This window comes from Nocardiopsis protaetiae, from assembly GCF_045446735.1.
Taxonomy (GTDB): Bacteria; Actinomycetota; Actinomycetes; order Streptosporangiales; family Streptosporangiaceae; genus Nocardiopsis; species Nocardiopsis protaetiae.
On record NZ_JBJJBV010000007.1, the window covers coordinates 1 to 54,030 of the forward strand.

At 71.1% G+C, this 54,030-nt stretch carries 47 protein-coding genes and 4 tRNA genes; 6 read left to right on the forward strand and 45 right to left on the reverse strand.

The features are described from left to right. Positions 1-12 precede the first annotated feature (12 nt). The 20 genes from rpsQ to rplJ all read right to left on the reverse strand — a co-directional run bounded on the left by rpsQ (position 13) and on the right by rplJ (position 23,016). Positions 13-285, reverse strand: a complete 273-nt coding sequence (rpsQ, locus tag ACJOT3_RS01915) for a 30S ribosomal protein S17 (protein ID WP_406968077.1) — start codon at positions 283-285, stop codon at positions 13-15. Then, a complete protein-coding gene (rpmC, locus tag ACJOT3_RS01920) occupies positions 282-536 on the reverse strand; it encodes a 50S ribosomal protein L29 (RefSeq protein ID WP_406968078.1) in 255 nt (84 codons plus the stop codon). The genes rpsQ and rpmC overlap by 4 nt, the downstream gene beginning before the upstream one ends. Further along, positions 536-949 carry a 50S ribosomal protein L16 gene (gene rplP, locus ACJOT3_RS01925; protein ID WP_220563395.1) on the reverse strand — a complete coding sequence of 138 codons (414 nt, stop codon included), beginning with the start codon at positions 947-949 and terminating at the stop codon, positions 536-538. The genes rpmC and rplP overlap by 1 nt, the downstream gene beginning before the upstream one ends. A 3-nt stretch (positions 950-952) precedes the next feature. Continuing rightward, complete coding sequence (gene rpsC / locus ACJOT3_RS01930) at positions 953-1,756, reverse strand: 30S ribosomal protein S3 (protein ID WP_406968081.1); 804 nt, start codon at positions 1,754-1,756, stop codon at positions 953-955. Continuing rightward, positions 1,756-2,124, reverse strand: coding sequence for a 50S ribosomal protein L22 (rplV, locus tag ACJOT3_RS01935; RefSeq protein ID WP_073382319.1), 369 nt, complete (start codon positions 2,122-2,124; stop codon positions 1,756-1,758). Before rplV ends, rpsC begins: the two co-directional genes overlap by 1 nt. A gap of 75 nt (positions 2,125-2,199) precedes the next feature. After that, the gene (gene rpsS / locus ACJOT3_RS01940) at positions 2,200-2,478 is read right to left on the reverse strand and encodes a 30S ribosomal protein S19 (RefSeq protein WP_073382317.1); all 279 of its coding nucleotides are present in this window, start codon (positions 2,476-2,478) and stop codon (positions 2,200-2,202) included. A gap of 12 nt (positions 2,479-2,490) precedes the next feature. Further along, complete coding sequence (rplB, locus tag ACJOT3_RS01945; protein WP_073382314.1) at positions 2,491-3,330, reverse strand: 50S ribosomal protein L2; 840 nt, start codon at positions 3,328-3,330, stop codon at positions 2,491-2,493. Positions 3,331-3,385: 55 nt separating this feature from the next. Next, positions 3,386-3,676, reverse strand: coding sequence for a 50S ribosomal protein L23 (gene rplW / locus ACJOT3_RS01950; protein ID WP_220563398.1), 291 nt, complete (start codon positions 3,674-3,676; stop codon positions 3,386-3,388). Beyond that, positions 3,673-4,344 (reverse strand): 50S ribosomal protein L4, encoded by a 672-nt coding sequence (gene rplD, locus ACJOT3_RS01955; protein WP_406968084.1) that lies wholly within the window; start codon positions 4,342-4,344, stop codon positions 3,673-3,675. The genes rplW and rplD overlap by 4 nt, the downstream gene beginning before the upstream one ends. A 3-nt stretch (positions 4,345-4,347) precedes the next feature. After that, positions 4,348-4,998, reverse strand: coding sequence for a 50S ribosomal protein L3 (gene rplC, locus ACJOT3_RS01960; RefSeq protein ID WP_306370904.1), 651 nt, complete (start codon positions 4,996-4,998; stop codon positions 4,348-4,350). A gap of 12 nt (positions 4,999-5,010) precedes the next feature. Continuing rightward, positions 5,011-5,319, reverse strand: coding sequence for a 30S ribosomal protein S10 (gene rpsJ, locus ACJOT3_RS01965; RefSeq protein ID WP_014908366.1), 309 nt, complete (start codon positions 5,317-5,319; stop codon positions 5,011-5,013). A 242-nt stretch (positions 5,320-5,561) separates the two neighbouring features. Further along, positions 5,562-6,755 (reverse strand): elongation factor Tu, encoded by a 1,194-nt coding sequence (gene tuf, locus ACJOT3_RS01970; RefSeq protein ID WP_406968087.1) that lies wholly within the window; start codon positions 6,753-6,755, stop codon positions 5,562-5,564. Positions 6,756-6,838: 83 nt separating this feature from the next. Next, positions 6,839-8,953: an elongation factor G gene (gene fusA / locus ACJOT3_RS01975; protein ID WP_406968089.1), complete on the reverse strand. Its 2,115-nt coding sequence runs from the start codon at positions 8,951-8,953 to the stop codon at positions 6,839-6,841. A 42-nt stretch (positions 8,954-8,995) separates the two neighbouring features. Continuing rightward, on the reverse strand, positions 8,996-9,466 hold the full coding sequence (gene rpsG, locus ACJOT3_RS01980) for a 30S ribosomal protein S7 (RefSeq protein ID WP_220563403.1): 471 nt from the start codon (positions 9,464-9,466) through the stop codon (positions 8,996-8,998). A 2-nt stretch (positions 9,467-9,468) separates the two neighbouring features. Then, positions 9,469-9,840 (reverse strand): 30S ribosomal protein S12, encoded by a 372-nt coding sequence (gene rpsL / locus ACJOT3_RS01985; RefSeq protein WP_017538026.1) that lies wholly within the window; start codon positions 9,838-9,840, stop codon positions 9,469-9,471. 444 nt (positions 9,841-10,284) lie between these two features. Beyond that, a complete protein-coding gene (locus ACJOT3_RS01990; RefSeq protein WP_406968091.1) occupies positions 10,285-13,755 on the reverse strand; it encodes a hypothetical protein in 3,471 nt (1,156 codons plus the stop codon). A gap of 122 nt (positions 13,756-13,877) precedes the next feature. Next, complete coding sequence (locus ACJOT3_RS01995; protein ID WP_406968093.1) at positions 13,878-17,756, reverse strand: DNA-directed RNA polymerase subunit beta'; 3,879 nt, start codon at positions 17,754-17,756, stop codon at positions 13,878-13,880. Positions 17,757-17,790: 34 nt separating this feature from the next. Continuing rightward, entirely contained in the window at positions 17,791-21,258 is a 3,468-nt protein-coding gene (gene rpoB / locus ACJOT3_RS02000) for a DNA-directed RNA polymerase subunit beta (protein WP_406968095.1), read from the reverse strand. A 746-nt stretch (positions 21,259-22,004) separates the two neighbouring features. Continuing rightward, entirely contained in the window at positions 22,005-22,391 is a 387-nt protein-coding gene (gene rplL, locus ACJOT3_RS02005; protein ID WP_406968097.1) for a 50S ribosomal protein L7/L12, read from the reverse strand. Positions 22,392-22,488: 97 nt separating this feature from the next. Then, entirely contained in the window at positions 22,489-23,016 is a 528-nt protein-coding gene (gene rplJ, locus ACJOT3_RS02010; RefSeq protein WP_406968099.1) for a 50S ribosomal protein L10, read from the reverse strand. A 472-nt stretch (positions 23,017-23,488) separates the two neighbouring features. Here rplJ and ACJOT3_RS02015 point away from each other — a divergent pair, with 472 nt between their 5' ends. Continuing rightward, positions 23,489-24,337, forward strand: coding sequence for an SCO4651 family lipoprotein (locus tag ACJOT3_RS02015; protein ID WP_406968101.1), 849 nt, complete (start codon positions 23,489-23,491; stop codon positions 24,335-24,337). Positions 24,338-24,463: 126 nt separating this feature from the next. Here the strand turns inward: ACJOT3_RS02015 and rplA are convergent, their stop codons facing one another. The 5 genes from rplA to ACJOT3_RS02040 form a co-directional block, all read right to left on the reverse strand. Continuing rightward, positions 24,464-25,141 (reverse strand): 50S ribosomal protein L1, encoded by a 678-nt coding sequence (rplA, locus tag ACJOT3_RS02020; protein WP_406968103.1) that lies wholly within the window; start codon positions 25,139-25,141, stop codon positions 24,464-24,466. A 118-nt stretch (positions 25,142-25,259) separates the two neighbouring features. After that, complete coding sequence (rplK, locus tag ACJOT3_RS02025) at positions 25,260-25,688, reverse strand: 50S ribosomal protein L11 (RefSeq protein ID WP_220563411.1); 429 nt, start codon at positions 25,686-25,688, stop codon at positions 25,260-25,262. A 251-nt stretch (positions 25,689-25,939) separates the two neighbouring features. Further along, positions 25,940-26,785, reverse strand: coding sequence for a transcription termination/antitermination protein NusG (nusG, locus tag ACJOT3_RS02030; protein ID WP_406968105.1), 846 nt, complete (start codon positions 26,783-26,785; stop codon positions 25,940-25,942). Positions 26,786-27,051: 266 nt separating this feature from the next. Continuing rightward, complete coding sequence (gene secE / locus ACJOT3_RS02035) at positions 27,052-27,306, reverse strand: preprotein translocase subunit SecE (RefSeq protein WP_406968107.1); 255 nt, start codon at positions 27,304-27,306, stop codon at positions 27,052-27,054. Between the two features lie 101 nt (positions 27,307-27,407). Beyond that, a tRNA-Trp gene (locus ACJOT3_RS02040) sits at positions 27,408-27,480 on the reverse strand. Positions 27,481-27,718: 238 nt separating this feature from the next. Here ACJOT3_RS02040 and ACJOT3_RS02045 point away from each other — a divergent pair. Together ACJOT3_RS02045 and ACJOT3_RS02050 are read left to right on the forward strand one after the other, a co-directional pair. Continuing rightward, positions 27,719-28,927: a pyridoxal phosphate-dependent aminotransferase gene (locus ACJOT3_RS02045; protein ID WP_406968109.1), complete on the forward strand. Its 1,209-nt coding sequence runs from the start codon at positions 27,719-27,721 to the stop codon at positions 28,925-28,927. 123 nt (positions 28,928-29,050) lie between these two features. Further along, on the forward strand, positions 29,051-30,097 hold the full coding sequence (locus tag ACJOT3_RS02050) for an adenosine deaminase (RefSeq protein ID WP_406968111.1): 1,047 nt from the start codon (positions 29,051-29,053) through the stop codon (positions 30,095-30,097). Between the two features lie 24 nt (positions 30,098-30,121). Here ACJOT3_RS02050 and ACJOT3_RS02055 read toward each other — a convergent pair whose 3' ends face one another. Both ACJOT3_RS02055 and ACJOT3_RS02060 read right to left on the reverse strand, forming a co-directional pair. Beyond that, entirely contained in the window at positions 30,122-30,715 is a 594-nt protein-coding gene (locus ACJOT3_RS02055) for a TMEM165/GDT1 family protein (RefSeq protein ID WP_406968113.1), read from the reverse strand. Between the two features lie 353 nt (positions 30,716-31,068). Then, positions 31,069-31,722 (reverse strand): hypothetical protein, encoded by a 654-nt coding sequence (locus ACJOT3_RS02060; protein WP_406968115.1) that lies wholly within the window; start codon positions 31,720-31,722, stop codon positions 31,069-31,071. A gap of 207 nt (positions 31,723-31,929) precedes the next feature. Here ACJOT3_RS02060 and ACJOT3_RS02065 point away from each other — a divergent pair, with 207 nt between their 5' ends. Continuing rightward, positions 31,930-34,050, forward strand: a complete 2,121-nt coding sequence (locus tag ACJOT3_RS02065) for an ATP-binding protein (RefSeq protein WP_406968117.1) — start codon at positions 31,930-31,932, stop codon at positions 34,048-34,050. Here the strand turns inward: ACJOT3_RS02065 and ACJOT3_RS02070 are convergent. The 17 genes from ACJOT3_RS02070 to ACJOT3_RS02150 form a co-directional block, all read right to left on the reverse strand. Next, entirely contained in the window at positions 34,026-34,697 is a 672-nt protein-coding gene (locus ACJOT3_RS02070) for a response regulator transcription factor (protein WP_406968119.1), read from the reverse strand. The two genes, ACJOT3_RS02065 and ACJOT3_RS02070, sit on opposite strands and share 25 nt — an antisense overlap. A gap of 34 nt (positions 34,698-34,731) precedes the next feature. Then, on the reverse strand, positions 34,732-35,826 hold the full coding sequence (locus ACJOT3_RS02075; RefSeq protein WP_406968121.1) for a UDP-N-acetylmuramate dehydrogenase: 1,095 nt from the start codon (positions 35,824-35,826) through the stop codon (positions 34,732-34,734). 23 nt (positions 35,827-35,849) lie between these two features. Beyond that, complete coding sequence (locus ACJOT3_RS02080) at positions 35,850-36,275, reverse strand: MaoC family dehydratase (protein ID WP_406968123.1); 426 nt, start codon at positions 36,273-36,275, stop codon at positions 35,850-35,852. Between the two features lie 33 nt (positions 36,276-36,308). Continuing rightward, positions 36,309-36,752, reverse strand: coding sequence for a MaoC family dehydratase N-terminal domain-containing protein (locus ACJOT3_RS02085; protein ID WP_406968147.1), 444 nt, complete (start codon positions 36,750-36,752; stop codon positions 36,309-36,311). Between the two features lie 130 nt (positions 36,753-36,882). Continuing rightward, on the reverse strand, positions 36,883-37,047 hold the full coding sequence (gene rpmG / locus ACJOT3_RS02090) for a 50S ribosomal protein L33 (protein WP_026125254.1): 165 nt from the start codon (positions 37,045-37,047) through the stop codon (positions 36,883-36,885). A 119-nt stretch (positions 37,048-37,166) separates the two neighbouring features. Then, positions 37,167-37,242 (reverse strand) — tRNA-Met (locus ACJOT3_RS02095). Positions 37,243-37,342: 100 nt separating this feature from the next. Continuing rightward, positions 37,343-37,418 (reverse strand) — tRNA-Thr (locus ACJOT3_RS02100). Positions 37,419-37,717: 299 nt separating this feature from the next. Continuing rightward, a complete protein-coding gene (locus ACJOT3_RS02105) occupies positions 37,718-39,811 on the reverse strand; it encodes an AAA family ATPase (protein ID WP_406968126.1) in 2,094 nt (697 codons plus the stop codon). Between the two features lie 122 nt (positions 39,812-39,933). Next, positions 39,934-44,472 carry a TIGR02680 family protein gene (locus ACJOT3_RS02110; RefSeq protein ID WP_406968128.1) on the reverse strand — a complete coding sequence of 1,513 codons (4,539 nt, stop codon included), beginning with the start codon at positions 44,470-44,472 and terminating at the stop codon, positions 39,934-39,936. Further along, entirely contained in the window at positions 44,441-45,778 is a 1,338-nt protein-coding gene (locus tag ACJOT3_RS02115; protein WP_406968149.1) for a TIGR02678 family protein, read from the reverse strand. Before ACJOT3_RS02115 ends, ACJOT3_RS02110 begins: the two co-directional genes overlap by 32 nt. A gap of 2 nt (positions 45,779-45,780) precedes the next feature. Further along, complete coding sequence (locus ACJOT3_RS02120) at positions 45,781-47,751, reverse strand: DUF2397 family protein (protein ID WP_406968130.1); 1,971 nt, start codon at positions 47,749-47,751, stop codon at positions 45,781-45,783. Positions 47,752-47,887: 136 nt separating this feature from the next. Next, positions 47,888-48,376, reverse strand: a complete 489-nt coding sequence (locus ACJOT3_RS02125) for a hypothetical protein (RefSeq protein ID WP_406968132.1) — start codon at positions 48,374-48,376, stop codon at positions 47,888-47,890. Positions 48,377-48,484: 108 nt separating this feature from the next. Then, positions 48,485-48,760 carry a hypothetical protein gene (locus ACJOT3_RS02130; protein WP_406968134.1) on the reverse strand — a complete coding sequence of 92 codons (276 nt, stop codon included), beginning with the start codon at positions 48,758-48,760 and terminating at the stop codon, positions 48,485-48,487. 11 nt (positions 48,761-48,771) lie between these two features. Further along, positions 48,772-49,020 (reverse strand): hypothetical protein, encoded by a 249-nt coding sequence (locus tag ACJOT3_RS02135; RefSeq protein ID WP_406968136.1) that lies wholly within the window; start codon positions 49,018-49,020, stop codon positions 48,772-48,774. An 11-nt stretch (positions 49,021-49,031) separates the two neighbouring features. Then, on the reverse strand, positions 49,032-49,277 hold the full coding sequence (locus ACJOT3_RS02140; RefSeq protein ID WP_406968138.1) for a hypothetical protein: 246 nt from the start codon (positions 49,275-49,277) through the stop codon (positions 49,032-49,034). Positions 49,278-49,334: 57 nt separating this feature from the next. Then, complete coding sequence (locus tag ACJOT3_RS02145; RefSeq protein ID WP_073382231.1) at positions 49,335-49,580, reverse strand: hypothetical protein; 246 nt, start codon at positions 49,578-49,580, stop codon at positions 49,335-49,337. Between the two features lie 419 nt (positions 49,581-49,999). Beyond that, positions 50,000-50,081 (reverse strand) — tRNA-Tyr (locus ACJOT3_RS02150). A 237-nt stretch (positions 50,082-50,318) separates the two neighbouring features. Here ACJOT3_RS02150 and ACJOT3_RS02155 point away from each other — a divergent pair. Continuing rightward, the gene (locus tag ACJOT3_RS02155; RefSeq protein ID WP_406968140.1) at positions 50,319-50,816 is read left to right on the forward strand and encodes a YajQ family cyclic di-GMP-binding protein; all 498 of its coding nucleotides are present in this window, start codon (positions 50,319-50,321) and stop codon (positions 50,814-50,816) included. 292 nt (positions 50,817-51,108) lie between these two features. On the opposite strand, the gene ACJOT3_RS02160 is transcribed toward ACJOT3_RS02155, so the two are convergent. Next, entirely contained in the window at positions 51,109-51,966 is an 858-nt protein-coding gene (locus ACJOT3_RS02160; RefSeq protein ID WP_406968142.1) for a M48 family metalloprotease, read from the reverse strand. Between the two features lie 629 nt (positions 51,967-52,595). On the opposite strand from ACJOT3_RS02160, the gene ACJOT3_RS02165 reads away from it, so the two are divergent. Continuing rightward, positions 52,596-54,030, forward strand: a 1,435-nt coding sequence (locus ACJOT3_RS02165; RefSeq protein WP_406968144.1) for a 2-oxoacid:acceptor oxidoreductase subunit alpha, incomplete at its 3' end; no start/stop codon positions are given.

Here is a 54,030-nt window from a genome sequence, read left to right on the forward strand (position 1 = left end):
GACAGGCTGGGGTTACTTAGCCTTCTCCAGGATCTCCACGACGCGCCAACGCTTCGTCGCAGAGAGCGGCCGCGTCTCCATGACCCGGACGCGGTCGCCGACGCCGCAGGAGTTCGCCTCGTCGTGCGCCTTGTACTTGGTCGTACGGCGGATGACCTTGCCGTAGAGGGCGTGCTTCACACGGTCCTCGACCTCGACGACGACGGTCTTGTCCATCTTGTCGCTGACGACGTAGCCCTCGCGGACCTTGCGGTCGCTGCGAGCCTCGCTCTGGTTCTCACTCATTCGGCTGCTTCCTTCGACTCCTGCGCCGACTCACCAGACAGCGGGGCGATCCCCAGCTCGTGCTCGCGCATGATCGTGTAGATCCGCGCGATCTCGCGCTTGACCGTGCGCAGTCGGCTGTGGTTGTCGAGCTGACCGGTCGCGGCCTGGAAGCGGAGGTTGAAGAGCTCGGCCTTGGCTTCCTTGAGCTTCTCGGCCAGGTCCTCGACGGACTGGTCGCGGAGCTCCTGGGCAGTCACGGACTTCGCCATCACTCCCCCTCCCGCTTAACGAACTTGCACTTCATCGGGAGCTTGTGCATGGCACGGCGCATCGCCTCCTTGGCGATGTCCTCGGGCACGCCCGACAGCTCGAACATCACACGACCGGGCTTGACCGGCGCGACCCACCACTCCGGGGAACCCTTACCGGAACCCATGCGGACCTCGGCGGGCTTCTTGGTCAGCGGGCGGTCCGGGAAGATGTTGATCCAGACCTTGCCGCCACGCTTGATGTGACGCGTCATGGCGATACGAGCGGACTCGATCTGCCGGTTCGTCACGTAAGCCGACTCCAGAGCCTGGATGCCGAACTCACCGAAGTTGACGGTCGTGCCGCCCTTGGCCTTGCCGCGCAGGTCAGGGTGGTGCTGCTTGCGGTACTTGACCTTACGAGGAATAAGCACTGGTCAGCTCCCCTCGGTCTGAGCGGACTCGGCCGGGGCCTTGGCCTCGGCGTTCTGCGGCTGGCCGCCACCGGCACCGCCGCGACGGCGGCGCTGCGGGCGCTCGCGGCGCTGACCGCCGCCACCGCCGCCGCCACCGGCGGAGCGCTGCGCGGCCTGGGCCGCCTCGCGCTCGGCGCGGGTCGCCGGAGCGTCACCCTTGTAGATCCACACCTTCACACCGATGCGACCGAACGTCGTACGGGCCTCGAAGAAGCCGTAGTCGATGTCGGCGCGCAGGGTGTGCAGCGGCACGCGACCCTCGCGGTAGAACTCCGAGCGGGACATCTCGGCCCCGCCCAGACGGCCACCGCACTGGATCCGGATGCCCTTGGCACCGGACTTGATCGCGCTCTGCATGGCCTTGCGCATCGCGCGGCGGAACGCCACGCGGCTGCTCAGCTGCTCGGCGACGCCCTGAGCCACCAGCTGCGCGTCGACCTCCGGGTTCTTGACCTCGAAGACGTTCAGCTGGACCTGCTTGGAGGTCAGCTTCTCGAGGTCGGTCCGGATGCGGTCGGCCTCCACGCCGCGGCGGCCGATGACGATGCCCGGCCGGGCGGTGTAGACGTCGACGCGGACGCGGTCGCGGGTGCGCTCGATCTCGACCTTGGAGATGCCCGCGCGCTCCATGCCGCGGGTCAGCATCCGCCGGATCGCGACGTCTTCCTTGACGTAGTCCTTGTAGGACTTGTCGGCGTACCACCGGCTCTTGAAGTCGGTGGTGATGCCGAGGCGGAACCCGTGCGGGTTAACCTTCTGCCCCACTATCGGGTCCTTTCCTTGGTCTTGGACGAGGCGCCCGAGCGCTCCGCGACGACCACGGTGATGTGGCTCGTACGCTTGGTGACTCGGAAGGCCCGGCCGAAGCCACGGGGCCGAATGCGCTTCAGGGTCGGACCTTCGTCCACCCAAGCGCCCTCGACGACCAGCGACTCGCGGTCCAGCTTGTCGTTGTGCTCAGCGTTGGCGATGGCACTGGCCAGCACCTTGCCAACAGGCTCGCTCGCCGACTGGGGCGCGAACCGGAGCACCGCCTGTGCCTCGTCAGCGGGCAACCCGCGAATAAGGTCCACCACCCGGCGGGCCTTTCGGGGCGTAACACGGACGAACCGTGCCTGTGCCCTCGTTCCCATCGCTTTTCCCTCGCTCACGGAAATTCATCCCCACTCACCGTGGAGAACGTGGTTCTTACTGCCTGTTGCGACCGACTAACGGCGGCTACGGCGGTCTTCCTTGACGTGGCTGCGGAAAGTACGCGTGGGAGCGAACTCGCCGAGCTTGTGGCCGACCATGGACTCGGACACGAACACGGGAACGTGCTTGCGACCGTCGTGGACGGCAATGGTGTGGCCGATCATCTCAGGGATGATCATGGACCGACGGGACCACGTCTTGATGACGTTCTTGGTGTTGGCCTCGTTCTGCGTCTCGACCTTCTTGAGAAGGTGGTCGTCGACGAACGGGCCCTTCTTCAGGCTACGTGGCATCAGACGTGCTCCTTACCGCTTCTTCTTGCCGCTGCGCCGACGCCGAACGATCAGCTTGTCGCTGGCCTTGTTCTTGGCCCGGGTCCGGCCTTCCTTCTTGCCCCACGGGCTGACCGGGTGGCGACCACCGGAGGTCTTGCCCTCGCCACCACCGTGCGGGTGGTCGACGGGGTTCATGACCACACCGCGGACGGTCGGGCGCTTGCCCTTCCACCGCGAGCGGCCGGCCTTGCCCCAGTTGATGTTGGACTGCTCGGCGTTGCCCACCTGGCCGACGGTCGCGCGGCAGGAGATCTCCACCATGCGCATTTCGCCGGAGGGCATACGCAGCGTGGCGTAGCGCCCCTCCTTGGCCAGGAGCTGGATCTGCGTACCGGCGGAACGGCCCAGCTTGGCACCGCCACCCGGCTTCAGCTCGACCGCGTGCACGAACGTACCCGTGGGGATGTTGCGCAGCGGGAGGCAGTTGCCCGGCTTGATGTCGGACTGCGGACCGTTCTCGACGCGGTCGCCCTGCTTGAGGCCGGCGGGCGCGAGAATGTAGCGCTTCTCACCGTCCACGTAGTGGAGGAGAGCGATGCGCGCGGTGCGGTTCGGGTCGTACTCGATGTGAGCGACCTTGGCCGGCACGCCGTCCTTGTCGTGGCGACGGAAGTCGATGACGCGGTAGGCGCGCTTGTGACCGCCACCCTGGTGACGGGCGGTGATCCGGCCGTGGCCGTTGCGGCCGCCCTTGGAGTGGAGCGGACGGACCAGGGACTTCTCCGGCTCCGAACGCGTGATCTCGACGAAGTCGCTCACGCTGGAACCGCGACGACCCGGCGTCGTCGGCTTGTACTTACGAATGCCCATCTTCTTCGTGCATTCCTTTACGTGTTACTGGTGTGGAGCGGTCAGGCGGGGACTGCTAGCGACCGAAGATGTCGATCTGCTGGCCGTCCGCGACACTGACGATCGCGCGCTTGGTGTCAGGGCGCTTGCCGTACCCGAAGCGGGTCCGCTTGCGCTTGCCCTTGCGGTTGATCGTGTTCACCGCGGTGACCTCGACCTCGAAGATCTGCTTGATGGCGATCTTGATCTGGGTCTTGTTGGCGTCCGGGTGAACGATGAACGTGTACTTGTTCTCGTCCATGAGCCCGTAGCTCTTCTCCGAGATCACCGGCTCGATGATGATGTCCCGCGGGTCGGGGATCCTCACTGGTCGTCCTCCTCGGACTGAGCAGCGGCCTTGTCGCCGGAGACGTGAGCCACGAACTCGGCGTAGCCCGCCTCGGTGAACACGATGTCGTCCGAGTAGAGGACGTCGTAGGTGTTCACCTGGTCGGCGTCGAGGATGTGCACCTCTTCGAGGTTGCGCAGAGCACGTCGGTTGTGCTCGTCCTCGCGGGCCAGGACGACCAGGACCTTGTCGGACTCGGTCACCTGGCGCAGCGCCTTGAGGGCGGCCTGCGTGAGCTTCGCGTCGGCGTCCTCGGCCACGAAGTGGCTGATGACGTGGATGCGGCCGTGGCGCGCCCGGTCGGAGAGGGCACCGCGCAGGGCGGCGGCCTTCATCTTCTTGGGGGTGCGCTGGCTGTAGTCGCGGGGCTGGGGCCCGTGGACCGTGCCACCACCGGTGTACTGGGGAGCGCGGATGGAGCCCTGGCGGGCGCGACCCGTGCCCTTCTGCCGGTACGGCTTCTTACCACCGCCGCGGACCTCGCCGCGGGTCTTGGTGGCGTGGGTGCCCTGGCGGCCGGCGGCCAGCTGGGCGTTCACGACCTGGTGGATCAGCGGGATGCTGATCTTCTGGGCGAAGACGCTCTCCGGCAGCTCGACGCTGCCCTTGGCGCCGCCCTCGGGGTTCTTGACCTCGATCTGGGCCATGGCTTACTTGTCCCCCTTCACAGCGGTGCGGACGAGCACCAGACCGCCGTTGGGACCGGGAACAGCACCCTTGACCAGGATGAGGCCCTTCTCCGCGTCCACGGAGTGAACGGTCAGGTTCTGGACGGTCTTGCGCACGTTGCCCATGCGCCCGGCCATCCGCATGCCCTTGAAAACGCGGCCGGGCGTGGCGCAGCCGCCGATGGAACCGGGAGAGCGGTGCTTGCGCTGCGTGCCGTGCGAGGCGGAGAGACCACGGAAGCCGTGGCGCTTCATCACACCGGCGAAGCCCTTGCCCTTGCTCTTGCCCGAGACGTCGACCTTCTGGCCGCTCTCGAAGACGTCCGCGGTGACCTCCTGGCCGAGCGTGTACTCGGAGGCGTCGGTCGTGCGGACCTCGACGTAGTGGCGGCGCGGGGTCAGGTCGTTCTTGCGCAGGTAGTCGCCGAGCGGCTTGTTGACCTTGCGCGGGTTGATCTGCCCGAAACCGATCTGAATGGCGGAGTAGCCGTCGGTGTCCGGGGTCCGGATCCGGCTCACGACGCACGGACCGGCCTTCAGAACCGTCACGGGCACCATCTTGCCCGCGTCGTCGAAGACCTGGGTCATGCCGAGCTTTTCGCCCAGGACTCCCTTGATCTGCTTGGTGGCCATGTCTGTGCGTCCTTAAAGCTTGATCTCGATGTCAACACCGGCCGGCAGGTCGAGACGCATCAGCGAGTCGACCGTCTTCGGCGTGGGGTCGATGATGTCGATCAGCCGCTTGTGGGTGCGCATCTCGAAGTGCTCGCGCGAGTCCTTGTACTTGTGCGGCGATCGGATGACGCAGTAAACGTTCTTTTCCGTCGGCAGCGGCACCGGGCCCGCGACCTGTGCGCCAGTTCGCGTCACAGTCTCGACGATCTTCTTCGCCGAGCTGTCGATGACCTCGTGGTCATAGGCCTTTAGCCGAATGCGGATCTTTTGTCCCGCCATGTGGCCTGTTCGTCCTTAGCTTCAGTGTCCGTAACGGTGTCCGGTCACAGACGCCCAGGCCAGGCGGAATCCGCCGACCGTGAGCCCCTATTCCCTTGAGAAACCGCAACAGGGCTTGCCCCTGCGGTGCGTCACCGTCACAGAGCCCGATGACGTCTTTTCGTTGTGCCGGGCGGGCCGCCGGAAATGGGCGGCCCGCCCGGCACGTCGGGGGGTTCCGGAAGGAACCTCCCCGGCGTGTACTACTTGAGGATCTTCGTGACGCGACCGGCGCCCACGGTCCGGCCACCCTCGCGGATGGCGAACTTCAGGCCCTCTTCCATCGCGACCGGCTGGATCAGGTTGACGGTCATCTCGGTGTTGTCACCGGGCATGACCATCTCCGTGCCCTCCGGCAGCGTCACGACGCCGGTGACGTCGGTGGTGCGGAAGTAGAACTGCGGGCGGTAGTTGTTGAAGAACGGCGTGTGGCGGCCACCCTCGTCCTTGGACAGGATGACGACCTGGGCCTCGAACTCGGTGTGCGGGGTGGTCGTGCCCGGCTTGATGACGACCTGGCCGCGCTCGACGTCCTCGCGCTTGATGCCGCGCAGGAGCAGACCGACGTTGTCGCCGGCCTGGCCCTGGTCGAGCAGCTTGCGGAACATCTCGACACCGGTGACCGTGGTGGTCTGCTTCTCGTCCTTGATACCGACGATGTCGACGGTCTCGTTGACGTTCACGATGCCGCGCTCGATGCGGCCGGTGACGACGGTGCCGCGACCGGTGATCGAGAAGACGTCCTCGATCGGCATCAGGAAGGGCTTGTCGGTGTCACGCTCGGGCTCGGGGATGTAGGCGTCCACGGTGCCCATGAGCTCCAGGACGGCCTTGCCCCACTCCGGGTCGCCCTCAAGGGCCTTGAGCGCGGAGACCTTGGTGACGGGGATGTCGTCGCCCGGGAACTCGTACTCGCTGAGCAGCTCGCGGACCTCGAGCTCGACGAGCTCGAAGATCTCCTCGTCGTCCACCATGTCGGCCTTGTTCAGGGCCACCACGATGTAGGGCACGCCGACCTGGCGGGCCAGGAGCACGTGCTCCTTGGTCTGCGGCATCGGGCCGTCGGTGGCGGCCACGACCAGGATCGCACCGTCCATCTGGGCGGCACCGGTGATCATGTTCTTCACGTAGTCCGCGTGACCGGGGCAGTCGACGTGGGCGTAGTGACGCGCCTCGGTCTGGTACTCGACGTGGGCGACGGAGATGGTGATACCGCGCTCGCGCTCCTCAGGAGCGTTGTCGATGTCCTCGAACGGCGTGAAGGGGTTGATGTCGGGGTACGCGTCGTGCAGCACCTTGGTGATGGCCGCGGTCAGCGTGGTCTTGCCGTGGTCAATGTGACCGATGGTGCCGATGTTGACGTGCGGCTTAGTCCGCTCGAACTTTTCCTTCGCCACTGGATGTCTCCTAGACGTACAGAGCTATCTGGTACCCGGCCCGCCCCGCTGGGGGCGGGACCGGATTGGTTACGTGTCCGCGGCTATTCGCCGCGGACCTTCGCCACAATTTCTTGGGCGACAGCGGACGGAACCTCCGCGTAGGAGTCGAACACCATCGAGTAGTTGGCGCGACCCTGGGTACGGCTGCGCAGGTCACCCACGTAGCCGAACATCTCGGAAAGAGGCACGAGGGCCTTGACGATCCGGACACCGGAACGCTCGTCCATGGACTGGATCTGTCCACGGCGGGAGTTCAGGTCGCCGATCACGTCACCCATGTAGTCCTCAGGGGTGGTGACCTCCACGGCCATGACCGGCTCCAGGAGAGTCGGCTTGGCCAGCTTGACGGCCTCCTTGAAGGCCATCGAACCGGCGGTCTTGAAGGCCATCTCGGAGGAGTCGACCTCGTGGTACTGACCGTCGGTCAGCGTCACCTTCACGCCGACCAGCGGGTAGTGGGCGAGGACGCCCAGCTCCGCGGCCTCCTGGCAACCGGCGTCGACCGACGGGATGTACTCGCGCGGGATGCGGCCACCGGTGACGGCGTTGACGAACTCGTAGCCGCTGGTGTCACCGCTCTCCGACTCGAGAGGCTCGACGTTGATCTTGACCTTGGCGAACTGGCCCGAGCCACCCGTCTGCTTCTTGTGGGTGTAGACGTGGCCTTCGACCTTCTTACGAATGGTCTCGCGGTAGGCCACCTGGGGCTTACCGATGTTCGCCTCGACCTTGAACTCGTCGCGCATGCGGTTGACGAGGACTTCGAGGTGCAGCTCGCCCATACCGGAGATGACGGTCTGGCCGGTCTGGTCGTCGGTGGCGACCTGGAAGGAGGGGTCCTCCTCCGCGAGGCGCTGGATCGCGATGCCCAGCTTCTCCTGGTCGCTCTTCGTCTTCGGCTCGATGGCCACCTCGATGACCGGGGCCGGGAAGGTCATGGACTCCAGGACGATGGCGTTCTGCGGGTCGCAGAGCGTCTCACCCGTGGTGGTGTCCTTCAGACCCATGACGGCGACGATGTCGCCGGCACCGACCTCGGCGATCTCCTCACGCTTGTTCGAGTGCATGCGGTAGATCTTGCCGATGCGCTCCTTGCGGCCCTTGACGCTGTTCAGCACCTGGGTACCGGTCTGGAGAACGCCCGAGTACACGCGCAGGTAGGTCAGCTTGCCGAGGTGCGGGTCGCTCATGATCTTGAAGACCAGGGCGGACAGCGGCTCGTCGTTGCTGGGCTTGCGCGAGAGCTTGGTCTCCTCGGTCTCGTCCTTGGGGTCGTGGCCTTCGATGGCCTCGATGTCCAGGGGCGAGGGGAGGTAGGCCACGACCGCGTCGAGCAGGGGCTGCACGCCCTTGTTCTTGAACGCGGTGCCGCAGACCACCGGGATGGCCGTGCCGGCGATGGTGGCGCGGCGGATCGCCGGGACCAGCTGCTCCAGGGTGGGCTCCTGCCCCTCCAGGTACAGCTCCATGATCTCGTCGTCGGCCTCGGCCAGCGTCTCCAGGAACTGGTCGCGCGCCTCACGGGCGGCGTCCGCGTGGGACTCCGGGATCTCGATCGTGTCGTACATCTCGCCCAGGGCGGCCTCGTCGTTCCAGACGTAGGCCTGCATCTTCACGAGGTCGATGACACCCTTGAAGTCGCCCTCGGCGCCGATGGGCAGCTGGATCGGCATCGCGTTGGCACCCAGGCGCTCGCGGAACATGTCCACGCAGCGCTGGAACTCGGCACCGATCTTGTCCATCTTGTTGACGAAACAGATGCGCGGCACGCCGTAGCGGTCAGCCTGACGCCAGACCTGCTCCGACTGGGGCTCGACGCCTTCCTTGGCGTCGAAGACCGCGACAGCACCGTCGAGAACACGCAGCGACCGCTCGACCTCGACCGTGAAGTCGACGTGGCCGGGCGTGTCGATGATGTTGATGGTGTGGTCGTCCCAGTGGGTGGTGGTAGCAGCGGAGGTAATGGTGATACCCCGCTCCTGCTCCTCCTTCATCCAGTCCATGGTGGCGGCGCCATCATGAACCTCGCCCACCTTGTGGGTCACACCGGTGTAGTAGAGGATCCGCTCAGTGGTGGTGGTCTTGCCCGCGTCGATGTGGGCCATGATCCCGATGTTGCGGACCCTGCCCAGGTCAAGCGCAGTCTTAACAGCCATGAGGCTCGTCTTCCCTCGGTTTATTGCTGTACAACCGCGGGGTTACCAGCGGTAGTGGGCGAAGGCCTTGTTCGACTCGGCCATCTTGTGCGTGTCCTCACGCTTCTTGACGGCCGCGCCGAGACCGTTGCTGGCGTCGACCAGCTCGTTCATCAGACGCTCGGTCATGGTCTTCTCACGACGCTGGCGCGAGAAGGAGACCAGCCAGCGCAGGGCCAGCGTGGTGGACCGGGAGGCGCGAACCTCGACCGGAACCTGGTAGGTCGCGCCACCGACACGGCGGCTGCGGACCTCCAGCGCGGGCTTGACGTTGTCCAGCGCCCGCTTGAGGACGACCAGCGGGTCCTGGCCGGTCTTCTCGCGGGCACCCTCCAGGGCGTCGTAGACGACGCGCTGGGCGATCGAGCGCTTGCCGTCGAGCAGCACCTTGTTGATCAGTGCGGTGACGAGCGGCGAACCGTAGACCGGGTCGGTGATGAGCTGGCGCTTCGGCGCCGGGCCCTTGCGCGGCATGCTTACTTCTCCTTCTTGGCGCCGTAACGGCTACGCGCCTGCTTGCGGTTACGGACACCCTGGGTGTCGAGCGAACCGCGGACGATTCGGTAGCGGACACCCGGCAGGTCCTTCACACGACCACCGCGCACCAGCACGATGCTGTGCTCCTGGAGGTTGTGACCGATACCGGGGATGTAGGCCGTGACCTCGATCCCGCTGCTCAGCTTCACGCGAGCGACCTTGCGCAGGGCGGAGTTCGGCTTCTTCGGCGTGGTGGTGTAAACGCGCGTGCACACACCACGACGCTGCGGACTCCCCTTCAGCGCCGGGGTCTTGTTCTTTGCGACCTTGTCCTGTCGGCCCTTGCGGACCAGCTGCTGGATGGTGGGCACCGCGTCTCCGTCTTCCTCGTGACCTACGCCGGTTCTCGTAGCCGTATCGCTATTGACCTGCTGGATTTCCCGAACCTCCCCGACCCACGCTGTCGGGCGTGTCGCGCTCGTTCCGACGCACGACGCACACCCGAAAAGGGGCCGATTTTCACGGGAGGGGGTTCACATGCGCTGCGCGCCGCAGGTCTTCGAGGACCGGGGCGCCGCACACACACGTGTGACCCGTCGACTCACGGGCACAATCACACAGGCTACCGTCTACCCTCTAGGCGGTCAAAACGGTGTGCGACATGGCGAGGACAACGGAACCGGTCCTCACGTAGCCGTGGGTCTCCACCAGTCTACGCCGTCCCGGCGCTGCTTCGCCCCGGATTTCCACCAGGGCGGGGTATAGCACAACGGCCGCCCCCCGTCGACCATTGTCACAGGGGGCGGCCGTCTTCTCTACGGGAGCAGCCAGATGGCGACGGAGATCACCGTGACCAGGATGCCCAGCACCGCGAAAACGGTGCCGCCGGTGATGAACCCGAGCCCGTCCAGCTGCCCGTTGGACGCCCGGATCGCCCGCTTGGCCTTGGGGCCGGTGACCAGCAGCGCCAGCAGCGCGGTGACGAGGCCGACACCGGGGATCAGCGAGGCGACGCCCAGCCACAGGGTGACGACCGCCCCCTTCTCCGTGTCGGCGAGGAAGTCGATGCTGTCGTAACCGGGGTAGGCGTCCCCGGCCTCGCCGCCCAGCGGCCGGTCCTCGAACCCGGGGAACTCCTCGGCGATGACGTCCTTTTTCCGCTTCTTCGCCTTGGGCTTGACCGGCATCCCGTAGTCGGCGGGCGTGAAGCCGTCGTCGTACTCCGACTCCTCCTGCACCGGCTCGATCATCTGCGTGGCCTCGGCGGTCTCCTCGCCGCGGGCCCGCGACTGCATGTCGGCGATCGCCGCCAGCGGGTCCTCGGGCTCCTCGCGCCGCCGGCGCTCGGCCTCGCGCACCACGTCGGGCAGCCGCGGGTCGTCCCGGTCGAACGCCCAGGTGTTGCCCGTCGCGGCGGGCCCCTCCCCGTCCCACTCGTCCGGCTCGGGCACGTCGGTCCACGGGGCGGAGCCGCGCTCCTCCCGCGAGTCGGGCACCCGCACCGGCCCGGGAACCCCGTAGGAGTCGTCCGTCAACGGATCGACGGAGGAACGGTCCCCGGCACCATCGCGAAGGTCGTCGGCGTCCGCGCCCCAAGCAGGTGAGCGGTCTCCGTCCAAGGCCGGGTCGGCCTCCCAGGTGGAAGAGCGCCCGCCGCCCAGGTCGGAGGCCCCGGCAGAACCGCCTCGGGCGTCCCCGTCCCAGGGCCCGAGCTCGTCCTCCAGCCCCGCCGCGGTACCACCGCGGCCGTCGGCGTCCCACTCAGAAGGCGAATAGCCGGCGGAGGAACGCCCACCGTCCAGGGCCGGGTCCGCCTTCCAACCCGCATCCCTGCGGTCGCTCTCCCAGGAACCGAGCTCATCCTCCACGCCCGCCGCAGCGGCACCGCCACGCGCGTCGGCGTCCCAGGCGGAATCCGGGTACCCGGCGGCGGAGTCACGAAGGTCCGCGCCCCCACCGGCACCGCGAGTGTCGTCATCCCAGGAGGGGCGGCCATCGTCCAGGGAGGAGCCACCGCGACCGTCCGCGTCCCAGGCGGAGGACGGGTATCCGGCGGCAGAGCCGCCGAGGTCCGCACCGGCGCCACCCGCGCCGCTGGTGTCGGCGTCCCAAGTGGAGGCACGGCCGCCGGTCAGATCCGCGTCCGAGTCCCAGGGAGCACGGTCGCCGTCCAGGGAGGAGCCGCCACGCGCATCGGCGTCGGCATCCCAGGCGGAAGCGGAAGGCGAGTAGTCGGCGCCCCCAGACGTCGCACCAGCCCCACGCGCACCGTCGACATCCCAGGGAGCACGGTCGTCGTTCGGGTCCGCCGTCCCGGCGCCGCGGCTGTCGCTGTCCCAGGCGGAAGGCGAGTAGCCAGCGGCGGAGTCACGGAGGTCGGTGTCCCCAGCCGTCGCACCGGCCCCGCGAACATCAGCGTCCCAGGGGGCACGGTCGTCGCCCAGGGAGGAGCCGCCGCGTGCATCGGCGTCGGCGTCCCAGGGGGCACGGTCGTCACCCAGGGAGGAGCCACCGCGTGCATCGGCGCCAGCGTCCCAGGGGGCACGGTCGCCGTCCAGGTCCGCCGCCCCGGCACCGCGGCTGTCGCTGTCCCAGGCGGAAGGCGAGTAGCCAGCGGCGGAGTCACGGAGGTCAGCGTCCCCACTGGCAGCACCGGCGCCATCGGCGTCCCACGGGCCGCGGTCGCCGTTCAGGTCCGCCACCCCGGCGCCGCGGGTGTCCGCGTCCCAGGCAGAGGGCGAGTAGCCAGCGGCGGAGTCACGGAGGTCTGCGCCCCCGCTGGTCCCGGGAGCACCGTCGGCATTCCAGGGGCCGAGCTCGTCGTCCAGGCCTTCCGCAGCGGCGCCGCCGCGGAAGTCGGTGCCGCCGGTCGTCGCACCGGCACCACCGCGGCCGTCCGTGTCCCAGCGGGCGCGGTCGCCGTCCAGGTCCGCCGCCCCGGCGCCGTGGGTGTCGGCGTCCCAAGCGGAGGAGGGGTATCCGGCGGCAGAGCCGCGGAGGTCCGTGTCCCCAGACGTCGCAGCGACCCCACGCGCACCATCGGCACTCCAGGGAGCACGGTCACCATCGAGGTCAGCGTCCCCACTGGCCGCACCGGCCCCGCGAGCATCAGCGTCCCAGGAGGCGCGGTCGTCACCCAGGGAGGAGCCGCCGCGCGCATCGGCGTCGGCGTCCCAGGCGGAGGTGCGGGCGCCGGTCAGATCCTCGTCCGCGTCTCGGCGGTCGGCGTCCCAAGGGGCGCGGTCGCTGCGAGCATCGGTGTCGGTGCCCCAAGCGGAGGGTGCGTATCCGGCGGCGGCATCGCGGGGATCGGTTCCCCCGGCGGCACCGTCGGCATCCCAGGAGCCGCGGTCATCACCCAGGCCCGCCGCAGCGGCGGGGTCGCGGAGGTCGGCTCCCCCGGCCGTCGCACCGGCCCCGCGGGCGTCGGCGTCCCAGGCGGAGGGTGGGTAACCGGAGGCGGAGCCGCGAAGGTCTGCGTCCCCAGGCGTCGCGTCGGCCCCACGGGTGCCATCGGCAGCCCAGGAAGCACGGTCGCCGTCCAGGTCCGCCGTCCCGGCCCCGCGGCTGTCGCTGTCCCAGGAGGAGGGCGAGTAGCCACCGGCGGAGTCGCGCAGGTCGGCTCCCCCACCGGCCCCAGGAGCGCCATCAGTGTCCCAGGGAGCACGGTCACCACGGAGGTCAGCGCCCCCACTGGCCGCACCGGCGCCATCGGCGTCCCACGGGCCGCGGGCGTCGTTCAGGTTCGCCGTCCCGGCGCCGGGGGCGTCGCTGTCCCAGGAGGAGGGCGAGTAACCGGCGGCGGGGTCCCGGAGGTCGGTGCCGCCGACCGTCGCGTCGGCCCCGCGGGCACCGTCGGCGTCCCAGGCGGAGCCGGGGTAGCCGGGGGCGTCGCCGCGGGTGTGGGGGGACGCGGCGGTGGGCCGGTCGGTCCACAGGGGTTCGGAGTCCGGGCGCAGGGCCGGGATCTCCTGGGTCTCGGGGTCCTCGCCCGGGATGCGGGTGAGCGGCCGGTAGGCCGCGTCGCCGGCGCCCGGGTAGGACAGGGGGTTGGGCGATTCCACGGGAGGCCCGCCCAGGGCCTCCGGGTACGGGTCCGCCAGGGCGGGGCGCGACGAGCTCAGGCCCGCGTATCCCCCGCTGTCCGGGAAGACCGTCTCCTCCTGCTGCTGTTCCTTGCCCTCCAGCGGGTCCTGGTAGTCCGACTGCTTGAGGTGGCGGTCCTCACTCGGCTTGAACCACGAAGCGCCACCGCCGGCATCCCGTCCGCCCCCGTTATCAGTCATGCCTCTCCCGCCGGCGCCGTGGCGCCCTCTCCCCGGTCCGCGCTCACGGACCCTCTTACACCGAACGGCGGCGGCACCGCCCCCCGTAAGGGGCGGCAGGCCGCCGCCGTCAGTTCACTTCGCTACCGGTTGTACGGCCCGAAGTCGTACTCCTCCAGCGGCACGGCCTCGCCGGAGCCCTGCCCGAAGGTGTACTCGCTCGGCTCCTCGTAACCGGAGACCGAGTACATCGAGGCCTTGGCCTCCTCGGTGGGCTCCACCCGGATGTTGCGGTACTGGGGGATCCCCGTACCGGCCGGGATGAGCTTACCGATGATGACGTTCTCCTTGAGGCCGAGCAGCGGGTCGCTCTTGCCGTGGATCGCGTTCTCGGTGAGCACGCGGGTGGTCTCCTGGAAGGAGGCCGCCGACAGCCACGACTCGGTGGCCAGCGACGCCTTGGTGATGCCGAGCAGCACCGGACGACCGGCCGCGGGCTGTCCGCCCTCGGAGACGACACGGCGGTTGATCTGCTCGAACTTGGGCCGCTCGACCATCTCACCGGGCAGCAGCTCGGTGTCGCCCGACTCCAGGATGTTCACGCGCTTGAGCATCTGGCGCACGATGATCTCGATGTGCTTGTCGTGGATGGACACACCCTGCGACTTGTACACCTCCTGGACCTCGGACACCAGGTGCTGCTGCACCGCGCGCGGGCCCTGGATGCGCAGGACCTCGTGCGGGTTGATCGCACCCTGGATGAGCTGCTGTCCCACCTTGACGTGGTCGCCCTCGTCCACCAGGCGCTGGGCGCGCATGGGGACCGGGTAGGCGATCTCGTCGGTGCCGTCGTCGGGGATGACGACGATCTTGCGGCTCTTCTCGGTGTCGTCGATCCGGATCCGACCCTCGACCTCGGAGATCGGGGCCACACCCTTGGGGATGCGGGCCTCGAAGAGCTCCTGGACACGGGGCAGACCGTGGGTGATGTCCTGACCGGCGGAACCACCCATGTGGAAGGTACGCATGGTCAGCTGGGTACCGGGCTCACCGATGGACTGGGCCGCGATGATGCCGATCGCCTCGCCGACGTCCACCGGCTTGCCGGTCGCCATGGAGCGGCCGTAGCAGGTGGTGCAGACGCCGATCTTCGCCTCGCAGGTCAGCGACGAGCGGATGCGCACCCGGGTGATCCCGGCGGCGATCAGCTTGTCGATGTTCTGCTCGGAGGTGTCGGAGAGCGCCGGCAGCACCAGGTCGCCGTTGGCGTCGTGGACGTCCTCGGACAGGGTGCGGCCGAAGCCGGTGTTCTCGACGTTGTGCTTGCGCACGACGACGCCGGCGGTGTTCTTCTCACCGATCTCGTGCCACAGCGACCGGTCGGTGCCGCAGTCGATCTCCCGGACGATGACGTCCTGGGCGACGTCCACCAGACGACGGGTCAGGTAACCCGAGTCGGCGGTCCGCAGCGCGGTGTCGGCCAGGCCCTTGCGCTGGCCGTGCGTGGAGATGAAGTACTCCAGCACGGACAGGCCCTCGCGGTAGGAGGACTTGATCGGGCGCGGGATCGTCTCACCCTTGGTGTTGGAGACCAGACCGCGGATACCGGCGATCTGGCGCACCTGCATCGGGTTGCCTCGGGCGCCGGACTGGACCATCATCCACACCGGGTTGTCGGCGGGGAAGTTGTCCTCCATGTTCTTGGCGACCTCGGCGGTGGCCTGGGTCCACACCTCGGTGAGCTCGTTGCGGCGCTCGTCGTCGGTGATGAGACCGCGGTCGTACTCCCGCTGGATCTTGTCGGCCTTGCGGTCGTAGCCCGCGAGGATCTCCGCCTTCTGCGGCGGCGCGACGACGTCCTCGATGCCGATGGTCAGGCCGGACCGGGTGGCCCAGCGGTAACCGGCGTCCTTGAGGGCGTCCAGGGTCGTGGCGACCTGCACCTTGGGGTAGTTCTCGGCGAGGTCGTTGACCAGCACCGAGATCTGCTTCTTGCCGACCTGGTAGTTGATGTACGGGTAGTCCACCGGGGTGGTCTCGTTGAAGAGGTACCGGCCCAGGGTGGTCTCCAGGGTGTACGCCTCGCCCGGCTGCCAGTTCTCCGGCGGCGTCCAGTCCTTGGGAGCCGGGGCGCCGTCCTCGATGCGCAGGCGGATCTTCGCCTGCAGGTCGAGGTCGCCCAGGTCGTAGGCCATGATCGCCTCGGCCGGACCGCGGAACGCACGGCCCTCGCCGGCGGCCCCCGCCCGCTCCGTCGTCAGGTAGTACAGGCCGATGATCATGTCCTGGGTGGGCATGGTCACGGGCTTGCCGTCGGACGGCTTGAGGATGTTGTTGGTGGCGAGCATCAGCAGCCGCGCCTCGGCCTGGGCCTCGGCGGACAGCGGCAGGTGCACGGCCATCTGGTCACCGTCGAAGTCCGCGTTGAACGCGGTGCACACGAGCGGGTGGATCTGGATGGCCTTGCCCTCGACCAGCTGCGGCTCGAACGCCTGGATGCCCAGGCGGTGCAGGGTCGGGGCGCGGTTGAGCAGAACCGGGTGCTCGGTGATGACCTCTTCGAGGACGTCCCACACGACGGGGCGGGACCGCTCCACCATGCGCTTGGCGCTCTTGATGTTCTGCGCGTGGTTCAGGTCGACCAGGCGCTTCATCACGAACGGCTTGAAGAGCTCCAGGGCCATCTGCTTGGGCAGACCGCACTGGTGCAGCTTCAGCTGCGGGCCGACGACGATGACCGAACGGCCGGAGTAGTCGACGCGCTTGCCGAGCAGGTTCTGGCGGAACCGGCCCTGCTTGCCCTTGAGCATGTCGGACAGCGACTTGAGCGGACGGTTGCCGGGCCCGGTGACGGGCCGGCCGCGGCGGCCGTTGTCGAACAGCGCGTCGACGGCCTCCTGGAGCATCCGCTTCTCGTTGTTGACGATGATCTCGGGCGCGCCCAGGTCCAGCAGCCGCTTGAGGCGGTTGTTGCGGTTGATGACGCGGCGGTACAGGTCGTTGAGGTCGGAGGTCGCGAAGCGGCCACCGTCCAGCTGCACCATCGGACGCAGGTCCGGCGGGATCACCGGGATGCAGTCCAGCACCATGCCCATGGGGCTGTTGCGGGTGTTGAGGAACGCCGAGACGACCTTGAGCCGCTTGAGGGCGCGGGCCTTCTTCTGGCCCTTGCCGGTGCGGATGATCTCGCGGAGGCGCTCGGCCTCCTCGTCCAGCTCGAAGTTGGCGAGCCGGTCCTGGATGGCCTGGGCGCCCATGCCGCCGCGGAAGTACTTCCCGAAGCGGTCCCGCATCTCGCGGTAGAGCATCTCGTCGCCCTCAAGGTCCTGGACCTTGAGGTTCTTGAACCGGTTCCAGACCTCGTCGAGGCGGTCGATCTCGCGCTGGGCGCGGTCGCGCAGCTGGCGCATCTCGCGCTCGGCGCCCTCGCGCACCTTGCGGCGCGCGTCGCCCTTGGCACCCTGCTCCTCAAGCTCGGCCAGGTCGGCTTCGAGCTTGCGGTGCCGCTCCTCGATGGTGGAGTCGCGGCGCTGCTCCATGTGCTGCTTCTCGACCGCGATCCGCGCCTCCAGGGACTGGAGGTCGCGCTCACGGGCCTCGGTGTCCACCCACGTGACCATGTAGGCGGCGAAGTAGATGATCTTCTCGAGATCCTTCGGCGCCAGGTCCAGCAGGTAGCCCAGGCGGGAGGGCACACCCTTGAAGTACCAGATGTGCGTGACGGGCGCGGCGAGCTCGATGTGGCCCATCCGCTCACGGCGCACCTTGGCGCGGGTCACCTCGACGCCGCAGCGCTCACAGATGATGCCCTTGAAGCGGACGCGCTTGTACTTGCCGCAGTAGCACTCCCAGTCCCGGGTCGGGCCGAAGATCTTCTCGCAGAAGAGGCCGTCCTTCTCGGGCTTGAGGGTCCGGTAGTTGATGGTTTCGGGCTTCTTGACCTCGCCGTGCGACCACTGGCGGATATCGTCGGCCGTGGCCAGGCCGATGCGCAGCTCGTCGAAGAAGTTGACGTCGAGCACTTAATTCGTCCCCTGCTCTCGAAGAATGCGGAAGTTAGACTTCTTCGACACTGCTCGGCTCGCGCCGACCCAGGTCGATTCCCAGTTCTTCCGCCGCGCGGAAGACGTCCTCGTCGCTGTCCCGCATCTCGATGGACATACCGTCACTGGACAGCACCTCCACGTTCAGACAGAGCGACTGCATCTCCTTGATGAGCACCTTGAAGGACTCAGGGATGCCCGGCTCGGGGATGTTCTCGCCCTTGACGATGGCCTCGTAGACCTTGACCCGGCCCACCACGTCGTCGGACTTGATGGTGAGCAGCTCCTGGAGGGCGTAGGCGGCGCCGTACGCCTCCAGCGCCCACACCTCCATCTCACCGAAGCGCTGGCCGCCGAACTGCGCCTTACCGCCCAGCGGCTGCTGGGTGATCATGGAGTACGGGCCGGTGGAGCGCGCGTGGATCTTGTCGTCCACGAGGTGGTGGAGCTTGAGGATGTACTTGTAGCCGACGGAGATGGGCTCCGCGAAGGGCTCACCGGTGCGGCCGTCGAACAGACGGGCCTTGCCGTCCGCGTTGATCAGGCGGTTGCCGTCCTTGTTCGGGCGGACCGACGTGATGAGGCCGCTGAGCTCGTCACCGTGCAGGCCGTCGAAGACCGGCGTGGCGACCCTGGAGTCGGGCGGAACGTCGGTGGCGCCGATGGCGTCGAGCGCCTGCTGCCACTCCTCCTCCACTCCCTCGACCAGCCAGCCGTTCTTGGCCAGCCAGCCCAGGTGGACCTCCAGTACCTGGCCGACGTTCATACGGCCGGGGACGCCCAGCGGGTTGAGGATGATGTCGACCGGGGTGCCGTCCTCCAGGAAGGGCATGTCCTCCTGCGGGAGGATCTTGGAGATGACGCCCTTGTTGCCGTGGCGGCCGGCGAGCTTGTCGCCGTCGGTGATCTTGCGCTTCTGGGCCACGTAGACGCGGACCATCTCGTTCACGCCGGGGGCGAGCTCGTCGCCCTCCTCGCGGCTGAACACCTTGACGCCGATGACCTTGCCGGACTCGCCGTGCGGCACCTTCAGGGAGGTGTCGCGGACCTCGCGGGCCTTCTCACCGAAGATGGCGCGCAGCAGGCGCTCCTCCGGGGTCAGCTCGGTCTCGCCCTTGGGCGTGACCTTGCCGACGAGGATGTCGCCGTCGACGACCTCGGCGCCGATGCGGATGATGCCCCGGTCGTCGAGGTCGGCGAGGACCTCTTCACTGACGTTGGGGATCTCGCGGGTGATCTCCTCCGGGCCCAGCTTGGTGTCGCGGGCGTCGACCTCGTGCTCCTCGATGTGGATCGAGGAGAGGACGTCGTCCTGCACCAGGCGCTGGCTGAGGATGATCGCGTCCTCGTAGTTGTGGCCCTCCCAGGACATGTACGCCACGAGGAGGTTCTTGCCCAGCGACATCTCACCCTGGTCGGTGGACGGGCCGTCGGCCAGGACCTGGCGCTCCTCGACCCGCTGCCCCTCGGTGACGATGGGTCGCTGGTTGAAGCAGGTGCCCTGGTTGGAGCGCTGGAACTTGTGCAGGCGGTACGTCTTGCGGGTGCCGTCGTCGGCCATGATGGTGACGTAGTCGGCGGTGACGTCCTCGACCACGCCGGCCTTCTCGGCGAGCACGACGTCACCGGCGTCGGTGGCGGCGCGGTACTCCATGCCGGTGCCGACGAACGGGGACTCGGCCCGCAGCAGGGGCACGGCCTGGCGCTGCATGTTGGAGCCCATGAGCGCGCGGTTGGCGTCGTCGTGCTCCAGGAACGGGATCATGGCGGTGGCGACCGACACCATCTGGCGCGGCGACACGTCCATGTAGTCGACCTCGTCGGTGCTGACCTGCTCGAACTCGCCGCCCTTACGGCGGACGAGCACGCGGGCCTCGGCGAAGGTGCCGTCGGCGTTCATCGGCGTGTTGGCCTGCGCGATGATGTACCGGTCCTCCTCGTCCGCGGTGAGGTAGTCGACCTGGTCGGTGATGCGACCGTCGACGACCTTGCGGTACGGGGTCTCCACGAAGCCGAACGGGTTGACCCGCCCGTACGCGGCCAGCGAGCCGATGAGACCGATGTTGGGACCTTCGGGGGTCTCGATCGGGCACATGCGGCCGTAGTGGGACGGGTGCACGTCGCGGACCTCGAAGCCGGCGCGCTCACGGGACAGACCGCCCGGGCCCAGCGCCGACAGGCGGCGCTTGTGGGTCAGACCCGCGAGCGGGTTGGTCTGGTCCATGAACTGGGACAGCTGCGAGGTGCCGAAGAACTCCTTGATGGAGGCGACGACGGGGCGGATGTTGATCAGGGTCTGCGGCGTGATCGCCTCGACGTCCTGGGTGGTCATCCGCTCGCGGACGACGCGCTCCATGCGGGCCAGGCCCAGGCGGACCTGGTTCTGGATGAGCTCGCCGACGGTGCGCAGGCGGCGGTTGCCGAAGTGGTCGATGTCGTCGACCTCGATGGGCAGGGTGCCGCGCGCGGTCTCGCGCTCCTTCTCGCCCGCGTGCAGGCGCACGAGGTACTCGATGGTGGCGACGATGTCCTCTTCGGTCAGCGTGCCCTGCGTGTAGTCGGTCTCCAGACCGAGCTTCTTGTTGATCTTGTAGCGGCCGACCTTGGCCAGGTCGTAGCGCTTGGGGTTGAAGTAGAGGTTCTCCAGCAGCGCCTGGGCCGACTCCTTCGTGGGCGGCTCTCCCGGGCGCAGCTTGCGGTAGATGTCCAGCAGCGCGTCGTCGGTGCCGGCGGTCGGGTCCTTCTCCAGCGTGTTGCGGATGGACTCGTACTGGCCGAAGCGCTCCAGGATCTGGTCGGTGGTCCAGCCCAGCGCCTTGAGCAGGACGGTGACGCCCTGCTTGCGCTTGCGGTCGATGCGGACGCCGACGAAGTCGCGCTTGTCGACCTCGAACTCCAGCCAGGCACCGCGGGACGGGATGACCTTGCAGCCGAAGAGGTCCTTGTCGGTGGTCTTGTCGACGGACTTGTCGAAGTAGACGCCCGGGGAGCGGACCAGCTGGGAGACGACGACACGCTCGGTGCCGTTGATGATGAAGGTGCCCTTGTCGGTCATGAGCGGGAAGTCGCCCATGAAGACCGTCTGGCTCTTGATCTCACCGGTGTCGTTGTTGATGAACTCCGCGGTGACGAACATCGGCGCGGAGTAGGTGGCGTCCCGTTCCTTGCACTCGTCGACCGTGTTCTTGGGCGGCTCGAAGCGGTGGTCACGGAACGAAAGGGACATCGTGCCCGAGAAGTCCTCGATCGGGCTGATCTCCTCGAAGATCTCTTCGAGACCGGACTGCTCCGTTACGTCCTTGCGGCCAGCGTTCCGGGCCGACTCGACCCGGGCCTTCCACTTGTCGTTGCCAAGCAGCCAGTCGAACGACTCGGTCTGCAGGGCAAGCAGGTTCGGAACCTCAAGGGGTTCCTGGATACGGGCGAAAGAAACGCGGTGCGGACCAAGGGCGTTAGCGGAGGCGTTGCGCGAGGCTGCCAACAGGGGTCCTTCCGAAGGCTTGTGGCGGTTGAAGCGCGCACGCCAGACGATCCGTCACGAGAAGGACCGCCGCAACGCGGTTGAGACGGTCACATCGAGCGGGAACGGGCACCGTGTCCAGACGAAACGGGCTGGTCGGCAGCCGGTCACCGGCACAGGGATCACCAAAGGGCAGCGCAAAAGAGCAGTGTAGCCGAACACTACACCGCTGTCCACTCATGGTCCACAGCGCAACTCACGACACCGGCAGCATCACCTGTGGAAGGCGATCCGTCAACCCCTGCGCGGGGTCGATCCGTCCGGTGGACTGCGCGCTCGCCCTGGCCCCGTGGGGGTTGTGAGCCATCGGACACCCGGAAGAGTTCCCCCGGGGCCAGCGGGTAAACACTCACCCGCCCGCCTCTCAAGATCGGCCCTCCGAGATTCCCGGCACCGGAGATTACCGTGTCCCGGGGACGATCCGCATCCGCGGGCCGCCCCGCACCCGGGGCCGGAGCCGTTCCCCCAGCTCGCGGGCCCGACAAGCTTCGCACACGTGAGCGGCTGTTCCCGGCCGCCGGGCGCGGCTCGGCGCGGCGCCGCGCGGCGGGGGCCGCCGGCCGCGGCACCCGCCCGAACACCGGTCGGAACACCGTGGCCCCCGGGGCGGTACAGGGCCCCCTGGACAACACAAAGGCGGCCGCCCACCCCCGGAAGGGTGGACGGCCGCGCAGGCAGTCGACGGGCCGCGTGCGGCCCGCTGAGGACTACTTGAGGGTGACGGTGGCGCCGGCGCCCTCGAGAGCGGCCTTGGCCTTCTCCGCGGTCTCCTTGTTGACGCCCTCGAGCAGCGGCTTGGGAGCGTTGTCGACCAGGTCCTTGGCCTCCTTGAGGCCCAGGCTCGTGAGGCCGCGGACCTCCTTGATGACCTGGATCTTCTTGTCGCCGGCGGCCTCGAGGACGACGTCGAACTCGTCCTTCTCCTCGACCTCGGCGGCGGCGCCGCCACCGGCACCCGGGGCGGCGACGACGGCGGCCGGAGCGGCGGCGGTGACGTCGAACTTGTCCTCGAAGAGCTTCACGAACTCGGACAGCTCGAGGAGGGTCATCTCCTCGAACGCGGCAAGCAGGTCCTCGTTGCTGAGCTTCGCCATGATGCGATCTCTCTTTCTTTACGAACACGCGCGCCGTCGGGCATCACGTGCGAGCCAGTGGCCGGGCGCCGTCGGCACCCGCCGTGGTCCAAAGGGTTTAAGCGGCTTCCTCGGAACGCTTGTCCGCCAGGGCCTGTGCGAGACGCACGGCCTTGGAGGGAAGCGCCTGGAAGACGGCGGCGGCCTGGCCCTGCTTGGCCTTGAGCGCGCCGGCAAGCTTCGAGAGGAGAACCTCTCGGGACTCCAGATCGGCCAGCTTGGTGACGTCCTCGGCGCTCATCGACTTGCCGTCGATGATGCCGCCCTTGATCACCAGCGGCGAGTTCGCCTTGGCGAAGTCGCGCAGACCCTTGGCGGCCTCGACCACGTCACCGTGGACGAAGGCGACGGCGGACGGGCCGACGAGCAGATCATCGATCTGGACGTCGACGCCGGCCTCCTTGAGCGCCAGCTTGGTCAGCGTGTTCTTCACGATGGAGAAACGCGCGTTCTGGCCGAGGCTACGGCGCAGCTCGGTGAGCTGAGCCACAGTGAGCCCCCGGTATTCGGTCAGCACGGCACCGCTGGACTCTCGGAACTCCTCCGAGAGTGCGGCGACCGCGGCTGCCTTGTCCGGCCTCGCCATGGGACTCCTTCCAACATTGAACGCCGGTGATTCCCAAGGACCCGCACGACGACGGGCGTCAGCACGAGAAAAAGCCCCGAGCGCCAGGCGCACGGGGCACGTCCGCGTATCCGGGTCCGAACGCGCGGGGCGCGTGCGGGCGATACGGGAAAGCTCTTGTGACACCTGCGCGGGCGCCCATCGCGGATGGGCCCTTAGGTCACCCGTTCGGGTGACGACCAGCGGTCTTCGGCAAGAAACCATCGTACCCGACTTCGGAGGTGCTCGAACCTGCGTTTTCGGGCCCCGCGGCCGTGACGGTCCTCACCTGCGAAAACGTCGGGAAACATGAAACCGAACGGGCCTGAGGACCGTCGGAGGGACGCAAGATAAACAAGTCCGGAATGTCCACCCCGCGTGGGAACATGACGGCGTTGAGCACACCCCGCTCTGTGGTGCTCATCCCCCTTTGAGAGAAAGCGACACAAGCACCGTGAAGACCCGCGTCCCGGCTCTGTTCACCGCCGGGGTCCTGGCCCTGTCCCTCGCCGCCTGCGGCTCCGAAGAGGCCCCCGAGCCGACCGAGGAGGCCACCGAGGCCGCCGCCGAGGAGGAGAAGGGCGGGAGCATCTTCGACCTGCTGAGCAGCATGGACGACAGCACCCGTGAGCTCACCAACTACACCCTCTTCGTCGAGGTGACGTCCGAGGACCCCGACCTCGGGGAGTTCTCCGCGGAGATGACCTTCGAGGCGATGGACGACCCGAAGGCCGTCCAGACCACCGTGTTCATGCCCGACATGGCCGACATGATCCTGGAGATGACCGGCGTCACCGCCGAAGACCTCGGCGTCACCGCCGAGGACCTGGGCACCACCATCATCATCACCCCGGCCGAGGGCGAGCCCCTGCTCTCCAACCACACCGGTCTGGAGGAGGCCGACACCCCCTGGGTGCGCGGCACCCCGGAGGCCCAGGACGCGACCGCTGAAGAGATGTTCGACCTGGAGGAGTTCCCCGGGCTCGTGGCCGCCTTCGCCGAGATCGAGGAGATGGAGGAGGTCGGCTCCGAGAAGGTCAACGGAGCGGACACCACCATGGTGAAGGGCAGCCTGACCCAGGACCAGGTCGACGCCATGGACGCCGAGGCCAAGCTGGCGGTCCTGGAGTTCATCGGCGGGGACATCATCGGCACCCTTGACGTCGCCATCTGGATCTCCGAGGACGGCTTCCCCCTGAAGCTGGACATGTCCGACGACGACTTCGAGATGAACCTGGAGTTCTCCGAGATCGGCACCACCTCGTTCGAGATCCCGGCCGAGGACCAGATCACCGACCTGTAGCCGCGGCGGCGCCCCCGGGACGGGGGGCGCCCTCCGGGCACCTCCGGGCCCCGTAGGCCCGCCCTGGGAACGACGACGGCCCCCGGCTCCTCTCGGAGCCGGGGGCCGTTCGCGTCAGTCGGACCGTCAGGCTTCGAGCGGGATGCTCGGGCCCATGGTCGTGGAGACCACGGCCTTCTTGATGTAGCGCCCCTTGGCGGCGGACGGCTTGAGACGGGTCACCTCGTCGATGGCGGCCTGGTAGTTCTCCAGGAGCTGCTGCTCGCCGAAGGAGGCCTTGCCGATGATGAAGTGCAGGTTCCCGTGGCGGTCCACGCGGAACTCGATCTTGCCGCCCTTGATGTCGGTGACGGCCTTGGCCACGTCGGGGGTGACCGTGCCCGTCTTGGGGTTCGGCATCAGGCCGCGCGGACCCAGGACGCGGCCGAGGCGACCGACCTTGCCCATGAGGTCCGGGGTGGCGACGACGGCGTCGAAGTCGGTGAAGCCCTTGGCCACCTTCTCGATCATCTCGTCGTCACCGATGATGTCGGCGCCCGCGGCCAGAGCCTGCTCGGCACGCTCACCGGTCGCGAAGACCAGGACCCGTGCGGTCTTACCGGTGCCGTGCGGCAGGTTCACGGTGCCGCGGACCATCTGGTCGGCCTTGCGCGGGTCGACGCCCAGGCGCAGGGCCACCTCGACGGTCGCGTCGAACTTGGCGGTGGAGGTCTCCTTGGCCAGCTTCACGGCCTCGGAGGGGGTGTACTGCTTCTCGCGGTCCACCAGCTCGCTGGCTTTGCGGTAGTTCTTGCTGCGCTTCACGCTGTTCTCCTTATGGGGAACGTGTGGTCTGTGGGCCAGCGCGAGGCCCTGCCACGTTTCGGTTCTGGAACTGTCGAGCATCCCTCGCCCGGCCGGTAACAGCGGCCGGATGACGGGGCTACTTGACCTCGATGCCCATCGAGCGGGCGGTGCCGGCGACGATCTTGGCGGCGGCCTCGATGTCGTCGGTGTTGAGGTCGGGCAGCTTGGTCTGCGCGATCTCGCGGACCTGCTCGGCGGTGATGGAACCGGCCGTGCTGCGACCCGGGTCGGTGGCGGCCTTGTCCAGGCCCGCGGCCTTCAGGATCAGCTTCGGCGCCGGCGGCGTCTTGGTGACGAAGGTGAAGGACCGGTCCTCGTAGATCGAGATCTCGACCGGGATCACGTTGCCGCGCTGGGACTCCGTGGCAGCGTTGTACTGCTTGCAGAAGTCCATGATGTTGACGCCGTGCGGACCGAGAGCGGTACCGACGGGCGGAGCCGGGGTCGCCTGACCGGCGGGCAGCTGCACCTTGACGAGTGCGGCCAGTTTCTTCTTCGGAGGCATATCGGGTCCTTTGCCTGATCTGCGTTGTGTACCGTCCCTGTCCTCCCTGGGCACCGCACGGCCGGGAACGGCCGGGGAACCACCGCGGTGGGAGGAGTGCGCCCGGCGGTGAAGACGCCGGGCCGCGGCCCGCCGGGACCGGGCGGGCCGTGCGCACCCGACCGGGGGCCGGGCACGCGAGTGGGTCCGCCCGAGGGCGGACCCACCAAGTCTACGCCGCCCGGGCGAGTACCCGGGCGCGGTCGGCCGGATCAGATCTTGGCGACCTGGTTGAACGACAGCTCGACGGGGGTCTCGCGGCCGAAGATCGACACCAGCACCTTGAGCTTCTGGGTGTCGGGGTTGATCTCGCTCACGGTGGCGGGCAGGGTCGCGAACGGGCCCTCCATGACCGTGACGGACTCGCCGACCTCGTAGGCGACGTCGGAGCGGATCTCCACCCCGCCGGCCTTGACCTTCTGGGCCTGCTCCGGCTCGACCTCGGGCTCGGGCGCGAGCAGCTTGGCGACCTCGGTGAGGCTGAGCGGGGCGGGCTTGTTGGACAGGCCCACGAACCCGGTCACGCCGGGGGTGTTGCGGATGGCCGACCAGGACTCGTCGGTGAGGTCCATGCGGACGAGCACGTAGCCGGGCAGCACCTTCTCGGTGACCTGCTGGCGCTTGCCGCTCTTGACCTCGGTGACCTGGTGCTCGGGGACCTCGACCTGGAAGATGTACTCCTCCATGTTGAGGGACTGGGTGCGGCTCTCGACGTTGGCCTTGACGCGCTTCTCGTACCCGGCGTAGGTGTGCACGACGTACCAGTCGCCGGGGAGCAGGAAGAGCTCGTTCTTGAACTCCTCGACGGGGTCGAGGCGCGGGGCCTCCTCGGCCTCCTCCGCGTCCTCGTCGTCGGCCGCCTCGGCATCGTCGGCCGCCTCGACGTCGTCGGTCGGCTCGGCGTCATCGGCCGACGCGGCGTCGGTCAGCTCGGCGTCGTCGGAGTCGGCCTGCGCGGCCTCCTCGGACGGCTCGCCCGCCAGGCCGGTCGCTTCCGCCGACGACTGACCCGGCTCCTCTTCGGGGAAGTCGTCATTGGTCAGTGGGGACTCGGACACGGCTGCTGCTCTTTCTCTCGTCGGGTGCGCTGCGCGGTCCCTCCTCGGTGCCGCCCAGCGCTTCTCGATGCCCAGCGGTTCTGCGCTGCGCCGGGGCCGGAACGCCGCGCGGGGCGCCCGGTTCGGGACCCGGTCCTGTCAGCTTAAGCTCTCCCGGCGCGGCGCGGGGCCAACGCGCGCACGGGCGAGGCCGCGTCCCGCACGGGGCGGAACGCGGCCTGTGAGATCGGTGACCCCCGCGGGGGCGGGTGGGTCGATCGTGGGGACTAGAGGCCCTCGGGGGTGCCGAAGGTGCCGTAGAGCCAGGTGACGGCCTCGCCGAAGCCCCAGTCCAGGAGCGAGACGTAACCCAGGATCATGAGCACGAAGACCAGGACCACGATGGTGTAGGTGACCAGTTCGCGGCGCGTGGGCCAGCGCACCTTGCGCAGCTCGCCGACGACCTGCTTGGTGAACGTCACCGGACCGGTACGGCGCGTGGGCTCCTTACCGGGCTTTGCGTCGGCGTCAGTCTGAGTCACCTGGGGTCCTTAGGGTCGCGGGTCTGTCCCCGAGATAGCAGGAAAGCCCGTTCGCGCGACGCGGCGGCCGGTCAGGCCGCCACGCCGCGCGAACGGTCGTGCAGGGCAGGAGGGACTCGAACCCCCAACCGCCGGTTTTGGAGACCGGTGCTCTGCCAATTGAGCCACTGCCCTATGCGGAAACCGCGCTCCCACCATAGCCGGTCCGTGCCGTGTCCGCACACTGCCGGTGCGTAACACCTGGGCCACGACCGGCCGACGCGTGAGAGTTTACGGGTTCCCCCGCACAGGGCCAAACCGATTACCTCCGCCGCCTGATCCCACCTCCCCGGACAGGGCCGGAACGGTCGGCTCCGCAGCGGTTCCCGCCCACCCCGACACGGGCGCGGCCTCGCATGACACCATGGACCGCATGACCAACCGACCCCGTGTCTCTGCACGCATCAGCGCCATCTCCGAGTCCGCAACCCTCGCCGTGGACGCCAAGGCCAAGGCCATGAAGGCGGAGGGCCGTCCCGTCATCGGCTTCGGCGCGGGGGAACCGGACTTCCCGACTCCGGACTACATCGTGGACGCGGCGATCGCCGCCGCCCGCGAGCCCAAGTACCACCGCTACACCCCGGCCGGCGGCCTGCCCGAGCTGAAGAAGGCCATCGCCGAGAAGACCGCCCGCGACTCCGGCTACCGGGTGGAGCCCGCCCAGGTCCTGGTGACCAACGGCGGCAAGCAGGCCATCTACGAGGCGTTCGCCGCCCTGCTCGACCCGGGCGACGAGGTCATCGTCATCGCCCCGTACTGGACCACCTACCCCGAGTCGATCAAGCTCGCGGGCGGTGTGCCGGTCTACGTGGTCACCGACGAGACCACCGGCTACCTGGCGAGCGTGGAGCAGCTGGAGGCCGCGCGCACCGAGCGCACCAAGGTCCTGCTGTTCGTCTCCCCGTCCAACCCGACCGGCGCCGTCTACCCGCGCGAGCAGGTGCGCGCCATCGGGCGGTGGGCGCACGAGCACGGCCTGTGGGTGCTCACCGACGAGATCTACGAGCACCTGGTCTACGGGGACGCCGAGTTCTCCTCGCTGCCGGTCGAGGTGCCCGAGATCGCCGACCGCACCGTCATCGTCAACGGCGTCGCCAAGACGTACGCGATGACCGGCTGGCGCGTGGGGTGGGTCATCGGCCCCAAGGACGTCGTCAAGGCCGCGAGCAACCTCCAGTCGCACGCCACCTCCAACGTCGCCAACGTGTCCCAGGCCGCCGCGATCGCCGCGGTGTCGGGCGACCTGGCCGCCGTGGAGGAGATGAAGAAGGCGTTCGACCGCCGCCGCAAGACGATCGTGCGGATGCTCAACGAGATCGACGGCGTCTTCTGCCCGGAGCCGCAGGGCGCGTTCTACGCCTACCCGTCGGTCAAGGGCGTGCTGGGCAAGGAGATCCGCGGCCGCCGCCCGCAGACCTCCACCGAGCTGGCCGAGCTGATCCTGGACGAGGCCGAGGTCGCGGTGGTCCCGGGCGAGGCCTTCGGCACCCCGGGCTACCTGCGCCTGTCCTACGCGCTGGGCGACGAGGACCTGGCCGAGGGCGTCAGCCGCATCCAGAAGCTGCTGGCCGAGGCCAAGTAGGCGCGTGCCACCGCGCGGGCCCGTCCGGATTCGTCCGGGCGGGCCCGCGGCGTGTGCAGGGCATCACCGGGGAAGTACGGCGCTCCGGCACCACGAGTGGCCCGGATACGGCAATCTTGGTCCATGGAGACACCCATCACCGGCCGCCGCTTGGACCGGCTGCCCAAGGCCCACCTGCACCTCCACTTCACCGGGTCGATGAGGCACTCCACACTGGTGGAGCTGGCCGAGAAGCGGGGCGTGCACCTGCCCCAGGCCCTGGTGACCGAGTGGCCGCCCAAGCTGCGGGCCACCGACGAGCGCGGCTGGTTCCGGTTCCAGCGCCTCTACGACATCGCCCGCTCGGTGCTGCGCGAGCCCGAGGACATGTACCGGCTGCTGCGCGAGGCGGCCGAGGACGAGCGCGCGGCCGGCTCGGGCTGGCTGGAGATCCAGGTGGACCCCAGCGGGTACGCGGCGCTGTTCGACGGGCTGACCGCCACCCTGGAGCTGGTGCTGGACGCCGCCCGGGCAGCCGAACGCGACACCGGGGTGGGTGTCGGGATCATGGTGGCCGCCAACCGCACCCGGCACCCGCTGGACGCCCGGGCGCTGGCCCGGCTGGCCCGCCAGTACGCGGGCAGGGGCGTGGTGTCGTTCGGGCTCAACAACGACGAGCGGCGCGGCCGGGCCCGGGAGTTCGAGGCGGCGTTCCGGATCGCCCGCCGGGCCGGGCTGCTGTCGACCCCGCACGGCGGCGAGCTCCAGGGGCCGCTGAGCATCCGGGAGTGCCTGGACGAGCTGGAGGCCGACCGGGTGGGGCACGGGGTGCGGGCGATCGAGGACCCGTACCTGGTGGAGCGGATCGCCACCCAGGGGGTGACGCTGGAGATCTGCCCGACCTCCAACGTGGGCCTGGGGGTGTTCAACGAGCTGGAGCACGTGCCGCTGCGGAGGCTGTTCGACGCGGGGGCGCCGATCGCGCTGGGCACCGACGACCCGCTGCTGTTCGGTCCGCGGCTGGTGGAGCAGTACCGGATCGCCCGGGAGGTGTTCGGGTTCACCGACCCGGAGCTGGCCGAGCTGGCGCGGATGTCGATCCGGGGTTCGGGGGCGCCGGAGTCGCTCAAGAAGGAGATGCTGTCCGGGGTGGAGGCCTGGCTGGCCGCCGACCCCGAACCGCTGGGGTGACCCGCCCGGGGCGGGCCGGGGGCGTCAGCCCAGGAGCATGAGGACGCCCTGGCCGACCATGACCGCGCCCGCGACGAAGAACAGGGACGCGGCGCCGATCTTGATGGCCTTCTCCGGGAGCTTCTTGCCCAGGACGGCGCCGAGGGCGATCGCGATGGCGTCGGCCGCGACCATGCCGGCGGTGGAGCCGATCCACACCGGCAGCCAGTCGTGCTGGGTGCCGACGGCGATGGTGGTCAGCATGGTCTTGTCGCCGAGCTCGGCGATGAAGAACACGGTGAAGACCGTGATGAACGCGGACTTGATGCGCCGGGAGGCGGCGCGCTCCTCGTCCTTGGCGCTCATCTCATCGCCGCGCAGCGTCCAGGCGCCGAAGACCAGGAACGCGATGCCCGCGACGAGGGTGATCCAGTCGGTGGGCAGGGACGCGCCCAGGACCTCGGCGATGAACACGCTCACGATGTGCACGACGGCGGTGGCGGCGGTGATGCCGAGGATGACGGTGAGCGCGCGGTAGCGGGTCGCCAGCGACATGGCGACGAGCTGGGTCTTGTCGCCCATTTCGGCGATGAAAACGGCCAGGGCGCTGATTCCGAGGCCCGCGAGAAATGCCGTCATATGTCCTCTCCCTCATGCTGGCTGGGGCGGAAGGGAGCGGATACGCCCCTTCGACCCGGTCGGTGATGGCCGGGTCGAAGGTCTCGTCCGCCCTGCTGTCCGCCCCTCCCGGCGGGAGGGAGGCATGGTGGGGCCCGCGTGACCGGGACCACAGGGGGTCCAGTATGTCGACCACGCGATCGGGGACTACTCCCCTTCGACGTCTCCGACTTTAGGGCAGCATTCCCTGGAATTGCAATTCATGGATTGGGCGAATTCACCGCGGAGGCCGGTCGAATAACGATGTTCGGCCGGCCTCACTTTGGAATTCGATGCGGGTGATCCGTTTCTTGGACGCGCTTTCCCGCGCGGGATCACGGGGCCGGGGTGCGCGCCGGGCCCACCGGGTTCACCGGGGTGCGGGCACCGAAGGCCATCGACCAGCCGAGGGGGACCAGGGCCGCGATCAGGGTGATGTCGCAGACGACCGCCAGGACGTCGATCCGCTCCGGGCGGGCGAGCACGAACAGGATCCCGCCCAGGGCCACCAGGACCGCCGACCAGCGGGGCACCGCCCGGGTGCGCCACAGCAGGATTCCGGTGAGCACGTACATGAGCGGACCGAACAGGCCCCAGGGGAACAGGGCGAAGAACGCGATCAGCGTCTCCCCGGCCAACTCGCCCGTCATGTAGTCGCCGCCGGAGACGGCCGTCTGGATGGCCAGGACGCTGAAGCCGGTCCCGGCGACGAACGACACCACGGCCAGGGCCATGAGGGCGGGGGCCGCGCGCGGCGCCACCGGCTCCAGGGCCCGGAACAGGCCGACGAAGCCGAGCGTGAGGGCCATGCACGCCCACACGCTGACGGTGCCGCCCAGGACGCCGTTGTTGATGCCGTCCCCCACGGTGATGAAGGCGACGGTGCTCGCGAACAGGAGCAGGGGCCCCAGGACCAGGGCGATGCCGTGGACCCTGGCGGCGACGGGCGAGAGGACCGCGGCCGCGTTGTCGGAGAGCTGAGTGGTCATGACTCCTCCAGGGGAGTGCGGGTGCCGGGCCGTCCGTCCCCGGCCCGACCCGGTTCGCGGGGTCTCCCCCGCCTCCCCTCCAGGCTTCCTCCCGCGCGGGTGCGGCACATGCCTGCGGCCCGGCCGATCGCCGGGCGGCCACCCGTACCTCCGGGGGTGCGGCTGTCCGCCTTCCGCCCGGGGCGGGGTGAGCGGATACTGAATCGTGTGAACGCGCACGCGGGGGCACCCGGTCGGGTGCCGACGTCGATCGCGGTGGTCGGCACGGTGGTCGTGGTCGCCGCGTTCGTCCTCCTCGCGGTCCGCCAGCGCCCGCCCGAGGTGTACTTCTGGCTCTTCCTGTTCCACAACGGGCCCACGGGGGTCGCCCTGCTGTGGCTGAGCCGGCTGGTGCTGATGCGGCGGCCCGGCAACCGGGCCGGGACGGTCCTGCTGGTGATGGGCGTCTTCTCGGTGGCGCACGTGGTGGTGGCGGCGTTCGCGGACGCCCGGTTCACCGCGGCCGGGTTCGTGTGGCCCCTGGGCGTGGACCGGGTCCCCCTGCCCTCCGAGATGCCCCTGGACGCCTCGGTCCCGCTGTGGATCATGAGCTGGCTGTGGGTGCCCGTACCGGTGCTGGCGATCACCGTGCTGCCGTTGGTCTTCCCCGACGGGCGGCCTCCCCCGGGGCGCGGGTGGCGGGCGGTGCCGGTGCTGGCCGCCGCGGGCGGGGCGGCGCTCGTGGCGGCGGGGATGCGCGACTCCTGGCCGACCGCCGACTGGACCGTCGATGAAACGCCTCCCGAGGTGGTCGTACTGACCGGGGTCGGATGGCTGCTGGTCCTGGCCGCCTCGATCACGGCGCTGGTGGCACTGGGCATGCGCTGGTACCGCTCGGAGGGTGAGCGGGCCCGGCAGTTCCAGGTGGTGGGGGTCACCGCCGGGGCGCTGGCGCTGACCATGGCGGGGACCTCCCCGTGGCCACAGGTGTGGACCCCGGCCGGACTCGTCGCCTTCATCGCCCTGCTGGCCGCCTACGCCCTCGCGGCCGCGCGCTACCGGCTGCACGACCTGGAGCCGGTGCTGGGGCGGGCCGCGGTGGCCGCGGTGCTGTCGGTGCTGGTCGCCGCCGTCTACCTGGCGGTCGTCGTGGGGGTGGGCCGCCTGGTCGGCCAGGGCACGGAGAACACCCTGCTCCCCCTGGTGGCGGTGGGGGCGGTGGCGCTGCTCATCGAACCCGCGCGCAGGCGCACCCGGCGGCTGGTGGACCGGGCGCTGTACCGGCGGCGGGCCGACCGGACCGAGGTGCTGTCCCGGCTGGCCGAACGCTCCAGCGACGCGCGCAGCGCCGCCGACGTGCTGGACGAGGTGACCGGACTCCTGCTGCGGGGCACCGGGGCGGCCCGGGCGGAGGTCGCCCTGGACGGCGGCGGAGTGGTCGCCGCGGGCCGGGGGGCGGACGGGGAGCCGGTGCTGGCGGCCCCGGTCGAGCACGGCGGCGAGCGGTTCGGCGAGCTGCGCCTGTACGCCCGGGCCGCCGCCGACCTGGTGCCGGACGCCCGGCCGCTGGCGGACGACGTGGCCCACGCCCTGGGTGTGGTGCTGCACAACGACCGGCTCACCGGGCGGCTGCGCGAGCACGTGGAGGAGCTGCGGGACTCGCGGCGGCGGCTGGTGGAGGCGCACGACCGGGCGCGGCGCGGGCTGGAGCGGGACATCCACGACGGCGCCCAGGCCCGGCTGGTGGCGGCCCGGCTGCGGGTGGGGGTGCTGCGCGCGCTGGCGGAGGCACCGGACGGGCCGGACGCGGAGCGGATCGTGGCGGGGCTGGAGGTGCTGGGCCGGGAGCTGGACGCGGCGGTGCGGTCGCTGCGGGACCTGTCCCGGGGGCTGCACCCGCCGATGCTGGAGCAGGACGGGCCCGCGGCCGCGCTGCGGGCGGCCACCCGGGACCTGCCGGTGCCGGTCCGGGTGACCGGGGACTCCGGGGGCAGGCACGAGCGGGCGGTGGAGGACGCGGTCTACTTCTGCTGCCTGGAGGCGGTGCACAACGCGGTCCGGCACGGCGGGGCGGGGTCGGTGGGCGTGGAGGTGTCCGGGGGCGGCGGGCGGCTGCGGTTCCTGGTCTCCGACGACGGGTGCGGGTTCGACCCCGCGGCGCCGCGGTCGGGCACCGGGCTGACCGGGATCGGGGACCGCATCCGGGCCCTGGGCGGGCGGGTGCTGGTGGAGTCGGCGCCGGGGTCGGGTACCCGGGTGAGCGGCGAGGTCCCGGTCCGGGTGGAGGGTCGGGGGCGGGTGCCGGTCCAGGGGCGGGCGGAGGCTCAGGGCCGGGTGGAGGAGAGGTAGAGCAGGACCGCGCGGACCCGGCGGTGCACGGCGGTGTCCTCGGGGTCCAGGTCGAGTTTGGCGAGCACCGAGGTGATGTGCTTCTCCACGGCGCGTTCGGTGAGGACCAGGGTGTCGGCGATGGCGGCGTTGGACAGGCCCCGGGCGACCAGGCCCAGCACCTCGTTCTCGCGGGCGGTGAGCCGGGACAGCGGCGAGGCCTCGCGGGCGGTGCGGGCCCGGACCAGCGCCTCCACCACGAGCGGGTCCAGGACGGTGCCGCCGGCGACCACGGCGGCGATGGCGTCGCGCAGCTGGCGCAGGTCGCCCACCCGCTCCTTGAGCAGGTAGGCGCGGCCCGCGGCACCGGGCGAGAACAACCGCAGCGCCCACTCGGGCTCCATGTACTGGGACAGCACGACCACGCCCAGCCCGGGGTGGGTGCGGGCCAGCCGCTCGGCGGCCGCGATGCCCTCGTCGCCGGCGTCGGGCGGCATGCGCACGTCGGTGAGCACCACGTCGGGCGCGTGGCGGTCCACGGCGGCCAGCAGGTCGGGCAGGGCGGCGACGCTCGCGACCAGGTCGATGTCGCCCTGGGTGTCCAGCAGCAGCCGCAGGCCCTCACGGATGAGGTAGCTGTCCTCGGCCACCACCACGCGCACGCTCATGGGGCCAGAGCGTATCCTCCGGCCCGGGCCGGTCCTAGAGGGATACGCCGATCATCACCGGCTCGTTGACCAGGCGCACCCCGAAGGCCGCCTCCACCCCGGCGCGGACCTCGCGGGCCAGGTCGAGGAGGTCGGCGGTGTTGGCCCCGCCCGGGTTGGTCAGGGCCAGGGTGTGCTTGCCGGACAGCCGGGCCGGGCCGGAGCCGTAGCCCTTGCCGAACCCGGCGCGGTCGATGAGCCAGGCCGCGGACAGCTTGACGGCGCCGTCGGCGTCGGGGTGGCCGGGCACCGGGACGTCCGGGCCCAGCCGCTCGGCGGCGCGCTCGCGCACCGCCGCGTACTCCTCGGCGCTGACCACCGGGTTGGTGAAGAACGACCCGGCGCTGCGGGTGTCGGGGTCGGCGGGGTCCAGCACCATGCCCTTGCCGCGGCGCAGGCCCAGGACGGTCTCGCGGGCCCGCTCCATGGGCACCCGCTCCCCCGCCCCGACGCCCAGGGTGCGGGCGACCTCGGCGTAGGCGACGGGCCGGCTGAGCTTGCCGCGGTGCAGGGCGAAGACGACCTCGCACACCACGTACCGGTCGTCGCCCTTGAAGACGCTGTCGCGGTAGGTGAACCCGCACTCGGCGGCCGACAGCACCCGGCGCTCACCCTCGCGCCGGTCGTACACCAGCACCTCGCGGACGGTCTGGGAGACGTCCTGGCCGTAGGCGCCGACGTTCTGGATGGGGGTGGAGCCGACCCGGCCGGGGATGCCGGACAGGAACTCCAGGCCGTTGAGGCCCTCGGCGACGACCCGCTCCACCAGCGGGTCCCACTCCACGCCGGCCTCGGCGCGCAGCAGGACCACGGGCTCGCCGGTGGCCGGGTCGGTCGCGCCGGTCTCCTCCAGGGTCACGCCCTGGGAGGCGATGTGGACCACGGTGCCGGGGAACCCCGCGTCGGCGACCACCAGGTTGCTGCCGCCGCCCAGGACCAGCACGGGCTCGCCGGCGGCGTCGGCCGCGGCGACGGCCGCGACGAGGTCGTCGGTGGACTCGACCCGCAGGTAGGACCGGGCGGGGCCGCCCAGGCCGAGGGTGGTGTGGTCGGCGAGGCGGACGGCGGACGGTTCGGTGTGTGCGGACACGGGGTGTTCCTTCTGCTGCGGGCTCAGGCCAGGCGGACGACGGCGGTGGAGCGGGCCAGGACCTTGGCGCCGGCGGAGCGGGCGCTCAGGGCCACGGTGACCGTGCCGTCGTCGTGCTTCTTCTTGACGGTGCCGCCGACGACGATCTCGGCGCCCTCGTCGTCGTCGGGGACCACGACGGGCGCGGAGAAGCGCACCGAGTAGTCGACGACGGCGCCGGGGTCGCCGGTCCAGTCGGTGATGAGGCGGGCCGCCTGGGCCATGGTGAACATGCCGTGCGCGATCACGTCGGGCAGTCCGACGGACTTGGCGAAGCGCTCGTTCCAGTGGATGGGGTTGAAGTCGCCCGACGCCCCGGCGTAGCGGATCAGGTCCAGGCGGCGGACGGTGAAGGTCCGCTCGGGGATCTCGGTGCCGACCTCGACGTCGGCGTGGCGCAGGTTGCTCACGGTCGCGTTCCTCGGGTTGTGGGGGCCGGTGGTCTACTCGCCGCGGACGACGAGCATCATGCCCGCCGTGACGACGTGGTCGCCGGAGGCGTCGGTGGCGACGGTCTCCAGGGTGAGCAGCTCGTTGCCGCCCAGCGCCTTGACGTCGGTGATGCGGGTGACGGTGTCGAGGACGTCGCCCGCGACCACCGGGCGGCTGTAGTGGAAGCCCTGGTCGCCGTGGACGACGCGGGAGAAGTCGACGCCGAGTTCGGGGTCGGCGATGGCCTGGGCGGAGCCCGCCATGCCGAGGATGACGGGGAAGGTCGGCGGGGCCACCACGTCGGCGTACCCGGCGGCCTTGGCGGAGGCCGGGTCGGTGTAGACGGGGGCGGTGTCGCCCACGGCCTCCGCGAACTCGCGGATCTTGACGCGGGTGACCTCGTAGGCCTCCGGGGCCCGGTACTCCCGGCCCACGTAGTCGGGGTTGATCGCCACGCTCTGCCTCTCCTGAAAAGTGCCCTGGGACGCGAACGGCCCGGTGAGCTGATAGCTCACCGGGCTCGAAGTCTATGAGAAGCCGTGCTTCTCACGCGCGGTGTGATCGACCGCAACGGCTCACGCGGACCTAGCGGGTCTCGCGGTGCTCGTTGTGCTTGCGGCAGTTCGGGCAGAACTTCTTGATCGTGAGCCGGTCGGGGGTGTTCCGACGGTTCTTGCGCGTGATGTAGTTACGGTGATTGCACTCCTGGCAGGCCAGGGTGATCTTCGGCCTCACGTCTGTGGCAGCCACGTCGGAGTGCCTTTCTCGTGGAAGACGGACTTGGTCGTGCAGTGCACCGAGGGTGAACACTGCGAAGTCCTCGCCGCGACCCCTGGTGCACGATGTGCGGTGTCCAAGGGTCGGCGAGGTGGTAGCGGAGGCCGGACTTGAACCGACGACACAGCGATTATGAGCCGCTTGCTCTACCGACTGAGCTACTCCGCCCCGATCACAGGGGTGGTGTCCGTGGTGTGCGGAACCGCCCCGGTCGGCCGGCGGAGATCCACCGGCCACCCACCTGAGTGGACCGGACCTCATCAAGTGGTGGAGCCCCTTTACGGAATCGAACCGTAGACCTTCTCCTTACCATGGAGACGCTCTGCCGACTGAGCTAAAGGGGCCTGCTGCTCGGGTTCCGCTCCTTCGGTCCCGGCCTTTCGGCCCGGCCCTCCGGGGCGTTCCCCCTTGCGCTGGTCATGACTATACATGGGTTGGGGGGTGGTCTGCCAAATCGGATACGGACCGCCCCGGCGGGGGCCGCGCGCCCCCTGCCCGGGAGCCGCGGAAGCCCTGCACGGCAGGGGTTCCCGAACCTTGGGAGGGCGCGCGCCGAGGGCCGGGAAAAGCCCGGGATGTGACGCGCGCCGCCCGTTCGGCGGCCCGTCGGACGGCCCGGCCGGCGGCCAGCCCGGGACCGGCCTCAGTACCGGTCGGAACCGTCCGAGACCCACACGTTGGACATGGCGTCCCGGTTGATGGTGCGGATGGTGGCGGGCAGCCCCAGCCGGCGCAGGGCGTCGGGCAGCCGGGTGTCGTGCGTGAACACCACCAGCTGGCGGTGGCGGCCCACCTCCGCCAGGACGGCGGACAGCCCCTCCACGGTCTCGGTGTCCATCGCCTGGACCGGGTCGTCCAGCACCAGGAACCCGAACGGGTTGCCGTCGACCAGGGTCCGCGGCAGGCAGATGGACAGCGCCAGGGCCTGGAACTCGCCCTGGCTGAGCAGCCCCGGCGCGCTGGTCTGGTCGCCGACGCCGTCGACGGTGACGTCCACCTCGACCCGGCGGCGGGCCCCGCGCCCGATCAGGCGCATGCCCCGCAGGTCGATGTGGCGCTCCTGGCGGAGCCGGAACCACACCTGCTCGGCCTGGCCCGCCACCGGGCCCAGGCGCTCCTCGCGCAGCAGGCGGGCCTGCTCCGACAGCCAGGTGAGCGCCGCCTCGGCCTCGGCCAGGGTGTCGCGGGCGCCCAGGGCGTCCCTGGCGTCGTCGAGCCAGGCGCCCAGCCGCTCGGCCTCATCGGCCCAGCCGCCGGTGGGGTCCTCCAGGCGTTCGGAGGCGTCCCGGCGGGCGCTGACGGCGGCGGCGCGCAGGCTCTTGCCGACGGTCTCGACGTGGTCGGCCAGCTCGCCCAGGTCGGTGAGGGTGGAGCCCGACTCCCACAGCGACCACACGCGTCCCAGCTCGCTGTCGGGCGGCAGCCAGGAGGGGGCCGGGGCCATGAGGAACCGGGCCTGGTCGCGGGCGGCGTCGGCGCGTTCGTGGGCGGCCGCGGCCGGGGCCGCCTGCTGGCGCAGCACGCGCAGGCGGGCCTGGGCCCGGCGGACCCAGTCCGAGCCCAGGGCGCCGGGGGTGTCGCAGGTGGGGCAGGTGCTCTCCCCCGGGTGGCGCTGGTGGAGCTCGATGGCCTCCTCCAGCAGGCGCACCACCCCGTAGGCGTGGTCGCCCTTGTTGCCGGCCGCCATGGCCAGCTCCATGGAGGCGCCGCGCAGCTCGTTGACGACGTCGGCCATCACCACGCGTTCGGGCACCGACAGGCGGCGCAGGCGGCGCATCACCACGTGCAGGCCGGGGTCGCTGGGCCCGTCGTCCTCGGCCAGGCGGCGCAGCTCGTCCAGGTCCAGGCCGGGGCCGGTGAGGAGCTCCGCGGCGCGGGCGGCGCGCGGGTCGTCGCAGGCGTGCAGCGCGTCCAGCAGGCGGGGCAGCTCCCGGGAGGGGCGGTCGCGGCGCTTGGCCAGGGCGTCGCAGAAGCGCGCCAGGCGGCGTTCGGCCTCGGCCAGGCCGGTGAGGCCCAGCAGGGACGTGAGCGTGTCGTACAGCTCCGCGGAGCGCCCCGAGACGGTGCGGCCCAGCTCGTCGTAGGACAGGAACGGCTTGTAGCGGACCAGGTCCTCGCCCCAGTCGAGGGTGCGCAGCGGGGCGGAGGTGCCGTCCGGGCGGATGATCTCGCCGCGGGCCGAGCGGACGCTCTCCCCGGTCCAGCGGCGGGTGATCCGGGTGGGTGCGTCGTCGCCCGCGATGAGGATGTCGACGGTCGCCTCGGTGCTCTCGTCGTAGTGCAGGTTGCGCCAGCCGTCGCGCCAGCCGGTGGGCATGGCGTCCCAGCGGGGGTTGCGGCCGGTCAGGGCGGCCTCGGCGGACTCGGCGAAGCTGGACTTGCCCGAGCCGTTGCGGCCCACGATGACGGTCAGCCCCGGCCCCGGCGGGAAGGCCAGCTCGGCGGGGCGGCCGATGCCGCGGAAGCCCTGGACCCGGATGCGGGTGAGGTAGGCGCGGCGGACCCGGCCCGGCGCCTGCGGGGCCGGGGCCCGCGGCGGGGGCTCGGGCACACTCTGGCCCTGGGCGCGGGCCTCCAGCGCCTCGTCGCCCCACAGCGCGGCGACGATCCAGGAGTGGATCCCGCGGGGCAGCCCCGAGCGCGCCAGTGCGTCCATGAGGACCGCGGCGGTGGGGTCGTCACCGGTGGCGGCCTCGGTGCGGTCGCCGGTCTCGATCCCCTCGGGCACCCGGGTCATTGTCGTACCCCATCTGTCGTCGTTCCTGCACAAGCAGACTAGGACAGCCCGCACGAGAACGGCCCGTAAAGGTCGGTACACGGTGGTCGGAGCGGTGCCCGGGGGCGGTGCCCGGGCCGCGGCTACACGCCGACCAGGCGGCGCCGGCTCCCGTCCCAGGTGAAGTGGAGGGTGGCGATGCCCGGCACGTTGGGGTCGCGCAGGCACTCGTAGATGTTGAGGCTCGGCACGCTGGCGAAGCAGCCCCAGACGCGTTCGGAGGTGAGGACGAAGTCCAGGTCGAGTTCGACCAGCAGGCCCAGCAGGCGGCCGTGGGTGGGCTCGTCCACCTTGGCGAAGGCGTCGTCGAGGAGGATGAGGCGCGGCGCCCAGGGGGCCCGGGCGGCCAGGGCGTCGAAGTGGGCGGCGGCGGCGGCGAACAGCACCAGGTAGGCGACGACGCGCTGCTCGCCCTGGCTGAGGGCGGTGCGGTGGCCCAGGCGGCGTTCGTCGCCCGTGGCGTCGGTCACGTAGACCGTGAACGTGAACCAGGAGCGGTAGTCCAGGGCGGTCCGCAGCTGGGCGCCGCCGGTGGCGGTGGGGTCCAGGCGGCGGATGGCCTCGATGCAGCGGCGCAGGGCGTCGCGCAGGCGGGTGGTCTGGACGCGGGTGCGCTCCTCGGCCGGGGTGGCCAGCAGCGGGACGACGGCCTCGATGTCGGCGCCGGCGTCCGGGGCCAGGCGCCAGTCCAGGCGCACGCCCAGGCCGGCGGAGGTGGTGACGTCCTTGAGGACGTCGTTCATGGTCTCGATGAGGGCGCGGGCCTCGTCGATCTGGCGGGCCAGGTGCCCGGCCAGCTCGCCCAGCAGGTGGCGTTCGAACGCCTCCTCCTCGGCGATGGCGACGGTCTCGGCGGCCCCGGTGACGGAGGCGGCGATGCGCTCGGCGTAGGCGGTGATGTCGCGGGAGCCGTCCTCGTCGTGGACGGTGAGGCGCTTGAGGCCGCGCGGCTCGGTGAGCTCGGTGCGGGTCTGGGCCCAGCCGACGGAGGTGAGGAGGCGGTGCAGCTCCTCGCGGCTGCCCAGGATGGCGCTGTCGTCGACCTCGGGGACCCCGCCCTGTTCGGCCAGGCCCTCCTCCAGGTCGGCGACGCAGTCCCGGAGCAGGTCCAGGCGGGTGTCGGGGGCGGTGGCCGCCGGGTCGGCGGCGGTGCCCGGTCGGGCGGCGAGCAGGGCGGCCAGCGGGGAGTCGGCGGCGGCGCGGGCGGCCAGCCCGGCCGCGCCCAGCAGGACGGTGTCGGGCAGGTCGGGGGCCTCGCCCTCGCCCGGCAGGGCCAGGGAGGCGGTGAGGCGGTCTCCCGCGGCCAGGGCGCGGCGGATCTGCTCGGCGCGTTCGGCGGTGGCGGCGTCCAGGCGGGCCTCGGCGCCGACCCGCTCGTCGCGGGCGCGCTGGGCGGCCCGCTCCAGCTCGGGCAGGCGGCGGGCGGCGGCCTCGGCGCGTTCGCGGACCTGGCCGCGGGCGGTGTCGAGCTGGTCGTCGGGGACGCCCCGGGCGCGGTCGCCCAGCTCGATCTGGCGGCGGACCGTGATCATGTCGTCGATGGCGGCGGCGCGCACGTCCTCGGCCAGGACGCGGTCGGCGCGGGCGGCCCGCCAGGCACCGACGTGGCGTTCGTGGTCGGCCAGGGCCCAGGCCAGGATCTCCAGGTCGCGCAGCTCGGAGGTGATGAGGACGCGCAGGTGGTCCAGGGCGCGCAGGGAGCTGTCGAGGTCGGCGCGGGCCGTGGGCAGGCCGTGCTCGTCGGCGGCGCCGCGCAGCCGGGCGCGGATGTCGAGGAGTTCGGTGCGGGCCGCGTCGGCGGCGCCGGCGGCGGTGTCGTGGGCGCGGCGGGCCGCGGCCGTGTCGGCGCGGGCGATGTCCAGGGCGGCCCAGGCGCGGATGAGGGGGGCTGCGTCGGGCAGGTCGCGGGCGACCTCCAGGAGTTCGGCGTAGGAGTTCTCCAGGCCCCAGCGGCGCTCCCCCGCCTCGGCGAGCAGGGCCTCGGCGATGGCGATGCGGCGGTCGGAGTTGGCGGACTGGCGGTCGCGGGCGCGTTTGCGGGCGGCCTCGCCGATGTACTCGGGTTCGCTCTTGAAGTGGGCGCCGGAGGCGACGCCCAGGCGCCAGGAGCCGGAGGTGGACATGGCGCTGACCGTGGCGACGGAGTCGTCGCGGCGGTGCTTGGCCTCGCCGCCCTCCGGGGAGCCCGGGGTGAGTCCGGGTTCGGGGATCAGGGCGATGGAGGCGAGCAGAGCGCGCAGGGAGTCGTGGCCCACACCGCGGTCGGGGACGGCCACCGGGACGAGGACGTCCAGGAGGGTGCGGCCCTTGGCCGGGCGGGCCGGGGTGAGCATGAGGTCCCGGGTGGCGGGGTCGTAGAGGCCGCCGTCGGCGCGGATCCACCCGGCGAGCAGGCCGGCGGCCTCCAGGGCGGCCTCCAGCCCCGCCTGTTCGCGGGTGGAGAGACCGTCGGCGAAGTCGACGGCGAGGTAGAGGGGGACGCCGTCGGAGTCCGGGCGCGGGTAGGTGGCCCAGGCCGGGCGGTCCGGGGCGTGCTCGGGGCCGCGGGCGCGGCGGTCGGCGAGCTCGGCCAGCTCGTCGGAGAGCTGGCCCTCCTCGCCGACGGCGACGTCGCGGCGGGCGCGCAGCTCCTCCAGCAGCGGGTCGACGGCGGCGTGGGCCAGGCGGGAGACGGTGGCCGGGACGGAGGCGTCCAGGACGCGCAGGGAGTCGGTGATGGGCAGCTCGACGCTGCCCTCCAGCTCGTGGACGGCCTCGCCCAGGGCGTGGGCGTGGCTGGAGTCGCGCAGGCGCGCCGCCCAGGCGCGGACGCCGTCGGCGTAGTCGGCGCTGCGGGCGCGCAGGTCCGCGATGGCGTCCTGCTCGCGGGTGTGGGCGTGCTCCAGGACGGCGTCGGCGCTCTCGGCCTCGCTGGTGAGGGCGACCAGGCGGCGGTCGGCGGCGGCCTCGGCGGTGGTGAGGCCGGTCAGGCGGGCGGCCCGGTCGGCGCGGTCGGTGGCGCGGTCGGCGGCGTCGCTGAGGTGGTCGTGCAGGCGGCCCAGGTGCTCGCGCAGGGCGTCCAGGTCGACGCCGTCGACGGGTTCGCGTTCGACCGCCTGCTCCAGGCCCTGGAGGTCGACGCGGGTGGTGCTCTCGCGGGGGGTGTGGACGATGGCGGTGGTGTCGGGGACGGCGCCCAGGATCTCCGGGTCCAGGCCGGCGGCGGTGGCGGCGCGGACCGCCTCGGCGTGGGTCTGGCGCAGGGAGTCCAGGGCGCGGCCGATGGTGTCGGTGTCCTCGCCCAGGATGCCGATGGTGGTGCGCTCGACGCGTTCGGCGTGCTCGGCGGCGACCCAGGAGGCCTCGGCGGCGCGGATGTAGGCGCCGACCGCGGCGTCCAGGGCGCGGCGCTCGCCCGCGGTGGCGGCCTCGGCGGCGCCGCGGGCGCCGTCCAGGGTGCCCTCGTCGGCGGCGGCGGTGTCGCGGGTGCGGCGGACCTGGTCGCGTTCCTCCGCGACGCGGCTCTCGGCGGTGATGAGCTCGTCGAGTTCGGCGCGCAGGCGGTCGGTCTCGGCGGTGCGGTCGGCGCAGGCGTCCAGCTGCTCGCGGACCTCGGCGACGCGGGCGCGCAGGGCGCCGACCAGGTAGGCGCGGTAGTCGTTCAGGAAGGACGAGACGCCGTCGCCGGCGGCGGTGAGGGCGTCCTTGTCGGTGCGGGCCTGCTCCAGGTCCGCGATGTTGCGGGCGACCTCGTCCAGGACGGACTCGTCCATGGGCGGCAGCGCCTCGGAGAGGACGCCGACGAGCTCGCCCGCCTCCAGGCGGTCTCCGATGGTGGGGCGGCGCAGGCGGTAGAGCAGGTGGATGAGGTTGCGGTAGCGGACGGAGTCGTCGATGCCGAAGAGGTCGCGCATCACCCGGGCCCGGTAGGGGACGGGCGAGGTGTAGCAGTTGTCGGCGCCGATCTCCGAGCGCAGGCGGTCGACCGGCTTAGGGCGGCCGTCGACGACGAGGTCGAGGTCGTGGCCGACGCGGCGTTCGGTGACGAAGAACACGCAGCGCGGGTCGGCGTCCCCGACCGCCATGACGGCGGCGCCCAGGGTGAGGTGGCGGGGGGCGGGGGCGTCCTCGGCCGGGCGTTCGCCGGCCGCGGCGGCCAGCAGGGCGGAGGCGGAGGAGGCGCCGCGGGTGGCGCCGTCCAGGCCGCGGTCGCCGCGGGCGGTGGTGAACTCCACCCACAGGTAGCCCAGGCGGACCGCGGGGGCGCCGTCCTCGGAGGCGTCCGCCGCGTCCTCGGGCTCGTCGGCGGGCTCCTGCGGGCCGCCGAGCAGGTCCGGGCCGGTGTCCTCCGGGTCGGGCAGGCGGCCGGCGCGCGGGTCCTCGGCCATCAGCCAGCGCAGGCTGGTGCGGTTGGTGCCGGTGGTGTCCAGGCGGCGGGTGTCGCCGTCCAGGAGGAACGGCAGGAGCATCTCCAGCGCCTTGGACTTGCCCGCGCCGTTGCGGCCGCGCAGCAGCAGGCGGCCCTCGGCGAAGTCGAGGACGTGGTCGTCGTACTGCCAGACGTTGCGGATGCCCGCGCGTTCGAGGCGGTAGCGGGGGGTGGCGGCGGGGTCAGCCGTCGCCGTCGTCTCCTGGGTCACCACTGGTCGCGCTCACCTTCTCGTTCGCCACCGCTTGCAGCACGGACGCCACCCGATTCAGGTCGTTCCGGGGGTCGGGGGTGTCTTCTTCCTGACCGGAACCGCTCGTTCGGGCGGGTTGTGTCCGGCTGTCATGGTCATTGTCCTGGATTCGGGGGACGCGATCGTCCGTTTCGGCCCCGTAGCGGGCGGCCGCCGCGGTGAGGTTCCAGGCGCCGGGGGCGCCGCGGAGCAGGCCCAGGCCGGACAGCAGGTCCAGCACCAGGGTGCGCAGGCGGTCGGGGCCGGGGACCTCGGGGCCCGCGGTGCGGGACCACTCGGCGCGTTCGGGGGCGTCCGCGCCGCAGAACACCGCCAGGGCGGCGTCGAGCTCCCGGTCCGGGACCTCGACCGAGGTGACGGGGCGGCCGGGGTGCAGGCGGCCGGACAGGTGCCGGACCAGGGCGAGCGCCACCTGGCCGACGGGGTCGTCGGAGGGGAAGCCCGGGGCCTCGTCCGGCAGCACCAGCGCCACCCCCTCGGCGCGGACCTCCACGTCGCAGCCCAGCAGGTTGCCCAGGGCCGCCGCGGCGCGCCACTGGTGGGCGGAGAGCCGGTCGCGCTGCCGGTCGGGGAGGTCCTCGCGCAGCACCACCGCGGTCTCGGCCAGCAACCTGCGCAGGGCGACCTCCCCCTGGTTGTCGCCGTCGGGGTCGACCACCGCCGCCGCGGCCAGGAAGGAGTCCGGATCATCCGCCGCCCTGGGCGGGTGGGCGGCCACCGCCCGCACCACACGCGTGTGCGGGACCAGCCGGGCGTCGGCCAGGGCGTCGGCCCGGTGGTCGGCGATGCGGCCCTCCTCCTCGGTGAGGGCGCCCAGGCCGACCAGGAACTCCAGGGCCGCGCAGTAGGCGCGGCGCTCGCCCAGGCCCCGGCCGGGGTCGGCGTCGATGCCCGCCTCGTAGGCGGCCTCGCGAACCCCCTCGGCCAGCTCCCGCACACCCAGCGGGCCGGTGTCCTCGACCAGCACCGCCAGGGCCAGCGCCAGGTACGTATGGGTCCTCGGTGTGAACGGCGCGCCGGTGGGCCGCGCCAGCGGCGCGGGCGCGCCGGGGCCGCGCTTGACCAGCCGGGCGTGGTCGTCGGCGACGGTCAGCCGGTAGCCCAGGACCCGGTGGAAGCGCAGGGTGAGCCACTCCGCGTGCGACCGGACCAGGGAGAACTCCGCGGGGTGGGTGCGCTCGGTGAGCAGCGGGCGCGCCATGAGGGCGCGCGCCGCCGCCTGCCGTTCACCGATGAGCGCGGTGTCCTCGCTGTGCATGTCCGTCATCGTCACCCCCACGTCCGCGTCCACGGCCGCTCCCGGCCGAGGTCGATCGGTCCGGTGTCGCGGTCGTCGTCATCGTCGTCCTTGACCACGGGTATCGCCGCGGTCGGCGGCTCCACCTCCATCCCCCCGGCCGGCGTCGCCGTCCGCCCCTCCCCGGGCGTACCGGCGGCGCTCCGGCCACCCGGCACCGAGGAGGCGGGAGGGTTCGAGTGCCCGGGGTACGCCGCCTGGCCGCCGGTCGCGGTGGCCGAGTAACCGGGGTAGGCCGCCTGCCCCCCGGTCGCGGCGGATACGCCGGGGGCGTTCGGGGCCGCCGGGGTGCTCGGAGCAGGGGCACCACCCGGGGCCCCAGAGGCGTTCGAGTGCCCGGGGTAGGCCGCCCGGCCGCCCGGGACAGGAGAGACGCCTGCGGCGGCAGAAGCGCTCGAATAGCCGGGGTAGGCCGCCTGCCCACCCGTCGCAGTGGATGCGGTCGCGGCGCCCGGGGCACCACTGACGCCCGGGGCACCAGGAACATCGGAGCCAGGCGAGACGCCTGGAGCGGCAGGGGCGTTCGCACGGCCGGGGTGAGCCGCCTGGCCGCCCGTCGCAGCGGATACGCCGGGGGTGTTCGGGGCGTTCGGGGCAGGAGCGGCGCCGGAGGCGGGCGAGGCTGCCGGGATACCTGGGGCGGCCTGCGCCCCAGGGGTGGAGGCAACGCCCGGGGCGGCAGAGACGCCAGCGGCATTGGCGGCGGCCGAGGCTCCTGGGACGGCAGAAGCGCTCGCAGGGCCGGGATAAACCACTTGGCCGCGCGTCGCAGCGACGGCACTCGGGGATGCGGGGGCGCCCGCCGCATCTGAGGCGCCAGAGACGGCGGGGGTACCCGGGGCAGGAGCGGCGCCGGAGGCGGGCGAGGCTGCCGGGGCACCTGGTGCGGCCTGCGCCCCAGGGGTGGAGGCAACGCCCGGGGCGGCAGAGGCGTTCGAGTGCCCGGGGTAGGCCGCCTGGCCACTGGTCGCAGGGGCTGCGGCGGGGGCGTTCGGGGCGCCCGGGGCTGCCGGGGCACCTGAGGAGGCAGAGACACCGGCGGCGGCCGAGGCTCCTGGGACGGCAGAAGCGTGCGCAGAGCGGGGGTAGGCCGCCTGACCACCCGTTGCTGTGGATGCGGCGGCGGCATTCGAGGCTGCCGGGACGGCGGGGTCGGGAGTGACGCCCGAGGCGGCAGGGGTGTTCGGGGTGGCGGGGGTGGCTTGTGGGACGGCGGGGATGCCGTTCGGGGGGGTGGGGGCCTCGTCGGGCGGGGTGGGCAGGGGGAGGTCGCCGGCAGGGGATTCCAGGAGTTCGGGCGGGATCTCGTGCTGCTCGTACGGGGTCACGCACAGGCGCAGGCCTTCGAGGGTGAGCTCGCCGCCCTCGCCCTGGACGACCACCTCGGATCCGGGCGCGGAGACCACGTGCAGGCGCAGGGCGAACTCCAGGTCGCCCGCCGAGGTGGGGCGGCGGCCCGCGTCGCCCGAGCCGAGGGCGGCGGTGAGGAGCTCCATGAGCACCTCCATGCCCGCGCCGGACAGGTCCAGGTGCGCGCGCGGCCCCGTGGGCCGGGCCAGCAGGGCGCGAACCTGGGCGGCGCCGGTGCGGCGCCAGTGCGCCGAGGACTCGGCGGCGTCGCGCAGCCGGGCCTGCTGGGCGCGGTGGTCGCGGACCGGCTCCGGCGGCCGGGTCCCCGGCCGCTCGGTGACGGTGCTGCGGTCGGGTTCGGCCTGCCACCACCCCGTGGTGGCGGCGACGCTCTCGTCGACCCGCCCCTTCAGGTGACGGGCCGGGTACAGGGAGTAAGCGGCGGCGGCCAGCGCGTCGGCGCGCTCCGGCTCCGCCGCCTCGAACCACGAGGCCAGGCGCAGCAGTGCGGCACGGCCGTGGCGTGGCGCCGGCCGTTCGCCGCCGCTTCGTTCGTCGTCCGCGCGGTCATCCGCCCACTGGTTGAGTCCCACACTTCAGCAGGGTAGAGACCTCAGGGATGCCGCACGTCGGGTTCGCCCTCTCCGACCCCTCGGATCACCGGTCCTGACCTGGGATTATGACCGTTTGAGGAACTTTGGCATCATTCTCGCGGGCAGGTGTTCCCGGTCACTCTTGAGCCGGGTGTTCGAGCCGCCCGTCGTCGGCCTCCTCCAGCGCCCGGCGGACCTCGTCGGTCATGTCGTCGTCGTACTCGGTGATCGTGTAGGTGGTGAAGTACCGGGTGCCGTCGACGTCGACCGGGTCGCCGAGCTCGACCTCGACCTCGTACGGGTCGTTCTGGCACTCCTGTTCCATGCACCAGGTCCCGAGGAGGTCGCCCTCCCCCCGCGCCCGCTCCGGCGACCACTCGTCCCACTCCATCGCGGAGAAGGTCGTGAACTCGGTGGCGACGTACTCCGTCGGCCTGCGGTCGTCGAACCCGTTCTCGTCCCCGTACCGGTTGAGGACGTACACCTCGGCGTCGCCCGGTGGCACCTGCGTCGTCGGCTCCGGGGAGGCCGCCCCCTCCTCCGGCTCCGCCGGCTGTCCGCCCCCGCATCCGGCGACCGCCGCCGCGACCACCGCGGCGGCGGCCCACGGTCCGATGCCCCGCATGACCCCTCCTTGTTGCGACGAGGCCCCCCGGCGTGCGCCGGGGGGCCTCTGGATACCGCTCTTTCCCGTCAACGGGGCGTGGGCCCCGCCGTCACCACCGGGTGGTGACTAGTAGTAGCCGTTGCCGTTGTCGCGGTCGTGGCTGATGTTGGTGCCCACCGGGCCGTTCACGCAGTCGCCCGTGGTCTGCGGCGACAGGATCGGCACGTTGGCCCCGACCAGACCCACCGCCAGCTCGGTGTTGCAGAGCTGGATCGGCACGAGCTGCAGGTTCTGGTTGAACTGCTGGTCGCCGCCGTGGGAGGCGGAGGCCGGGGACGCGGCGAGGACCGCACCGAGCGCGATGCCTGCGATCGCACCCGCGATGGAGATCTTGCGCAGCATGGCGGCGCCTCCTAGTCGATGTTGGTGCTGACCGGACCGTTGACGCAGTCGCCCGTGGTCTGCGGCGACAGGATCGGGACGTTGACGCCGGCGAGCAGGCCGACGGCCAGCTCCGTGTTGCACAGCTGGACCGGAACCGCCTGCAGGTTCTGGTTGTACTGCTGGTCACCGCCGTGCGAGGCGGAGGCCGGGGCGGCGAACAGCGCGGCGCCCAGGGCGATCCCGGCGACGGCGGTTGCGGTTGCGAACTTGCGCAGCATGTCGGGATCTCCTAGTCGATGTTGGTGCTGATGGGGCCGTTGACGCAGTCGCCGGTGGTCTGCGGCGACAGGATCGGCACGTTGACGCCGACCAGGCCGACGGCGGCGCTGGTGTTGCACAGCTGGACCGGAATGGCCTGCAGGTTCTGGTTGTACTGCTGGTCGCCACCGTGGGAGGCCGAGGCCGGGGTGGCAACGAGAACGGCGCCGAGAGCGGCACCCGCGACGAGACCGGCAACGCCGAGCTTACGCAGCATTGAATTACCTTTCGAAAAGATTTTGAGCGAAGTTCGCAGTCGGACTAATTGCCGGAACTAGCTGATGTTGGTGCCGATGGGGCCGTTCACGCAGTCGCCCGTGGTCTGCGGCGACAGGATCGGCACGGTGACGGCGACCAGGCCGACGCTGCCGGTCAGGTTGCAGGACTGAACCGGCACCAGCTGGAGGTTCTGGTTGAACTGCTGGTCACCGCCGTGCGAAGCGTGCGCGGGAGCTCCGAAGAGGAGCGCGCCCATCGCGGCACCGGCGACCAGGCCAGCAGCGGCCATCTTCTTGATCATGACTTCCCCCGGAAATCGTCGAGGTGTTGACAGAAAAAGACGCAGGCGCTTCTTGCACCTGTGTCGCGGTGGACTGTGGCAATCATCAACGGCCCCCCGTTTTTTGTCAACGCCGAAACCCCGGGAACGCGATTGTCCAGTTTGTCGGGAGAATTCTTTTTGCCGGTCCGGCGAATCCTTTTTTTCGTTTCTTTTCCGACACACCGGCCCGGGTGCGTTACCCCGCCGTGTCCCGCCCGCTATGGAGCTGCGACCGGCCAAATCCCGTTCACCCTCCGCATCCGAGCCGTAACGCCGGGTTCGTCCGCGTTCCGAAGCCGTCGTGTGATCCGGCTCTCAGCCGTGCGTTCGGCGGCGCAACACCCCCGGAACGCGACGAGGCCCCGACACCTGATGGTGTCGGGGCCTCGTTCCCAGGGTGGCAGGTGAAGGATTCGAACCTTCGAAGGCAAAGCCGACGGATTTACAGTCCGCTCCCATTGGCCGCTCGGGCAACCTGCCTGGGCTGCGACTCCGCGGTTCCGCGCGTCGCATGAACGAGAATAGCGGATGTTCCCCTCGAACCTGAAATCGGTTTCTCGGGCGCGTCCCGGTCCGCCCTTCGAGCACCCCGAACCGGGTCCCCACTAAGCTCTGGGACCATGCCCGCGCCGCCGCCGGCCGGGCTCCGACCGACCGCGCGGGTGTCCCCCGGGGCACCCGCTACCCATGACAGACCCAGCAACGGGGTGTGAGAACGTGGCCGCCGAATCCAGCTTCGACGTCGTGTCCAAACTCGACCGCCAGGAGGTCGACAACGCCCTGAACCAGGCGGGCAAGGAGCTCTCCCAGCGGTTCGACTTCAAGGGCACCGGGACCACCATCTCCTGGCAGGGCGAGGACGGGATCGAGATCCGCAGCACCTCCGAGGAGCGCGCCACGGCCGCCCTGGACGTGTTCAAGGAGAAGCTGATCAAGCGCAAGCTGTCCCTGAAGATCCTCGACGCCGCCGACGAGCCCAAGATCTCCGGCAAGGAGTACCGCCTGCCGGTCGGCCTCAAGGAGGGCATCTCCTCCGAGGACGCCAAGAAGATCTCCAAGCTCATCCGCGACGAGGGCCCCAAGGGCGTCAAGGCCCAGATCCAGGGGGACGAGCTGCGCGTCAGCTCCAAGAAGAAGGACGACCTCCAGACCGTCCAGAACCTCATCAAGGAGAAGGACCTCGACCTGGCCCTCCAGTTCGTGAACTACCGCTAGTCCGGCGGTCCGGCAGTCGGCGACCCGGCTCCCGGCCGGCCCGGAACGCGGACACCGCACGGCCGCCCCTCGGGGCGGCCGTCGTGCTTTCCGGGCCGTCGCGCTTTCGAAGGGTCGTGCTTTTCAGACACGGGCGCGCCCCGGGTTTCGGCCCGGTGCCGGAGGGCGGGGCGGCGGGACCGCGGAACGAAGGGACGGCCGCCCCGGACAGCCCACCGCCGTTCCACGGGCGGTACCGGGCGGCTTCTTCCCCAGGGGCGGCCGCCCCCGCACGCAGCCGCCCCGGCACCGCTCAGCCCAGGTCCCAGCCCCTGCGGAGCTCGCGCAGCCGCCGCACCCGCTCCTCCGTGGGCGGGTGGGCGGCGAACAGCCGCCAGGCCCCCGTGGGAAACGGGTTGGTGGTCATCAGGTGCGCCGCGGGCAGCAGCGTCCGCTGCCGGGGCAGCGGGTGCTCGCGCATGCCCGCCTCCAGCTTGAGCAGCGCCGAGGCCAGTGCCTCCGGATCGCCGGTGGTCCGCGCCGCCTGCTCGTCGGCCCGGAACTCGCTGCCCCGCCCCGCCCCGGCGCGCACCACCAGGAACGCCAGCGGCGCCAGCAGCGCCACCAGCAGCCCGCCCAGCAGTTCGGGGACGTCCATCTCCTCCGAGTCGCCCAGCGGCACCAGGAACGCGATCGCGCTCAGCGCGGCGATGAGCCCGGTGAGCGTGACCGTCACCGACCCGGCCAGGGTGTCCGCGGCCTTGATGTGCGCCAGCTCGTGGGCGATGACGGTGCGCAGCTCGCGTTCGTCGAGGGTCTCCAGCAGCCCGGTCGTGCAGCACAGCGCGGCCCGGCGGCCGGTGCCGGTCGCGAACGCGTTGGGCGAGCGGATCGGCGACAGGTACAGGCGCGGCATGGGCTGGCGGGCGGCCGTGGCCGTCTCGCGCACCGTCCGGTACAGGTCGGGCTTCTCGATCTCCCCCACCGGCCGGGCCCGCATGGCGCGCAGCGCCAGCGAGTCCCCGAACAGGTGCACCAGGATCCCGGCGGCCACCACCACCGTCACGGCGAACTGGAATCCCTTGTCGGCGGCGCACAACCAGCCCGCGAGGAGGAGGACCGCCGCGACGCCGATGAACAGACCGACCGCGCGCGCCGCACCGACGTGCACGCCGCCACCTCCCCGCTCTCTCGTCCCTGTATGTGTACATGGTGATGAACGTGTGGATCAGTGTCCCGCGTTCCCGGTTCGGGCGACCTGCGCCCGCCCACCTCCCGCCGGCCGTCCACCCGTCGCCCCTCGGCCGCCCTTCGACTGCCGACCCGCGCCACCTGCCCCCGCCCGCCGTGGCCCCGGTATCGGATCTCGGGCGCGGCGTCCGCGGCGGCCCGTTTCACGGCCCCTCCCCACGCCGGTCCCACGCCTTCCCCCGCCCCGGCCCCAACTCCGTTCCCCGCCCCGTATCCGCTCCGGTCCCGGCCCGCCCCCACCCCGCGCACCCACCGCCCGTGTGACAATCGCCACCCGACTTCGATGCGCACCGCCCCGACGACCTATAGTGCGAACGTGGCCCTGATCACTTTCCGCACGAGGCCGCGGACACCGCTCCGCGTCCGCGCGCTCCGGTGCCTCGCCGCGTTCCCCAGGGTTGGCGCACCCGGTGAACACGGGGGCCGCACTCCCCGTCCGCGCTCTCACAGGACCGGGGGGCCGCCCCGCAGCGGCGCGCCCCGGCCGGAGGGCTGACACTCACAAGCGCCGCCGCCCCGACACGGCGGCCGAGGAGGTCGTCGATCTCAGTGTCCAAACAGATCGAACAGCTCGACCGTGTCGTCATCCGCTTCGCCGGGGACTCCGGCGACGGGATGCAGCTGACCGGTGACCGCTTCACCCAGGAAACGGCCGCTTTCGGCAACGACCTGTCGACCCTGCCGAACTTCCCGGCGGAGATCCGTGCGCCCGCCGGGACCCTTCCCGGCGTCTCCAGTTTCCAGCTGCACTTCGCCGACCACGACATCATGACCCCGGGCGACGCCCCCGACGTCCTGGTCGCCATGAACCCCGCGGCGCTGAAGGCCAACCTGGCCGACCTGCCGCGCGGCGCCACCCTCATCATCAACACCGACGAGTTCACCAAGCGCGCCCTGGCCAAGGTCGGCTTCGCCGCCGACCCGCTCACCGACGGGACCCTGGACGGGTTCAAGGTGAGCGCGGTGCCGCTGACCTCCATGACCGTGGAGGCCCTGAAGGACCTCGACATCTCCAAGAAGGACGCCGAGCGCGCCAAGAACATGTTCGCGCTGGGCCTGCTGTCGTGGATGTACAACCGGCCGACGGAGGGCACCACGGCCTTCCTGAAGTCCAAGTTCGCCGAGAAGGCGGACATCCTGGAGGCCAACCTCACCGCGTTCCAGGCGGGCTGGAACTTCGGCGAGACCACCGAGGACTTCGCGGTCTCCTACGAGATCAAGCCCGCCCGGCTGCCCGCCGGCACCTACCGGAACATCACCGGGAACCTGGCCACGGCCTACGGGCTCATCGCCGGGTCGCGGCGTTCGGGGCTGCCGCTGTTCCTGGGCTCGTACCCGATCACCCCGGCCTCGGACATCCTGCACGAGCTGTCCCGGCACAAGGCGTTCGGGGTGCGCACGTTCCAGGCCGAGGACGAGATCGCGGGTGTGGGCGCGGCCCTGGGCGCGGCGTTCGGCGGCGCGCTGGGGGTGACCACCACCTCCGGCCCGGGCATGGTGCTCAAGCAGGAGACGGTGGGGCTGGCGGTGATGACCGAGCTGCCGCTGGTCATCGTCGACGTGCAGCGGGCTGGCCCGAGCACCGGCATGCCCACCAAGACCGAGCAGACCGACCTGCTGATGGCGCTGTACGGGCGCAACGGCGAGTCGCCGCTGCCGGTGGTGGCCCCGGCCACTCCGGCCGACTGCTTCGCGACGGCGCTGGAGGCGGTGCGGATCGCCGTCACCTACCGGACGCCGGTGATCATGCTCTCCGACGGGTACCTGGCCAACGGCTCCGAGCCGTGGCGGCTGCCCAAGGTGGCCGACCTGCCGGTCATCGAACCGGGGTTCGCGACGGAGCCCAACGGCCCCGACGGGGCGTTCCTGCCGTACCTGCGCGACGAGGACACCCTGGCCCGGCCGTGGGCGGTGCCGGGCACCGCCGGGCTGGAGCACCGGATCGGCGGCATCGAGAAGCACGCCGAGTCCGGGGACATCTCCT

Bases quoted from the DNA above. Each gene is read 5' to 3' on its own strand.
- rpsQ (WP_406968077.1), bottom strand. From the start codon at position 285: ATGAGTGAGAACCAGAGCGAGGCTCGCAGCGACCGCAAGGTCCGCGAG.
- rpmC (WP_406968078.1), bottom strand. From the start codon at position 536: ATGGCGAAGTCCGTGACTGCCCAGGAGCTCCGCGACCAGTCCGTCGAG.
- rplV (WP_073382319.1), bottom strand. From the start codon at position 2,124: ATGGGAACGAGGGCACAGGCACGGTTCGTCCGTGTTACGCCCCGAAAG.
- rpsS (WP_073382317.1), bottom strand. From the start codon at position 2,478: ATGCCACGTAGCCTGAAGAAGGGCCCGTTCGTCGACGACCACCTTCTC.
- rplB (WP_073382314.1), bottom strand. From the start codon at position 3,330: ATGGGCATTCGTAAGTACAAGCCGACGACGCCGGGTCGTCGCGGTTCC.
- rplD (WP_406968084.1), bottom strand. From the start codon at position 4,344: ATGGCCCAGATCGAGGTCAAGAACCCCGAGGGCGGCGCCAAGGGCAGC.
- rplC (WP_306370904.1), bottom strand. From the start codon at position 4,998: ATGGCCACCAAGCAGATCAAGGGAGTCCTGGGCGAAAAGCTCGGCATG.
- rpsJ (WP_014908366.1), bottom strand. From the start codon at position 5,319: ATGGCGGGACAAAAGATCCGCATTCGGCTAAAGGCCTATGACCACGAG.
- fusA (WP_406968089.1), bottom strand. From the start codon at position 8,953: ATGGCTGTTAAGACTGCGCTTGACCTGGGCAGGGTCCGCAACATCGGG.
- rpsG (WP_220563403.1), bottom strand. From the start codon at position 9,466: ATGCCGCGCAAGGGCCCGGCGCCGAAGCGCCAGCTCATCACCGACCCG.
- ACJOT3_RS01990 (WP_406968091.1), bottom strand. From the start codon at position 13,755: ATGACTGATAACGGGGGCGGACGGGATGCCGGCGGTGGCGCTTCGTGG.
- rplL (WP_406968097.1), bottom strand. From the start codon at position 22,391: ATGGCGAAGCTCAGCAACGAGGACCTGCTTGCCGCGTTCGAGGAGATG.
- rplJ (WP_406968099.1), bottom strand. From the start codon at position 23,016: ATGGCGAGGCCGGACAAGGCAGCCGCGGTCGCCGCACTCTCGGAGGAG.
- rplK (WP_220563411.1), bottom strand. From the start codon at position 25,688: ATGCCTCCGAAGAAGAAACTGGCCGCACTCGTCAAGGTGCAGCTGCCC.
- ACJOT3_RS02045 (WP_406968109.1), top strand. From the start codon at position 27,719: ATGACCAACCGACCCCGTGTCTCTGCACGCATCAGCGCCATCTCCGAG.
- ACJOT3_RS02050 (WP_406968111.1), top strand. From the start codon at position 29,051: ATGGAGACACCCATCACCGGCCGCCGCTTGGACCGGCTGCCCAAGGCC.
- ACJOT3_RS02055 (WP_406968113.1), bottom strand. From the start codon at position 30,715: ATGACGGCATTTCTCGCGGGCCTCGGAATCAGCGCCCTGGCCGTTTTC.
- ACJOT3_RS02060 (WP_406968115.1), bottom strand. From the start codon at position 31,722: ATGACCACTCAGCTCTCCGACAACGCGGCCGCGGTCCTCTCGCCCGTC.
- ACJOT3_RS02070 (WP_406968119.1), bottom strand. From the start codon at position 34,697: ATGAGCGTGCGCGTGGTGGTGGCCGAGGACAGCTACCTCATCCGTGAG.
- ACJOT3_RS02105 (WP_406968126.1), bottom strand. From the start codon at position 39,811: ATGACCCGGGTGCCCGAGGGGATCGAGACCGGCGACCGCACCGAGGCC.
- ACJOT3_RS02115 (WP_406968149.1), bottom strand. From the start codon at position 45,778: ATGACGGACATGCACAGCGAGGACACCGCGCTCATCGGTGAACGGCAG.
- ACJOT3_RS02125 (WP_406968132.1), bottom strand. From the start codon at position 48,376: ATGCGGGGCATCGGACCGTGGGCCGCCGCCGCGGTGGTCGCGGCGGCG.
- ACJOT3_RS02130 (WP_406968134.1), bottom strand. From the start codon at position 48,760: ATGCTGCGCAAGATCTCCATCGCGGGTGCGATCGCAGGCATCGCGCTC.
- ACJOT3_RS02135 (WP_406968136.1), bottom strand. From the start codon at position 49,020: ATGCTGCGCAAGTTCGCAACCGCAACCGCCGTCGCCGGGATCGCCCTG.
- ACJOT3_RS02140 (WP_406968138.1), bottom strand. From the start codon at position 49,277: ATGCTGCGTAAGCTCGGCGTTGCCGGTCTCGTCGCGGGTGCCGCTCTC.
- ACJOT3_RS02145 (WP_073382231.1), bottom strand. From the start codon at position 49,580: ATGATCAAGAAGATGGCCGCTGCTGGCCTGGTCGCCGGTGCCGCGATG.